Origin of the sequence: Vibrio sp. J1-1 (assembly GCF_021728395.1) — a bacterium.
Taxonomy (GTDB): domain Bacteria; phylum Pseudomonadota; class Gammaproteobacteria; order Enterobacterales; family Vibrionaceae; genus Vibrio.
On record NZ_JAKKCM010000004.1, the window covers coordinates 344,515 to 402,185 of the forward strand.

The following is a 57,671-nucleotide window of genomic DNA, read 5'->3' on the forward strand; positions in this document are numbered from 1 at the left end:
CAACCGCTTGTGCACGACGCTCACCTAGCGCAATGTTGTACTCTGGAGTACCACGCTCATCAGCATGACCTTCGATAGTTACGCGTAGTGATGGGTTTTTGCTTAGGTAAGCTGCATGAGCCGCTAACATCTCTTCGTAATCACCTGCAATTGTTGAGTTATCAAATGCGAAGTAGATAGTTTGCGTTTCGCGTAGCGCTTGCTCTTTCAGCTCTTGCTCAGTCAATTGACCCGCTTGATCCATAGGCGATACGACTGTTGTTTCAACAGCACCGCTTTGGTTAGTTGCATCACCAGTGCTTGAAGCAGCGTCGTCACTTGAGCTACACGCTGTCATAGCCATAACTGGAAGCGCGATTAGTAGCCCTTTTAGAACCTTGTTAAGTTGCATCTTATTTTCCTTTATTAATCTATCTTATTATTACAAAAACGGTGACCACGCAGGCGCTCTTACACGTCCATTTGTCGCAGGTAATCTCGCTTTAAATCGGCCGTCAATGGAAACCATCGAAAGCACGTTTTTCTTATTGTACATGGAGCTATATACAACCATGCCACCGTTCGGAGCAATACTTGGAGACTCATCAAGTAAGGTCTTGGTAAGAACTTGAAGAGCGCCTGTTTCTAAATCTTGTTTTGCCAAGTTGAAGCCTGAATCACTGCGATTCACCATCACCAGAAATCGGCCGTCAGGTGTGATTTGACCACTCAGGTTCTGACTACCTTGCCAAGTTAAACGATTAGTATCACCGCTGCCCAAATCTACTTGATAAATTTGAGGTTTTCCACCCCTATCCGATGTGAAAACCAACGATTTTCCATCTGGGTGCCAGAACGGTTCTGTATTATTTGATCTGCCACGCGTAATTTGTGTGAGCTGGCGAGATCTCAGGTCGAATGTGTAGACCTGCAATGACCCCGTCTTCGACAGAACAAGTGCAAGTTTGCTTCCATCTGGCGAAAACTTAGGTGCACCGTTGTGACGAGGATAAGAAGTAATCTTTTCTCGTTCGCCAGTGTAGATATTCATGATGTAAATTTCAGACTGACCGTTTTGGAAGCTTACATACGCTAGCTTCTGGCCATCTGGAGACCAAGACGGTGACATCAACGGCTGTTTAGAGCGAAGTACCAAACGCTCGTTGTAACCGTCGTAGTCAGAAACACGCAGTTGGTAAGGGAAACGTTCGGTGTCACTCACTACTACATAGGCAATTCGGGTCATGAATGCGCCACGGTCACCCGTCAGTTGCTCATAAACCAAATCGGAAATTCGGTGAGCGTATTCACGCATGCGAGACGCTTCTACCGTCGCAACTTTGTTGAACAGCACATGGTCTTTCGATAGTACTAACTCACCATCACTGCCTAGTGCTTTACCCTGACCGCCTGTTAGCTGACCACGGACAATATCAACCAGCTGGTAGTTAACCACGTAATTACCCTGCTCATTTTGAGTAATTGAGCCTGTCAGTAAGGCATCAACGCCAAGGTTGGTCCATGAATCAAAGTTAACCTCAGATTCATTAAAAGGCGTCTGTGGCATTTTGTTCGTCGGTACCGGGCTGAATTTTCCGCTGCGTTGCAAATCAGAGGCTATCACCGCAGAAATATCTGTTGGAAGCGGCGCGGCACCTTCCCATTTAAATGGAACCACAGCAATTGGTCGTGCTGAATCTATACCGTCGGTAATAACCAACTCTAGTGCAGCGTTCGCTACATTCGTCATACTGCTTAGCAGTACAAACATTCCTAGTAAAAGGCGTTTAATCACGTCTCTGTTCCTTTATTTAGTACTCAACAGTTAAGTTAATATTTCTTACTTGTTCAATAACATCTGGATCTTTAGGCATAGGGAAGCTGCCAACTTGGGTTACAGCACTTTTTGCGGCATTACACAGACGAGTGTCACCGTTCAACACAGCAACGCTTCTTACAACACCATCAGTGCCAGTAGGAACCAGCTTTACATTCAGCCTACACGACTTTCCCGTAAGATAATCATCCTTAATAATACGGCTTTCTATCAACTGCTTGTAAATAGCGGCATAACGACCCAATTCTGATTGTACATGTTTGCTTTTGGCTTGCTTATTTAGCTCTGATTCATCTTCTAAGCCAGCAAAAATGTCATCCAATGCTGCTTCTTGTAGCTTACGTTCACGTTCAGCTTTCTCAGCAGCTTCTCGAGCTTTACGTTCTCGCTCTGCCGCCTCTTTGGCCGCTTTTTCTTTTGCGATACGTTCTTGCTCGGCTTTTTGCGCTGCTTCACGTTCACGACGCGCTTTTTCTTCTGCTTCTTTCGCTGCTTTCTCGCGCGCCACACGTTCTTGTTCTGCTTTGGCAATCGCCGCTTCTTTCGCTAAACGTTCCTGCTCCGCTTTACGTACTGCCTCTTCTTTAACTTTACGTTCTTTTTCAAGCTTAGCAGCTCGCTCTTGCTCTTTGCGAACACGTTCCTCTTCGGCTTTGCGCTCCTGCTCTTTTTTCTTGCGTTCCGCTTCTGCTTCACGCGCGGCTTGAGCATCTTTAGCTTGTTGCTCTTTCAGCTTACGAATTTGCTCTTCTTCAGCTTTGCGATTTTTTTCCAGCTGCTCAGCTTCACGTCTTAATTTATCAAGACGTTCTTGCTCTTTCTTAGCGGCTTTTTCGCGTTGCTGACGAATCTCTTTCGCTTGTTGCTGAACAAGCTTAGGATCAATAACAACAGCCTGAACCATCTGTCCCGTTGGTTCAGGTTTTGACATTGTTAGATCCGTACCCCAAAGCAATGCGACGACCAACAGGGCGTGCAAACCCACCGATATCATTATTGGCTTGGAGTACTCTTTCGTCTGGTTCTTTTTTTCTTTCATGAATAGTTGACGTTTATTCCCTGATATCGGTCAGGAGCCCTACTTTAGGGATACCAGCACGACTCAATTCATCAAGTAGAAGGACTACATCTGCGTACGGCGTCGCTGCATCGCCACCTACCGCAACAGGTGAATCAGGTTTAAGCGATCGCTCAGCTTTAACACGTACAATCACATCTTGCAGCGATAAGCCACGTTGAACTTCTTCATCGTTGACACTCAGACCCAAGTTACCATCGCGATCAATTTCGATAATGATGAAACTACTATCAGTATCTCCTGCTAGCTCCTGCGCGGGTGTTGCGTTTGAAGTCTTGGGTAGTTCAACGTCGACACCTTGCGTCACGAATGGAGCGGTTGCCATGAAAATGATCAACAGTACTAACATCACGTCGATATAAGGTACAACGTTGATCTCTGCCGTCATTTTGCGCTTTTTAGGTTGGTAACCCGCCATGCTTTATTCCTTATCCGCGCTGTCTCGGCCAGCCATCGCCTGGCGATGAAGGATGCTGTGGAATTCTTCGGAGAAAGTCGCGTAAGTATGTTCAAGTTTACTTACTTTGTTGCTTAGTCGGTTGTAGGCCATTACGGCAGGGATGGCAGCAAACAGACCCATAGCCGTCGCGATCAACGCTTCTGCGATACCTGGTGCAACCATCGAAAGGGTTGCTTGTTTTACTTCACCCAGCGCGATAAACGCATGCATGATGCCCCATACAGTACCAAACAGACCAATGTACGGGCTGATTGAACCTACCGTAGCTAGGAAAGGTAAGCTGGTTTCAAGCTCATCGACTTCACGAGCAACCGCAACGCGCATTGCACGTCCTGTACCTTCCATAATATAAGCTGGAGAGTTCGCGTTGCTCTTACGCAGACGCGCAAATTCTGTAAAACCGGCGTAGAAGATTTCTTCTGTGCCAATGATTTCGTCTTTACGGCTCTTCACCTTTTGGTAAAGCTGAGAAAGATCCGTACCTGACCAGAATTTATCGTCAAATGATTCTGCATCTTTTGACGCATGGGAAAGCACTTTGCTGCGCTTAATGATCATTGCCCATGACGCAATCGACATACCAAGTAGTGTCAGCATCACAAGTTTTACCAACAGACTTGCCTGAAGAAAGAGATCTAAAATGGAAATATCAGCAGTCACTATTTGTTAGCTCCGAATTAATAAACGCTGGAATAGCTATTGGTTTCATTTTCTTATTATCGATACATGCTACCTTAACAAGGGTACTGCACAATATCCGCCCTTGATCATTGACCAACTCTTGACAGAATTGTAAAGACACACGTTTTATTTCTGACACTCGGGTTACGACTGTCAGATGTTCGTCCAGTGTTGCACCTTGTTTGAAATCGATATCCATGTGTCGGACAACAAAACCGATGTTTTGTTCCAGTAACACTTGTTGAGAGATACCTTTCGCACGCAACATTTCAGTGCGGGCACGCTCAAAGAATTTAAGATAATTTGAATGATAAACAACGCCGCCCGCGTCTGTGTCTTCATAGTACACGGTGATCGGCCAGCAGAATGAGTTAGATGTGCCTTGCAAGAGAGTACCAATAGAGTCAATTCTTTAAAGTAGTTACTATAACTTAAGCAATATGAATTGGTACCAAGTGAGCGGAATATTTTTGATTTTTGTAGAAAAAATAAAAGCCAGACAAGATGTCTGGCTCCTAATCGATGATGAAATAACCGACTTTATTTCAGCTTATTTCAAGCTACGTGAAATAAAGTAAAGTTAAGTAGAATAAGATAGTCAGAGAGAAGTACGGGCTGAATAGTACCTGCCAATACCAACTTCTCGGCTTGAAGCCCACTCCAAACACCATGCTTGAGCACACTGCCCAAATCAATGCTGGAGCGATGACGGCGTTAAATCCACCAATCGCTTGGCTGTACGCTTCTGGCTCCCACATCACCAATCCAACATGCATAAAGCCAAGGATGAGAGATAAGACTCTCAGCAGAGTCTTATCTGTTGGTTGATGTAACTTCGCTACCTTATCAGCGAGATCACTCACTGTCTTTATCCATCATTTCTGAGTGCTCTAACCAAAGAGCGTTGATGATACCGAATGCACAAGCAAGTAGTACACCTAGAATCCATGCGAAATACCACATAGTAATAGCTCCTTAGTAAAGTGAGTTTTTGTTGTCTTCAATGTATTTATCATCCAAGCGACCGAACATCTTGTAGTAAGTCCAAGACGTGTAACCAAGGATGATTGGCACCATAACAAACGCAACACCTGTCATTAGGTTAAGCGTCAGTTCAGATGAAGTCGCATCCCACATCGTCAAGCTGTGGTTAGGCACTAGATCTGACGGCATGATGAATGGGAACATCGCGAAGCCAGCAGTAAAGATAATACCCGCAACACCAAGACTTGAAGTGATGAATGAAGTCGCACACTTTTCAAGACGTGATGCCAATACAGTAAGCAGTGGCATCGCAACACCTAGTACAGGTGCAGTCCATAGCAGTGGGTGGGTTTCAAAGTTCTTCATCCACGCACCAGCTTCACGAATCACCTCTTTGTTTAGAGGGTTAGACGCAGCATTGGTATCAATACCACCAACAATTACGTAGCCTTCAATGTTCTGAACCCAGAAACCAGCAACAACAAACGTTAGCACGGTTAGCAAACCAGTAAGCTGAGCGACATTACGCGCACGAGTATGCACTTCGCCAGTAGTCTTCATCTGTAGCCAGCTCGAACCTTGCATCAGAATCATGAACAAGCTTACTAGGCCACACAGCAACGCGAATGGGTTTAGCAGACCAAAGAACGAACCGTGATACGTTGGCATCAGAAAGTCACTCAACTGGAATGGAACACCTTGCAGAAGGTTACCAAACGCCACACCAAAGATAATTGGTGGAACAAAGCCACTGATTGAGATACAAATGTCCCAGTTTCTGCGCCATTTTGGATCTTCAATTTTCGAGCGGTAGTCCAGACCAAGAGGACGCAGCCATAGTGCAGCAAGCGTCAGGATCATTGCCAGGTAGAACCCAGAGAACGACGTTGCGTAAACCAGAGGCCATGCCGCGAATAGTGCACCACCCGCAGTGATAAGCCATACTTGGTTACCATCCCAGTGTGGGGCGATTGAGTTAATCATGACACGACGTTGTGTGTCGCTTTTACCGATAACAGGTACAAGCGCGCCTACACCCATATCGAATCCATCTGTTACTGCAAAACCAACTAGTAGAACACCGATCAGTACCCACCAGATGAATCGCAAGATTTCGTAATCAAACATCTTGTTGTCTCCTTGTCTTACGCTTCTACTTGGCGACTAACTTTGTCTTCAACAGAGTCAGCGTTTTGCTCGAAGTGGTAACGGCCTGTTTTCAGGCTGCTAGGACCTTTACGAGCGAATTTCACCATTAGATATACTTCTGCAATCAAGAATGCCGTGTAAAGCGCCAGAATCGCGAATAGTGAAGTCAATATTTCACCAGCGGTTAGCGCTGAAGCGGCGACATGTACTGGTAGGATTTCACCCACCGCCCATGGTTGACGACCAAATTCTGCGACAAACCAACCCGCCTCGATCGCAATCCATGGAAGTGGAATACTGAATAGCGCAGCTTTAAGTAGCCATGTCTTCTGAGTGATTTTCTGACGACATGTTTGGATGAACGACAAACCAAATACGAATAGCATGATGAAGCCACACGCAACCATGATACGGAACGACCAGAATAGTGGCCACACGGTTGGGATAGAGTCGTCTGCTGCAGCTTGAATCTGCTCTTCTGTCGCATCAACAACATTGTCTGTGTAGCGTTTTAGAAGTAGACCGTAGCCAAGGTCACCTTTCACTTCGTCAAACGCGGCCATATTGGCATCAGACTTATCACCCGCACGCAATTTCTCAAGTAGCTCGTACGCGTACATACCGGTACGGATACGCTCAACGTGTTCTTCACGCAGATCACGCAGACCTGTAACCTGCTCATCAATAGAGCGAGTTGCGATGATACCCATTACGTAAGGGATTTTAACTGCGTAGTCAGTATGCATGTCGTCTTGGTTAGGAATACCAAATAGTGTGAACGCTGCTGGTGCTGGCTCTGTGTGCCATTCTGCTTCTACTGCAGCAAGCTTCACTTTTTGGACTTCACCAAGCTCATAGCCTGATTCGTCACCAAGAACGATGGTAGAAAGAATAGCTGCCATACCGAAAGAAGCGGCAATAGCAAATGAACGACGAGCGAACGCAACATCACGACCTTTCAATAGGTAGTATGAACTGATGCCTAGAACAAACATTGCGCCACAGGTGTAACCAGAAGCAACCGTGTGAACGAACTTAACCTGAGCAACTGGGTTAAACACAACCTCAGCAAAGCTCACCATTTCCATTCGCATGGTTTCGAAGTTGAATTCCGCGCCAACTGGGTTTTGCATCCAGCCGTTCGCAATCAGAATCCACAGTGCTGAGAAGTTAGAACCTAAAGCCACCAACCAAGTTACTGCTAAGTGTTGACGTTTAGATAGACGATCCCACCCGAAGAAGAATAGACCAACAAAAGTTGATTCCAGGAAGAACGCGACCAGTGCTTCAATCGCTAGTGGTGCACCGAAGATGTCACCTACATAGTGGGAGTAATAGGACCAGTTCGTACCAAACTGGAATTCCATGGTAAGGCCAGTTGCCACACCAAGCGCAAAGTTAATACCAAACAGCTTACCCCAGAACTTGGTCATGTCCTTATAGATTTGCTTGTTCGTCATTACGTACAACGACTCCATAATGGCCAGTAGGAAGGCCATACCAAGGGTCAATGGTACGAATAGGAAGTGATACATCGCTGTTAGTGCAAACTGCAACCGCGATAGATCAACTACGTCAATCATGGTAACTCCTATGTGTCGGCTGAATGACACTCTCTACATATTACAATCCATAATCAGGTGTTATTCACACATGAAATATGTTGAATTGTCACAACTTTTTGTTGCGAAAATGTACTTCGTTGGTTAGTTAATTGTTAAGCATCAGCTAATATAGCTGTGGCTAATATTACTTGTAAAAACACAATGTTTCAAAAGATTTATAGCCAGAATGCGCTTTGATACACATCAATATTTATGCACAGAACGTGGACAAAAATCCATCACCTTGACGCAAATCAAACAACACCTGACGCAAATGTTAAGGCTGGGTAATGGGAGGAGAGAATGACGGGGCACAAGCAAACATTAGCGCAACAAATGGCACCTTTCTATTAACTAAAAAGAAATTAAAGAAATCGAAGAAATGAGAGGTAGATCACCAAAAGTAAAAAGGCTGCGCATTTTGCCCAGCCTTTTTACTTTCTATTTTTCGATGCCAAAGTGGAGATAAGCCCGATCAGTGGCAATTCTACCCCGTGGTGTTCGCTGTAAATAACCTTGTTGAATCAGATAAGGCTCTAAGACATCTTCTATGGTGTCTTTCTCTTCACCAATAGCCGCAGCCATATTATCTAAGCCAACCGGACCTCCACCGAATTTTTCCATAATCGCCAGGAGAAGTTTGCGGTCCATGTAGTCGAAGCCCTGAGCATCAACATCAAGCATGTTTAGCGCTTTATCTGCGACATCAGCGCAGATGTGACCATTGCCTTTTACTTCTGCATAATCACGCACACGACGTAACAAGCGATTTGCAATACGAGGTGTTCCACGAGCACGACGTGCGACCTCTAAAGCCCCTTCCGGATCCATAGAGAGGCCTAAACAATCTGCACTGCGCTGGACAATGTCCTGCAGGTCTTTAATTTTATAAAACTCAAGGCGCTGCGTGATACCAAAACGATCGCGCAATGGTGACGTCAGTGAACCAGCACGCGTCGTTGCGCCGATTAAGGTAAATGGTGGCAAATCAATTTTAATTGAGCGAGCGGCCGGGCCTTCCCCAATCATAATATCCAACTGGTAATCTTCCATCGCCGGATAGAGCACCTCTTCAACCATTGGGCTTAATCGGTGAATTTCATCGATAAAGAGAACATCGTTTTCTTCTAAGTTGGTGAGCAGTGCGGCTAAATCCCCCGCCTTTTCCAACACAGGACCTGAAGTGGTACGAATGTTAACTTCCATTTCGTTAGCAACGATATTGGCGAGTGTGGTTTTACCCAAGCCAGGAGGACCAAAAATCAGCAGGTGATCTAACGCTTCATTACGCAGCTGTGCCGCTTTAATAAAGATCTCCATCTGGCCTCGAACGTGATCCTGACCTTGGTAGTCTTCTAACTTTTTGGGGCGAATTGCACGGTCAACGACGTCTTCTTCCCGAAAAGCCGGGTTTTCTGGCGCGATTAAACGATCAGCTTCAATCATCTTGTTACCTTGAAAAAATGGTTACCTGAGAGAATGGATTACCTTGGGCAAATTGTTACCTTCGGACTGGCGTTACACCATTGATTTTAGAGCTTCACGGATAAGCTGCTCGCTGTTCATATCCGGTTTAGCGATTTGAGCAACGACTTTCGAGGCTTGCGTTGGTTTGTATCCCAGAGCAAGCAGTGCACTGATCGCCTCTTCTTCCGCGTTATTCGACGTGGCAGATGCAGAGTCGGATGGAGCAGCGTCTGTGAATGGGGTAAATAGGTCACCCGCCCCCCATCCTTTCAGACGGTCTTTCATTTCAACCACCAAGCGCTCAGCCGTTTTCTTACCAACGCCCGGCAGCTTAACGAGTGTTGACACATCCTCTCGCTCTACACAAGTGACAAACTGACTTGCAGTCATGCCAGACAAGATACCCAAACCCAATTTAGGACCAACGCCGTTTGCTTTAATAACTTCACGGAACAGCGCGCGCTCTTTTACGGTATTAAAACCATAAAGCAGTTGAGCATCTTCGCGAACAACAAAATGAGTATAAATGATGGCTTCTTCGCCGATGTTTGGCAGCTCGTAAAAACAGCTCATTGGCATCTGAACTTCATAACCAATGCCGTTAACTTCAATTAAAACTTCAGGTGGTTGCTTTTCAAGCAAGGTGCCGCGAAGACGTCCAATCACGATAAATACTCTTTGGAAATGAATTTGCGACAGGATAATAAAGAACTGGATAGACATCCAGTTAATTTTACCGGTAGCGTCCTTTTCGTGCACTGGTCGCCTTTCCCGCCAGAGCGACGAGCGTTTTGTTGGTATTGGCATGACAGATCGCTACGCCAAGTGCATCGGCTGCGTCGGCTTGCGGTTTTGCTGGTAACTTTAGCATCTGCTGAACCATATGCTGAACTTGCGCTTTATCCGCTCCACCAGTTCCAACCACAGCCTGTTTAATAAGACGCGCAGCGTATTCATAAACAGGTAAATCCGCATTTACTGCAGCCACAATTGCACTGCCTCGTGCCTGTCCCAGTTTTAACGCAGAATCGGCATTCTTCGCCATAAAAACTTGCTCAATAGCGAATACGTCTGGCTGAAACTGAGTAATGATTTCAGTGACACCTGCATAAATTTGTCTGAGTCGACCTGGGAGCTCTTTTTCAGACATACGGATACAGCCGCTGCCAAGATATTGCAAATGGCGGCCTTGTTGGCGAATGACACCGTAGCCGGTAATACGTGAGCCTGGGTCAATGCCCAAAATAATTGACATTAAGTTTCCTAATCAACAACTCATTAGATTTATTAGAATATATTTCATTAAAACAAAAACTCCCGCAATTGCGGGAGTTTTTCTTCAATTGTTGTGCGCTTATTCTGCGTCTTTTTCTTTTGCTACCGTTACCGCAACCGCCAGCTCTTCTAGCGCTGCCGGGTTTGCAAGGCTTGGTGCGTCTGTCAGTAGACAAGAAGCCGCAGTTGTTTTCGGGAACGCGATTACGTCACGGATGTTTTCTGTACCACATAGCAGCATAACCAGACGGTCCAGACCGAATGCAAGACCTGCATGCGGAGGCGTACCGAATTTCAGTGCGTCTAGCAAGAAGCCGAATTTTAGTCGCTGCTCGTCAGCATCAATACCTAGGATATCGAACACTGCTGCTTGCATTTCTGCGTTGTGAATACGTACAGAACCGCCGCCCACTTCGTAGCCGTTAAGAACCATATCGTATGCGTTTGAGTTCGCTGCTGCAGGGTTCGCTTTTAGCTCTTCCGCATTAACACCTAGAGGCGATGTGAATGGGTGGTGCATCGCGTGCAGGTTGCCTTCGTCATCTTCTTCGAACATTGGGAAGTCAACAACCCATAGTGGTGCCCATGCAGACTCGTCGGTTAGCTCTAGGTCTTTACCCAGTTTCAGACGTAGCGCACCCATTGCTTCTGCAACGATGCCCGCTTTGTCTGCGCCGAATAGGATGATGTCACCAGACTCTGCTTGAGTGCGGTCTAGGATACCGTTGATCACGTCTTCGTTTAGGAACTTAGCCACTGGAGATTGGATACCTTCCATACCTGCCGCACGGTCGTTAACCTTCATCCAAGCCAGACCTTTCGCGCCGTAGATACCAACGAACTCAGCGTAGCCGTCGATTTGCTTACGCGTAAGAGATGCGCCACCTGGTACACGGATTACCGCAACGCGACCTTTCTCGTCGTTTGCCGGACCAGAGAACACTTTGAACTCAACGTCTTTTACAAGATCAGCAACGTCTACTAGTTCTAATGGGTTACGTAGATCTGGTTTGTCAGAGCCGAAACGACGAATTGCTTCAGCAAACGGCATTACAGGGAACTGACCTAGGTCTACGTTTAGTAGCTCTTGCCACATATCGCGAACCATGTTTTCTGTCACTTCACGAACTTGATCAGCTGTCATGAATGACGTTTCGATATCGATCTGAGTGAATTCTGGCTGACGGTCAGCACGCAAGTCTTCATCACGGAAACACTTAACGATTTGGTAGTAACGGTCAAAACCAGACATCATTAGCAGCTGTTTGAATAGCTGTGGAGACTGAGGAAGCGCGTAGAAGCTACCTTTGTGAACACGGCTTGGTACCAAGTAGTCACGAGCACCTTCTGGCGTCGCTTTAGTCAGTACTGGCGTTTCGATATCCAGGAAACCATTGTCATCTAGGAAACGACGCACAAAGCTAGACGCTTTAGCACGTAGCTTGATGCGGTCGCTCATTTCAGGGCGACGCAGGTCTAGGTAACGGTACTTCAGACGCTGCTCTTCAGAGTTCTTTTGGTTGAAGTCTAGTGGCAGAACGTCAGCGCGGTTGATGATTTCAAGCCCTTTCGCAAGGATCTCTACTTCACCTGTTGCCATGTCTTTGTTTGCTTGGCTTTCAGGACGAACGCGCACTTCACCCGTTAGTTTGATACAGAATTCATTACGAAGTGTGTTAGCCACTTCATACGCATCCGCCATATCTGGATCTACAACTACCTGAACGATGCCTTCACGATCTCGCATATCAATAAAAATAAGACCGCCTAAATCACGGCGACGGTTAACCCAGCCGCAAAGTTCTACAGTTTGTCCTGCAAGGGACTTGTTCAGGTGACCACAGTAATGGGTACGCATAATGAAATTCCCAATCTCTCAAAAGTTGTTGACTACGCTCTGTCGGCTTCATTGCCAAGCAGAGTAAAGATTCCGTTATACGCTGAAAGTCTATGAAAATCGACTACTCAGCGTACAATTAAGTGTGTTTTATCATTCATTGGTGCTTTTTAGTACTACAACTGTTCAAAACCGCACCAAAGCGAAAAAATTGGTACTGATTATAACGTGAAATTACCTATTTCAGCAAAACTCTCGTAAAGTGAACGCAGTAATAAATGTAAAGAAGAACGATGGATAACTTACCCCTTCGACTTGGATTAACCATGTGGTCACATAACCTGTGGCAACATAGCTTTTATGGCAGTGGCACCAAACCTGCTGGGCGTTTGGAGAAATACGCGCAGGTGTTTCATACCGTAGAAGGTAACACCACATTTTACGCGACGCCTTCACACAATACCGTGCAAAACTGGAAAGCGGCAACTCATGACGATTTCAAATTCACCTTTAAGCTGCCGAAAGCCATCACCCACCAGCAAATGCTCAGAGGATGTGATGCGCAGTTACGTGACTTTATGAAAGTGATGGAACCACTACATGAGCGCGTTGGTCAATGGACGCTCCAATTACCCGCCGCCTTTGGTCCTGAATACCTCGATCGTTTAAAGAAGTTTTGCGCCAGTTTTCCGCCAAACTTCCCTCTTGGCGTAGAAGTCCGTCATATGGCGTTTTTCTCCAAAGGTGACGAGGAGCGAGCACTCAATCAATGGCTGATAGAAAATGGTATCGACCGAATTATCATGGATAGTCGGCCGGTGTTTGCAGCAAAACCGGAAACGGAAGCGATCATCGATGCGCAGATGAAAAAGCCAAAAGTGCCGGTACACGCGATTGCGACCGCTTCTCACCCTATGATCCGCTTTATCGGCCATCCGGAAGAGCAGCAAAACTATGACTTCTTCACGCCTTGGCTGACGAAGCTATCGCAATGGATTACAGAGGGTAAACAACCGTATGTGATGATCCACACTGCCGACAACATCATAGCGCCGGAACTGGCTTCGAACCTGTATAAACATCTGCAAAAACACACTTCACTCCCTGACTTGGCTGCCTTCCCTGCCAACGATGGCAACGACCAGTTGCAGATGTTCTAAAGCAGTACATGACAGGGGCGATAATTTCTCATAAAATACGCGCCTTTTTTGATGCCTGACGTTTTCAGTCGGCTTGTATGCAGAGATTTGGTTATGAACCCTAAGAGCAATCCAGATACTATTTTTTCGGCTCCAATCGATAAAATTGGGGATTTCACGTTTGATGAACGCGTAGCGGAAGTATTTCCTGACATGATTCAGCGCTCCGTACCAGGGTACAGCAACATTATTTCTGCAATTGGCATGCTGGCTGAACGCTTTGTTAAGCCTCATTCAAACATTTATGATCTAGGTTGCTCTTTAGGTGCGGCGACGCTTTCCATGCGACGTCATATCAAGCAAGAAGGTTGTAAAATCATCGCTGTCGATAATTCACCCGCCATGGTGGAGCGATGTAAACTGCACGTGAATGCTTACCGCAGCGACACGCCTGTAGAAGTCGTTGAAGAAGATATACGTAATATCGAAATTGAAAACGCTTCGGTAGTCGTCCTGAACTTCACACTTCAGTTCCTTTCTCCGGATGACCGATACACGTTATTAGAGAAAATTTACGCAGGCCTGCGCCCAGGCGGCATTTTGATTCTGTCTGAAAAATTCGTCTTTGAAGATGAAGTGTCTAATGAACTATTGATAGATCTTCACCACGACTTTAAACGTGCAAATGGCTATAGCGAACTGGAAATCAGTCAAAAACGCAGCGCAATAGAAAATGTAATGCGTCCGGATTCTAAGAAAGACCATAAAGAACGTTTCGCAAAAATTGGATTCTCTAGCTACGATGTCTGGTTCCAGTGCTTTAACTTCGGGTCTATGTTTGCAATCAAGTAACCATTCGAACTTAAACTCAATTTACTTTTATACCATCAACTCAGCGATTAACTAACTATGTTTAACTTTGCAAATTTCTATCAATTAATTGCCCAAGACACGCGTCTTCAACCGTGGCTAAACGTGTTACCACAACAGCTTACGGACTGGCAAAATGCAGAGCACGGTGACTTTGGTCGCTGGTTGAAAGCACTGAATAAAATCCCTGAAGGGTCACCGAACCAGATTGACATTAAAAACTCTGTCACTATCAGTAATGACACCCCTTTTCATGAAGGTGAACTGAAAAAGTTAGAGAACTTGCTGCGTACATTCCATCCTTGGCGTAAAGGCCCTTACACAGTGCACGGTATTCACATCGATACTGAGTGGCGCAGTGACTGGAAATGGGATCGTGTACTTCCGCATATCTCGCCATTAAAAAACCGCAGTGTACTTGATGTCGGCTGTGGTAATGGTTATCACATGTGGCGCATGCTAGGTGAAGGCGCTCGTCTCTGTGTTGGCATTGATCCTTCTCACTTATTCCTGATCCAGTTTGAAGCTATTCGTAAACTGATGGGCGGCGACCAACGAGCACACCTGTTGCCATTGGGTATTGAGCAACTGCCAAAACTAGAAGCGTTCGATACGGTATTTAGTATGGGCGTGCTGTATCATCGTCGTTCTCCACTTGACCATCTGATGCAGCTAAAAGACCAACTGGTTTCAGGCGGTGAACTTGTGTTAGAAACCTTGGTGATTGAGGGCGACGAAAACGCCGTACTTGTCCCGACATCTCGCTACGCTCAGATGCGTAACGTGTACTTCTTCCCATCAGCAAAAGCACTCAAAGTGTGGTTAGAACTGGTTGGCTTTGAAGATGTGCGTATCGTTGATGAGAATGTGACAACAGTCGGTGAACAACGCACGACTGAATGGATGACTCACAATTCACTACCAGATTACTTAGATCCAAACGATCCGAGTAAGACGGTGGAAGGCTATCCAGCTCCACGCCGTGCCGTACTTGTGGCTCGTAAAGCATAATTAACTTAGATTTCTGACATTGCCCTAACTCACTGCTTCTATTAAGACATTACCCTCTCATCTTATTTCTTCAAGGGTGTGGTTCACACCCTTGATTCTAAGCTTTTCGTCACATTCCTCACTCTATAAGAGATAGAGAAACATTCTTACTTGTGAGGGTTTGTTGATATAAGCTAAACTCTTAAAAATCAAACAACTTAATCCATCCCAAGGTTTTCAATGTTATTACGATTGACTCCGGTTGTTGCCATCGTCTTGCTATCTGGATGTACACTTACCAAAGGCGAACAGTACCACCAAGAAACGTTAGCCGCTATCCAATCCTCAGAAACAAATGTCAACAATCGTATCGCGATTCTGGAGCAGCAGCTCAGTAATCAATCGGACCATATAGACAACCTTGAAGGCCAAGTAGGTACGTTAAAAGGCGAGCTCCGTACGTTCCGCGATGAAGCCATGGCTGAAGTTAAAAAGCCCAAAGAACAAATTATTGTCCAGGCACCAACGCCAGTAGAGCAGACGCCAACGCACGACATTATTCTCGGTTCGATAGAGAAAGTAACCATTGACTCCATTAAGCAGACGTTCGATGCACGTGTCGATACTGGCGCTGCCACTTCGTCTTTAAATGCTATCGATATTAAAGAGTTTGAGAGAAACGGAAAAAACTGGGTTCGCTTTCACCTGGCCGACAATACAAAATCTGAAGAAGAAAAAAATATTTGGATTGAGGCACCTGTCCTGCGCTACGTGAAGATACGTCAATCCACGGTAGATGATCTTGACCGCAGAGCGGTTGTAGAACTGTGGGTCAAAGTTGGGAAAATCCATGAAAAAGCGCAATTTACGTTGGCAGATCGTTCCCACATGAACCATCCTATTTTACTGGGTAGAGAATTTATCCGCGACATCGCGTTGGTCGATGTTAGCCGCACATATATTCAAACAGAAGAAAACTAAGAATAATAAGGTAGATTATGACGTCAAAAATACCGTTTTACGTATCCGTCATTTTATTGGTGGTTGCGGGCATCGCTTTGAGTGTTTTCAGACACCAAAATTATGGCGTGCCATGGACTCCAGGTGAAACACGTCAGGTATGGGATGTAGAAGCTCGTATTGAATTCAATGCGAATGGCAACGAAGTGAAAGCTTCACTTGCCGCCCCTCATACACAGAGTGGTTACACACTTATCGGCGAATCCGCCTCTTCTTCTGGTTATGGGGTCTCTTACATAAACTCAGACTCTGGACGTCGCGCAGAATGGTCAATCCGCCAAGCCCGAGGTCCTCAGACCATCTACTACAAAGCACAATTTCTGGTGGATCCACAAGCTCAGGTTACCCCTCTCCCACCCGCTGATGAGATTACCCCTCCAACGCTTTCAGCTCCACAACAAGCTGCTGCAAACGCACTGATAGAGCGAGCAATGAGCCGCTCTGCGGACAACGTAACGTTTGCACGTGAACTGATCAAAACATTGAACGATCCGGACAGTCAAAACTCTGCGCTGCTGCTGAACGATTTTGACCGTACCGATGCGTTACACAATATCCTTCTCTCAGCAGGCGTACAAAGCAAAACCGTAGGTGTTATCGAGCTGGAAGATGGGCGCCGACGCCAAACCATTCAACCTATGGTACAAGTGTGGTCTGGTAAAGACTGGGTTCTGTTCTCTCCAAACTCAGAGCAAAAGGCGGTGCAACCGAACCTATTGGTTTGGGATGAATCCAACGTATCTCTTCTCGATTTAGTTGGCGGCAATAATAGCCAAGTTCATTTCTCAATGATCAAGCAGGATATGACTCCTCAACAGGCAACCAACAACAAAATTGAAGCTGATGGCCTGATGAACATCTCTATCCATAGCTTGCCTCTTGAAGAACAGGCTATGTTTAAGACCATCATGCTAATCCCTATTGGCGCACTGATTGTGGTATTCCTGCGCGTAATCATCGGTCTTAAAACATCAGGTACCTTCATGCCAGTTTTGATCGCGGTCGCCTTCGTCCAAACCCAATTGGTGACGGGTATTGTCGGCTTCTTGCTCATTGTCGGTACGGGTTTGATTATCCGAAGCTATCTATCGCGGCTTAATTTACTTCTGGTCGCTCGAATATCTGCGGTTATCATCACGGTAATCATGATCATTTCGGTATTCACTGTTGTCGCATTTAAGATCGGTCTGACAGAAGGTCTAACCATTACGTTCTTCCCGATGATCATCTTGTCATGGACCATCGAACGTATGTCGATTCTGTGGGAAGAAGAAGGGGCGAAAGAAGTAGCGCTTCAAGGTGGCGGCTCTCTACTCACCGCGGTAATGGTTTACTTGGCAATGACCAACTCGTATATCCAACACCTGACGTTTAACTTCATCGGTCTTCAGTTGATCGTTCTGGCTGGCATTCTTCTGCTCGGCACATATACAGGTTACCGTCTAACAGAGCTGCGTCGCTTCAAACCACTAGCGGAGGATTAAACGATGTTTGAACGTTTTACTTCGCCAGCAAAGCTTCGCCATAAAGGCATTATGGGAATGAACAAGCGTAACCATAGCTATATTGGTCGCTACAATGATCGTTCCAAATATCCCTTAGTGGATGACAAGCTGAAAACTAAAATCATCGCTCAGGCAGCAGGGGCTACCGTCCCTGCCCTCATCGGCGTCATTCATAACCAAGCCGAAGTCAAAACCATCCACAACATGGTTAAAGAGTGGCCTGGCTTTGTGATCAAGCCTGCTCAAGGTAGTGGTGGTAAAGGTATCTTAGTTATCACCTCACATAAAGATGGTGTATACACCAAGCCTTCAGGTGCTACCATTGGCAAAGAAGAAGTAGAGCGCCACATCAGTAACGCACTTGCGGGGCTATTTTCTCTTGGTGGCAAAAACGATGTTGCCGTTGTAGAGAACCTGATTAAGTTTGATGACTGCTTCGATGGTTTCAGTTATGAAGGTGTGCCAGATGTTCGAATCATAGTGTTTAAAGGCTATCCCGTAATGGCCATGATGCGTTGTTCAACAGCAGCGTCTGATGGTAAAGCGAACCTCCACCAAGGTGCAGTAGGCGTAGGTATCGATATCGCCACAGGTAAAGCGATCAGAGCGGTACAATTTGACCAACCTGTCACTCACCATCCAGACACTGGAAAAGACCTTTCAAGGCTTGAGGTTCCACATTGGGAACGCTTGCTTGAACTGGCTTCTAGTGCTTGGGAAATGACAGGGTTAGGCTATATGGGCACGGACATGGTGTTGGACAAGGAAGAAGGGCCGATGGTTTTAGAGCTCAATGCACGTCCGGGATTGGCTATTCAAATCGCGAACGGTATGGGTTTGCTGCCTCGTTTGAAACATATAGAAAGCCTTGGCACCCCTGCAGAATACCCAAAACCGAAAGAGCGCGTCGCCTACGCGGCAGCGCAGTTCGGTGCTAAACCGCAATTCTGATATAACTTTTGCTCACTGGACCTCAAACATGTGGTTCAGTGAGTCAAACTAGCATAAATTCTTCTGATTGCTAGGTTACCTTTCATATTTGAGCTGTATACCTCGTTTTCCTTTTAAAGCACGAAAACGCGCCCCTCAATCGATGATCTATCTAACAAATTAAACATAGACCGTTTTTTTTATACTCAACATCTTGGGTATGATGAGTGCTCCCCTTACTCAACTTATGAGGTTGAGACATGTTAACAAAAGATACAAATAATAAAGAAACATCGCTTGTTGACCATGAGACTCTAGACCAGCATTTACAACGTTTGTCAGAGATCTCTATTCAAGCACTTGAAGAGCTTGCTGAAATGATCGAAGTTAAAAATGACGTTTCAGAGGACTAGCACTAAGTCTTTCTTAAGTTAAGTGCTCAAAAAGCCGAGGCTGTCGTCCTACAACCTCGGCTTTTTTATATCTTCAGTGAGCGTCTCGTCTTTAGCCCGCTTTGGCTACGGCTGATTCCGAGTCTGCAGCGGCATACTGTGACTTAATCTGATCCGCGACCTTCTCCGCAATCATAATAGTAGGCGCATTGGTATTCCCACCAATGAGCGTTGGCATTATCGATGCGTCAACAACTCTAAGTCCTGCTATGCCATGCACGACTAAATTCTTATCCACCACCGCCAATGGATCATCCGCCTTACCCATTTTACAAGTGCCCACCGGATGATATTGGGTATCAGCCCGGTTGCGAATATCCTGCTCGATTGCGCGATCATCATTAGCATCAACCGGATAAAAATTCTCACCTCGAACCTCATCAAATGCCTGGCTTTCCATCATCTGATGTTGTTTCTTCCACGCTTTGATCATGATGTCCATATCATCTGGATGACTAAAAAATGCAGGATCAATCAACGGTACGTCATAGGGATCAGCACTTTGAAGTTTGACGGTGCCCCTACTTTTTGGCCTCAGTAACGTAACATGAGAACTATAACCATGGCTGAAATGAACCTTACGTGCGTGGTCATCAACAACCGCCACCACAAACACGAACTCCAAGTCAGGTACATCGATACTGTCATCTGAGCGAAGAAAACCAATCCCCTCGGCAAAATTGCTGCTCATTTTGCCACTGCGCTGCTTCATCCATTTAGGTAACGCTTTACCCATTTCAGAGACCATTCGAAACGAGACGCCAAAAGACTCTTTCTTATCAAGACATTTGTAGCTGTGCACCAGATCTATGTGATCTTGTAAGTTTTCACCGACACCCGGTAACTCGTGAACTTGCTCGATACCGTGCTTGTCGAGTTCTGCTTTGGCTCCAACACCAGATAAAAGCAAGATTTGAGGAGAACCAAAAGCTCCAGCTGAAAGAATCACTTCCCGACTACTTTTGATCTGAAAACGCTTTCCTCTTAAACCGTATTCGACACCAATGGCACGCTTACCTTCAAATAGAACCTTGTGCGTGGTGGCCTTAGTGAGCACCGTGAGATTCGGTCGACTCAAGTGTGGCGTCAAATACGCTTTCGCCGCACTGCATCGCTCGCCATCGCGCTGAGTCACTTGAGTGTAAGTCGCACCAAACTGCTGCGCGCCATTAATATCATCACTTCGCGGAACGCCAATAGACTCACAAGCCGACAAGTATCGTTCAATAAGCTGGCTCGGCGAGCGTAACTCAGCGACATTCAAAGGCCCGCCCTGACCATGATATTCGTTATGGTGAACCTCGTTGTTTTCCGCTTTTTTGAAGTACGGCAGGCACTCGTCGTAGCTCCACCCTGTGTTGCCAAGACTTGCCCATAAGTCATAATCATAACGATGCCCCCTCGAATACATCATGGCATTGATCGAGCTCGAACCACCTAAGGCTTTTCCTCTCGGCTGGTAACCTTTGCGACCATTTAATCCAGGCTGGGGGACCGTTTCGAACCCCCAGTTGTATAATTTGGTCGGCATCATGGCAACCGTACCAATGGGCGTATGAATAAATGCGCTATTGTCCTTACCACCAGCCTCAAGCAGGCAAACCGTCACGTTAGGATCCTCAGATAAACGCGATGCCAAAACACAGCCTGCCGAACCACCACCCACAATGATATAGTCGTAGCTTTCCATTATCGACCTCCCCAAGGCAGTAGATTAACCATGCTCTTCTGCCATAGACAGAGGTAAATAACACTGCCTGAAGAAACATTTGACACGTAAATGCGTATTCCTTTCGCTGATTTCGTCATATTTCATCCTTTGAATCAATTTGGTCATTCCAATCGGAATAAGTAAAGCGCGGCTACACAGCGCCAAGCTAGTAGTCACGAGAGGGAAGACATCACCCAACATCAAGAGTCTGCCTTCCCAAACACCGAAGAGGTCGATAAGTGCTGTGTCAGCTATTTTTGATCATTTAATCGAGGATCTGGTTTGCCGACAAAAAAGCGTAGAATCAGTTTTTGCACCCAACTTCCATACGGAGGCGAGAAAAGCTGAATTGGGAACCAGTCGCGCATTTGCAATACCGAACGTGCATGGCTCAACTCTCTGAACCCTTCTTCACCGTGGTAATTGCCTATCCCTGAATTACCTACCCCACCAAACGGTACTGAGTGATTAAGAACATGCCATCCCCAGTCATTCAAGGTGACACCACCACTGTGAGTGTGTGTAAGCACGGACTCGCGCTGCGTCTCATCGTTAGTAAACAGATAGCACGCGAGAGGACGTGGCCTGTCGGTAATATATTGAATTACCTCATCAATGGAGCGGTAGGTGTGAACCGGAAGCAAAGGGCCAAATATCTCTTCCTGACAGATACGCATATCCGATGTCAGATTAGTAGCAATATAGAGCGGAGTTTTACGCCCTTCTCCACGATCCAGACATTGGATAATATCAGCGCCTTTCTCCTTGGCATCATTGAGCAAAGCATGAAAACGTCGGTATTGTGCTTCGTCAACTAACGAGGTGTAGTCCTGATTTGATTTAATCTCACCATACATAGCTTGATGGGCAGCTTTGAGCGCACGGACAAACTCTTGCCGTTTGCCTTCAGGGATAAAAGCGTAATCCGGAGCAATGCATATCTGACCTGAGTTCATTCCTTTACCGTGAGCGAGGCGTGCTGCCGCCTTTTTCACGTCGTAATCTTCAAACACTATTGCAGGCGATTTGCCGCCAAGTTCAAGCGTGACGGGGGTTAAATTAGCGGCTGCATTTGCCATGATGGTTTTGCCACTCGCTGGCGACCCAGTAAAAACCAGATGATCAAATGGAAGATGGGATATTTCCATTGCTTCAGGATGAGTGCCATCCACCACGCGCACCAAGTTCTCTGGATAAATTTCAGCTAACATTCGGCGTAACTGTTTTGTCGTCGCTGGGCAATTGGGTGGCATTTTGATCATGCAGCGGTTGCCTGCGGCTAACGAGGTGATCATTGGGCCTATCGACAGGTAAATAGGAAAATTCCATGGACAGATAATACCTACCACACCTTTCGGCTGGTATCTGACTTCAAGCTTATTGCCTTTAAACAACCATTCAGTTGGCCGTCTGCTGGGCTTCATCCAGCTTTTAAGGTGACGGACCACATGGTTAATATCCAGAATCGGAGCAAGTACATCAGCCATTACCGACTCCGTATGACTGCGCCCGCCGAAGTCCTCATTCATCGCTTCAGCCAAAATATCCTGATAGCGAGACAGCTGCTTTTTCAATGCCAGTAAACGCTGCTTTCTGACGGCTAATGTTGCTAGAGGCTCCGCTTGATAGGCTGACTTCAGTTCAGCAAACCAAGTGGCCAGTTCACTAGAGTTTAATGCTTCACTCGTTGCCGTAGTTTGACTGAGGTCGCTGTCACTGACCTCATCTTGCTTAGCCAACACGTTCATATTTCTCTCCCATCCTACAATTTATTGCATTACAACATTTTGATAACATTAGTCACAGGTTACAAAACGACAAAAACCGGTGATATTCGGACAACCTTGAGAGCAAACTGACAGAATATCACGCAGATAAACGCTAGGATGATAAGGGTCTGTAGAGGGAAAACAATGGAATACACCGCGATTTACGAGCCAGATACACTAGCTTTCGGCATTTTAGATTTACAACTGCTCAAACGCTATTTAGATCCTAGTGTCAGCGTTGAGGCATTACTAGATGGTAGCGGTATCAATGCTTCTCAGCTTTACGCGCCAGAGACTCATATCACGCTTACACAAAAGCTAGTGATCTTTAGTAACGCCCTTAGCCAGGCAGAAGAACCGAGTTTAGGGCTAAAAATAGGCCAACAGGCTAAGTTCAGTGATTTCGGTGTGCTTGGTTATGCGGTCTTAAGCAGCAACACATTATTTGATGCCTTAGTGATGGGATTTAAGTATCTGCGTCTCGCAGGGCCGGTTCTTAAGAAGAAAATGTGGGTTGAAGGCGACATAGGCTATTTCCGTGCTGAGCAATTAATCGAACTTCAATCCATGTTGCCGTTTTGCTGCGAATACTGGTTTTCAGCCATCCAGAACTTATGCGAAGAAGTGATGCAGCACCCATTTCCCTCGACGGTCATTCGCTTTCCTTATCCTGAACCAGAATACAGCGAGTTATATAAGCAAGTGTTTCACTGTGATATCGAGTTCAATAGCGACCGGTTGGAATGGCAATTTGATGCACAAAGCATTTACGAACCACTACCTGCAGCCAACCCTATCACACTACAAATGTGCCTCAAATCTTGCGATGAAATGCTGGCAAAAGTCAGTGGCAGCACCAGCTTAAAAGATAAAATAACCCAGATATTTATTGAGCGTCCGGGTAACTACCCTTCTATTGAAACGCTATCATCCGACCTGGGTATGTCGTCCAGAACCTTAAGTCGTCACCTTAAGCAGGAAAATACCAGCTATCAGCAAATTCTCGATCAAGTCCGTTTTCATTTAGCGCGCCACTACCTTGCTTCGACACAAATCAGTATTGAAGATATCTCCGAAAGAGTTGGTTTCTCTGACAGCGCGAACTTTCGTCATGCTTTTCGTAAATGGAGCGGTTGTTCACCAAGGCAATACCGCCAAACAGTGTTACCGGACAACTCGGCGGTTTAACTTGGGCTATGCAGTGCTGACCCTATCCATGAAATAAAAAAATGCCCGCTATTGTTAGCGGGCATTTAACTTCAAATCGGACGGTTAAGACTCAAACTCTTCAGCCATTTCCTGGGCTTCACTCTTCGGCTTGTCTGTTTGACCAAAGCCACGCAGACCCACTACATGTACATGCTCGTGATCTTTAAACACCTTACGCACCAGTTTGTAGGTTGTGCCTTTTTCTGGGCTGATGTTTTCTGGCGCAGCAATCAGAAGCTGCATATCCAGACGGTCACACAGTTCGAATAGTGTCGAGATAGATCTCGCATCCAGACGCGCAGCCTCATCAAGGAACAACAGACGACAAGGAATGATGTCTTTACTACGCAGACGACGGGATTCTTCTTCCCAGCTTTGTACTACCATCAACAGGATCGACTGACCCGTACCGATCGCCTCACCAGTCGATAGCGCGCCAGATTCAGCCTGTAGCCAACCCTCTGAACCACGGTTCACTTCCACACTTAACTCTAAGTAGTTACGGTAATCTAATAACTCTTCACCAAGTACTTGTGGAGAACGTTGCCCCATGTCGATATGTGGGTTTACACGCTGGAACAGTTTCGCCATCGCCTCTGAGAAGGTAAAGCGCGAAGACTCAAACAAGTCTTTGTGCTGTTCCTGCTGAGAAGACAAGCCGTGCAATAGCACCTCGTGGCTTTCGCGGATCTTCACGTTGAGTCGAACGCCTTTCACCTGACCAAACGAGATGTTCGACAAGCCTTGGTTTAGCATACGAATACGGTTTTGCTCACGTTGAATCGTCTTCTTAATGATGCTTGCCGCCGATTCAGAACTGATCGCCAGACGGTTTTCACGCTGAGTCAGCTCTTCTGTCAAACGCGCCAGCTCCACTTCCATCTCTTCGATCGCTTCTACCGGATCATCGGTACGGATGATGTCTTGACGGATACGCTCTCGAAGGTGCTGGTAGACTGCAATGTAGAACAGAACTTTACGCTCAGGTCGAGCGTTGTCTTCAGACAAACGCAGCGCATCACGCAGGTCGTCATTGTTTGCCACAGCAAGACGCAGCGCACCGAGCGATTTATCCGACATTGAACGCAGCTCGTCCGCAGACAAGTAAGCCAGCTCACGTTTGTGAAGGCGTCGTTCAACATCATTTTCACGCGCTAAACGAAGTACAGAACACCAGCCGGCTTTTGCTGCAACGACAAAAGTGCGAAGCTCAGCGTACTCTTTCTGCACTTTCTTCAGACGTTTCGCCAGACCTTTCATCTCTAACTCAGTAGAGGTGATGGTGCGCTCGTATTCACTCTTACGGCTACGTGATGAGTGCAAACGCTCTTGCAGCTCGTCACGACGACGCATTGCACGCTCTTCTGCACCTTCATCCGCATTAACACCGAACTCTTGCAGCTCCTGCTTGAACTCCTGAACAGTTTCCAGTTTCGCTTGGTGTGAACTTTTCAGCGATGCCAATACTTGGTTGTATTGGTTCATCTGACCTTGCGCTTGTTTCAATTCTTCACGAGAGCGAGAGCGCATTTGCTCAGCCTGAACCAGTTTGGCTTTTAGCTGCTCGCTCAGTTCGCTGCTCTTGTTGAGAAGATCGACCGAATCTGAGTAGGCAAAGTAGTGACGACGTTCTACCAAATCGGACAAAGCAAAGATTTGCTTCTTAAGATTTTGCAGTTGCTCGTCTGACGCTTTGTATTCCGCTTCTAGCGCATCGAACTGCTCAGGGTCCGCATCCAATGCTGAAACAATCTTCTCAAGCTCAGCCACGGCTTTCGCATGGTTGTTCAGGAATGTTTTCGCCTCTGACAATTGCGCTATTTTCTCTTCCAGCTCATCAAAGCGTGCTTGAAGCGTGTCGTCTTCAATCAGTGCCATGTTTGGTGCAAGTTTGTCGAGTGAAGACAAGGCTTGTTTGCTGGTTTGAAGCTGAGAACGTTGTTGTTGTTCTTTCGCTTCCAAATCAACCAATACGCGGGCAATTTGGTTACGTTTTTCACGTACATTAGTCAATGCTTGCTCAGGATCGGCATCGAATGCGACCTGAATGTGATAAGCAACAAACTGGTTGAACGCTTGATACAAACGCTGCATCTTCTGAGAGTCGAATGCCGCTTTGGCGTGCTTCTCAACCACTTCTTCACGCTCGTTGCGCAGCAATTCTAAACGCTGCTCACGTGCAGCCCGGCCAAACAGTGGAATTTCCGGCAAGCGTGAGTAACGCATTTGACGTGCATTCATACGAACGCAAACTGCGCCTTCCAGCTCTTCGGCATCGAATGAGCTATCATCAAAGGCATCAATGTCACCTTCAATGATGTACAAATCTTCAGGACAGTCGTCCAGCTCAACCAGTTTCTCTTCGATGCCAGATAGATCTGAAACGACGATCGCATGACGTGCTGGTCCGTACATCGCGCTGAAGTATGGCGCATCATCGATCGTAATATCGTCGTAGATTTCAGACAGCAATACGCCACCCAGTGTGTCAGCAAGTCCCTTCAGACGAGGATCATTTGAACCACCTGGTGAGGCTAAACGTTCTATTTCGCTTTCCAGCTGGGTACGACGTTCTGCCAGTTTGTCTTTTGCCAGAGACAGTTCTTTCTCTTGCTCAAGAACCACCTGCATATGACTCATTACTGCATGGCGATCTTCTAGCTCAACACCGCTTTGCTCACGCAGCTTTTCCAGCGCATCATTCGCTGCAATCCAAGTTGGCGCAATGGCTTCAAGCTTTTTGATTTCTGCTGCAGAATCCTGCTCTAGTCGACGCTGTTCGCTGCGCTGTTCACGCACGTCTTCTTGCGTCAATTCCAGCGATTCAATTTGCATTGCGTGACGTTCACGTTCCTGTTCGAAGGTGATTTCATCCATTAGCTCAACATGGAACTGCTTTTGATATTCTGCTACCAGCTCGCTCGCCTGACGCTGCTGGTTAAGGCTACGCTCAAGGTCACGATGTTGTGCACGCCACTGTTGTTCATTTTGAGCGATTTGTTGGGATTCACGCGCTTTCGCAATTGCACTTTTCGCCTTATCAGCCGCGTCTTGACGCTCCACCTGACCAACGATGCTTCGTACCAGCTTCAGCGCCGTTTCAAACTGTTGCGCCGCAGCTGAAGACATATCCAGCTTGTGCTTCACCGACAGCAGCTCGTTGGTACTGTCCGTCTGTTTATTTTTCAGTTCGGCAACCAAGGCTTGCGCGGATTCTGCTGTCAGACTCTCATCACCCAATAGCTGTTTCGCTTTATCAAGTGCCTGTACCGCTTGTTGGTATTGCAGAGCACGCGTTTGTTGCACGTCTAGCGCCTGCTGGTAATCCGCAAGTTGCGTCTTAAGGCTATCGACCTCTTCTTCAGAAATGGTCGCTTGCTCTTCAGCCATCATCACGCGTTCTTGCGCTTCTTCAACGACCATCATCTGTTCTTCAAGACGCTCGCTAAGCTCTTCAAGATCTTCCTGATAACGTTCGATCTTCTCTTGCTGACGCAGTGCATTTTGAACTAGCTGCAAGTGATCTGACGCGGCTTGGTAGTCCTGCTCTAGCGCTGATTCTGAATCAACCAGAAGCTCAAGCTCTTCTTGCACTCGGTTAAGCAGGTTGTTTTGCTCAATCAGGGTCTCGCGAGAACCAAATAGCTCAGAACGTAAAGACAGTGTCTGCTCTAGCTTTTTGCGACGCTCGTTAGCGTGGCGCATGTAGTCAGCGGCCACGTAATTGGTAGACTCGGTGATCAGATGTTTGAACAAGTCACGGTCAGCCTGCGTGGTTTTGATCGCTTCCAGCGTCATGCGGTTTTCGCGCAGCGCCGATTCCATATCCTGGAATGCTTTCTTCACGCCACCGTTTTGGGGCAGAAGGTAGTCACGCAGCGAGCGGGTAATTGCACTGGAGATACCACCGTAAAGGGAGGCTTCAATCAGGCGGTAGAACTTAGAACGGTCGCCTGAATTACGAAGTTTCTTCGGAATCACACCAAACTCAAACATCTGCGCGTGGTAATCGACGATAGATGAGAAAGCTTTGAATTGAACGCCTTCAAATTCAGAGATAATGTCTTTAACTTCGTTAATCTGACGCACGCGTGCTTGTGTTGCAGATACGCTCTCAACGAGAACATCCGTCGGCTTCACATGGCTTGGCAGCCCTTGGATAACAAACGGTTTGATATCTACTTTCTTGTCACGGCCCGCCACTTGCTGCAGTTTTACCGCAAAAAGCAGACGTTGGTTACGTGAGTTCACCACATCCAGAGCAGCGTAACACGCGCCCGGTTGCAGCTTACCGTATAGACCTTTGTCACGAGATGATTGGCTACTGCCCGCTTCTGTGGTGTTACGGAAATGCAGTAGCGTTTGGTCAGGGATCAGAGCGGTGATAAATGCCGCCATCGTGGTTGATTTACCTGCACCGTTACCACCGGATAAAGTAGTCACCAGACCATCAATATCAAAGGTACGGGCAAAGAAACCGTTCCAATTGATCATGGTCAGCGATTGATATTTACCACGTTCAATCATGCTCATGCTTCACCCTCTTCTATCATTTCTTCTTGGGCTTGATCTTCTTGATCTTCTTCAGACAACAGACTACCTTGGCTAGGTTCTTTGGTATGAACCACCGCTTCACCGTCACGGATCAGACGTAATTGAGCTTCACGCATATCATCACCAACACGCACATCCGCACCAAATCGGAATACCGCTTCGCTGATACTGAATTTACCGGTTTCGCCGATATTGATGATCATACCAAGGCGGCGCAGACGGCGTAGCGAGGTGCGCACTTTTTCAAACAGTTTCTCTTTATCCAGGTCTGAGCCTGTGGCGCGGTTCGTCACCAGCTTCATGAGTTTCTTTTCATCCACTAACGCCAGCATCTCTTCGTAGAGCTCCTGATTAGTGAAAATACCTTCATGAGCCAGACGTTCCGGACTCAGATATAAGAAACACAACACCTTACCCACCAGCATATCCAGCTCAGAAAGAATACTACGACCAATCAAAGACGTAGAACGTGGACGGAGATAGAAGAAACCTTCTGGCGCTTTAACCAACTCAGTATTGTAACGCTGGTAGAAAGAAGACAGCTCAAGTTCAAAATCCGACAACAATGCGTGGTTATCCAAATCTTCGCTTGAGATGTGACGCCCAGCTCGTAGCATACTGTCTAGCGCTGGAAACAGAGGGTTAGTAATTGCTTTTGCCAGTTTATCTGACATGTATTCATTAATATCGGTCGATGACATTCGCTTGTACCTTTGCCCCAAATTCGTTGATTGATTTCCAGTCTGGTTGAATGGCTTGATAATCCGATTCTGAATAGCCCAGACGAACAGCCTGATCAACAATAATTCGGGCTAAATCAAAGTGATGAGTAAATGGGTGTTGTGCAAGGTAATCTCGCAGTACCACGCTCAAATCGATTGGTGTGCCCTGCTCTTTGTGGGCTTTTAGCATGTCACCAATACGCTCTGATAACTCATCATTGACTTGTTGAAATTCTTCGTATTCCACTTCCATCGGAACTTGGCCTGTTACCTCGTCATCACGCAGTACCAGAGCTTCGTCACGAAGGTCGGATAATCGCTCTGCATCTGCATAAGTCAGATACCAAGGCATATCAAAGTAATCTTTAATCGATTGACGCAATCGGGAACTGAACGCACGGTTCTTATCCATATCGATAGCGGTACGGATAAACTTATGTACGTGTCGGTCGTAACCGATCCAAAGATCAATCGCTTGCTGGCCCCAGCTCGTGATGCGGTCCAACTTCATTTGCAGACCAAACAGTGCTTCTTCAATAAACTCAAGTTCAGGGTCGCCATAGACAAGCTCCTGAATATCTAGAATCTGAGTTTGCAGCTCATCACTGGCTGCCTGCAAGGTATCTTGAAGTTCACGCAGTGTGCTGGACGTTTCAGACAATAACGCTTCACAGTTATTGATGGCTTCTCGCCAATCTTTATTCAGCAGGTCGGCAATCTGCTGTTTCACAGATTGTTGCTGCTCGTCCATAACACGTTGGTTAAGATCGATTTGGTCGAAGATCTCGCCTACGGAATACTTAAGGACTCCGTACACGTTTTTCTTCCAGTGACCCGGTGTACCACCTTTTTGGGCAGCTTCAATCGCTTTCGCCATTTCATCCGCGACCATAGACAGCTGAATAGAAAGGCGAAGTTTTGAAAACTCACGATGACGCACGTAGTAATCCGTGATACCTATCGCCAGTGGCGACAAGCGGTAGATACTCGCACCGTCAGTCACTTCACTGACAAAACGGCTGATCAGACGCTGCTTAACCATCTCATTGATGGCATTGTTTGCCCTGAAAGCAGAGGCTTCCCCCGTTTCATCAAATAATCGAGTGACGATAGCAAACGCATCATGCAGTTCACCTTCACCCAATTCATCGTCAAACCTTTCATTACTTAGTACTGCGATGGCAATCAAGAACGCCAATCGCTCTGTGGTCAGGTTCAACGAGAAATCTTGCTGCTTAACCCAGCCAACCAATTCATCAATAGGTTGTTCTGCAGCATTGAGAGTCATCTCACTCATTGTTATTCCTGTTTTTCTTTCTTTTTGGCCCACACGTGAATGTAGCGACCTAATGAGAGGTATGGCTCTTGTCGACAAAGTTGTTTTTCTAGCGCCAACACATCTTCAAACTCGTAATCACCCATGTATTGCATATTTCCTATGTAATCACTGAATGAGCGAATACCAGATTTACCACAAATACTGAACCCGGAGTCTTCTATCCATTGGTAAACTTCTTCTGGTTTCAGGCCTTTTTGCGGCTGTAGTTTAAATCTTTTTCGGTGGGGCATGCCGTCCAAAATATGAGGAATGTTGCCACAAACCAAGTTTTTGTAGACTAAACCATGGTGGTTGTAGAACATCACCGACGCAATGCCTCCCGGTTTCACTTGTTCCAGTACCGTTTCGAGAGCGGTTTTAGGATCAACCAACCACTCCATCACGGCATGAAACATGACAAGATCCACCTGGTTGTCCAAGTGTTCGCCAATGGACTGGACAGGTGAATGAATCAGGCGATACTGCTCAAGCAAACCATTATTTTCAATATCCTGTTTAGCTAGTTGCAGCATTTCCGAAGATAGATCACATAAAGCGACACGATGTCCGAGCTTAGCAAGCTTTTGAGACAGTTGTGCTAAACCACCACCCGCATCCAAAACTTCTAGGGGTTGCTGGTCTGCCTCTAATTCACTTAGAATCTGTAGAAAATCTTCCCACACAATAATTTGGCGGATCTCCCCTTTATCGGAGCCGTAAATATTTTTTGCAAATTTGTGGGCGATATCGTCGAAATTGCGGTCTTCTGTCACTTCTGCTGAGTTATCATAACGGATTGTGTCGCTATTCTGGCACAAGGAAAGCAGGAATAAAGAGGAATACCCTCATTTTTATTTTCAATTGATGTTTTTTCGGACTATTTATGTATGTTTGAGCTGAAAAAAGTAGTGTCAGCTATGCTCATGCCCTTACCAGCATTGCTGCTGATAGGATTATTGGGCCTGGCTCTCATTAGTTTTACCATTAAGCGTAAAACCGGCTGCTTCGTTGTTTTATTCTCTTTTGTCGGCATTTTCCTTGTTGCCTTCCAGCCTGTTTCAACCAAGCTTCTTATGCCACTGGAACGTGAGCACAAAGCGTTTCTTCCCGTTTCCGGAGCCATCGACTACGTGATGGTGCTAGGCAATGGCCATGTTATCGATGACGAGATTCCACCAACTTCCCAGTTAAGTCGTGCTGCTCTTATGCGTTTAACCGAGGGAATCCGAATTTTGCGCATGTACCCTGGTGCCAAATTAATTTTATCTGGTTATGCCGGTGGCTCTGAAATCAGCCATGCGCGTATGATGGCAAACGTGGCTCTGGCGCTCGGTGTGGCGAAATCCGATATTATTTTATTGGAAGACGCGAAAGACACATGGGAGGAAGCACGTCAGGCTGCGGCGTTTGTGCAGCAAAAGGAAATTGTTTTGGTTACCTCGGCCAGCCATATGAACCGAGCTCTGTATGAGTTTAATGCAGCAGGAATTAAACCCATCCCAGCGCCGACAAACTTCTTAGCCATCGAAGACGTTAATCAACCTTGGGAAAAATACTCACCGAAAGCGCGTTATTTAGAGCAAACCGAATTGTTCTGGCATGAATATCTCGGCAGTATCTGGCAACGCTTGCGTGATACGGTAGGACAAACGCCAATGGTCGAGCCTCAATAGGTATGTGATAATTTTATCGCTAAAGACCACTTACAGAGACGAAAAAGGAGAGCGACTGCTCTCCTTTTTCGTTATTAGTATTGCTTAGAATTACGATTATTAATCACCAGCAAACATGTAACCTTCCCCATGAACCGTAACAAAGATTTGCGGGTTTTTAGGGTCAAACTCCATCTTCGCGCGCATACGTCTAATTAAGACATCTATGGTACGGTCATTCGGTGCATCAACACGATGGCTGATCATATTCAAAATACGTTCGCGGCTTAGCACTTGATTTGGGTAAGACGATAACGCTACCAAAAGCTCGTATTCGGCTTTGGTTAGTTTGACCGGTTCACCATTACGGCTCAAAGCGCGACGTTGAATATCAAACGTCCACTCGCCAAAACGGACAATATGCTGTTCGTTCGTTTCGTTCGCTTTGTTTGAGCCATTGCGCGCATTCGAAATGCGCCACAGCAAGTTTTTAACACGAACTAATAACTCGCGGAGTTCAAAAGGTTTGGTAACATAATCGTCTGCCCCCATTTCCAGGCCAACAATTTTGTCGATGCTATCCGTGCGTCCTGTGACTAGTATGATACCAATATCCGATTGGCTACGTAATTCACGCGTAAGCATCAGGCCGTCTTCACCCGGCAAGTTAATATCCAGCATGACAAGATCAACATCACCAGCTTGCAGCACTTCACGCATTTGCATGCCGCTCTCTGCTTCACTGACTGTATAACCTTCATTTTGGAAATAACCCGCTAGCTTACTTCGAGTTACAACATCATCTTCTACGACTAATACGTGATAGCTCATTTACACCACTTTCTGTCATTTTATTATTCGAGATGTATTCTATTCATAACTATTAACATTTCTAGTCGTAGGCTGACTAAAAAGCAAGATTCAGTGATTTTGTTGATTCAAAACAAGCTTACCGAACCCTGTTAATAAATAGACATATTTTGCTATAAAACATCATAGTTATAGTTACTGCTGTTCATTTTAATTGATTACACTTAAAGGACATCTGAATTTGATTTTGTGATGCCAGAAATTAAGCATCATTCAGGAGCCTAAAATGCAAGAAGTGAAAGCTTTTAACGAAAAACGCGCCGAAATTTACTGGTGGTTTTCTAGCTTATTCGCCAAGGAACTGACAGACAAAGAGCTGGAGGCTTATCACAGTGTAGAAATTCGCAGCTTTTTAGCGGGCTTAGGTGAAAATGAATCTCTCAAACCCGCAATTGATAACCTTGTTGACGCTCTGAATCGTTTACAAGACCGTGAAGATGCTCAACTTGAGCTTGCAGCAGACTTTTGTGAGCTGTTCTTAAAGACAGAAAAGTACGGCGCACTTCCTTACGCTTCAATGTACATTGGCAAATCAGGTTTACTCAACGACAAACCAGCAGAAGAAATGGAAAAGTTGATGGCTGAGTTTGGTGTCCAAGTTGACGACAGTCTAAAAGAACCCGCCGATCACTTAGCGGTAGAACTGGACTTCTTGGGTAACATGATCATCCGCTCCAATGAGTTTGAGCAAGAGAAACATATGGAAGAAGCCTTCGTTAAACAAAGTGAATTCATCAAAGATCAACTCATGTCTTGGCTACCGCAGTTCGCTCATAAGTGTCAGCAACTGGATGACTTTGGTTTCTACGCCAGCGTCACGCAACTATTAATTGCATTTTGTAAACTGGACAACGCTTACCTTCTTGGTGAATAATTGCCGCCTATTTTGGGAGCCTGTCTTTTAGGTTCCCTATCTTTTATTCGTTAACTATAAAAATTATTCCGAATGCTTGCTTTGTAGCAATCAAAATGTGACTTAATAGGCACAAAACCATTGCTTAAATTATTGCCAGCCTGCCCGCATAGGGATAAAATGTGAACGCAAACGATTAAATATGATTTTAATGTAAACCGCTGAAATAAAGCGGTTTTTGTATTTTCTTAATAGGTTGATAACTATGCTTCACTCATCTGAAGAAAATGAGCTTTATCAACCGCTGTTGCTACATACCCTCTACCGACTTCGGAGTAAGCACTGCTAAACATACTCAGCGCCAATGTTTTTATTGCGCTAAGTTTACAAAAGACGAACAGCAAAAGGGTTTATCCTCCGCGGTATATTCGTAGCTCGAAACAGGACACCATGTATGGCCACTATAAAAGACGTTGCTCGATTAGCCGGCGTTTCTACAACTACAGTTTCGCACGTTATCAACAAGACGCGTTTTGTTGCAGAAGCAACACAAGAAAAAGTAATGAAAGCCGTTGATGAGCTTAACTACGCACCAAGTGCAGTTGCTCGTAGCTTGAAATGTAACTCAACTCGCACCATCGGTATGTTGGTGACACAATCTACCAACCTATTCTTCTCTGAAGTCATCGATGGTGTAGAGAGTTACTGCTACCGCCAAGGCTACACACTGATCCTGTGTAACACTGGTGGTATCTATGAAAAGCAAAGAGATTACATACGCATGCTCGCAGAAAAGCGTGTAGATGGCATACTGGTAATGTGTTCTGACCTGACAGAAGAGCTGAAACAAATGCTTGACCGTCATGCTGATATTCCGAAAGTTGTCATGGACTGGGGCCCAGAAAGCTCGCAAGCAGACAAAATCATGGATAATTCAGAAGAAGGCGGTTATATCGCGACCAAGTACCTGATTGATAATGGTCATACCGATATTGCTTGCTTAAGTGGCCACTTTGAAAAACTCGCATGCCAAGAGCGTATTGCAGGCTTCCGTCGAGCAATGGCAGAAGCGAATATACCGGTAAACGAAGACTGGATTCTGGAAGGTAACTTTGAATGTGATACCGCAGTTTTGGTCGCAGACAAAATTACCGCCATGGAACAACGTCCAACGGCCGTATTCTGTTTCAATGATACTATGGCTTTGGGCTTAATGAGCCGTCTACAACAAAATGGCATTAAGATTCCTGACGACGTCTCTGTCGTTGGTTACGACAATATCGAATTGGCAGAGTACTTCTCTCCGCCACTAACAACGATACACCAACCAAAACGTCGTGTCGGTAAAAATGCCTTCGAGATTCTTCTTGAGCGTATTAAAGATAAAGAACACGAAAAACGCATTTTTGAAATGCAGCCAGAGTTGGTTATTCGAAATACTGTCAAAAAACTCAAATAGTTACAATAAGCGCTCGCTAGAGCGCTTATTTTTTTACCCGAAAATTAACTTTTACTGCCCTTTTTGGTCACTACAGTCAGTAAACGTTTTATAAGTTACTGTTTTGTTTAAACACAACTCATCTCACATAACCTCACAATTCGCACTCAAACCTCAATCCAAAATGTGAAACCACAAGCATAAAAGCATGACGTTTTACTGAAGCAGTATCACACTTTGATCGCTGGATTGTGATGTTAATTCAAGATAAAAAGTATTCTCAACGTGTCACGCACAGGGCAAACCATCCGAAAGGGTGGGACGCAAAGCTTCCGGCCTTAACCATTTTATAAATGGAAGGTAGCGGGGTTACCGATGGCAAATATGCATATAATGAGTTTACTCAATAATGACATTGTTCCTGCATGTATTTGCTATTCTCTCGGACCTGACTTTTGGTGGCGTAATATTAATTACACCGAGATAACACATCATGGATAAACCGATACTCAAAGATTCTATGAAGCTATTTGAGGCACTTGGTACGATCAAGTCGCGCTCAATGTTTGGTGGCTTCGGACTTTTCGCCGATGAGACGATGTTTGCACTGGTTGTGAATGATCAACTTCATATACGAGCAGACCAACAAACTTCATCTAACTTCGAGAAGCAAGGGCTAAAACCGTACGTTTATAAAAAGCGAGGTTTTCCAGTCGTTACTAAGTACTATGCGATTTCCGACGACTTATGGGAATCCAGTGAACGCTTGATAGAAGTAGCGAAGAAGTCGTTAGAACAAGCCAATTTGGAAAAAAAGCAACAGGCAAGTAGTAAGCCTGACAGGTTGAAAGATCTGCCTAACTTACGACTAGCAACAGAAAGAATGCTTAAGAAAGCAGGGATAAAATCAGTTGAACAGCTTGAAGAAAAAGGCGCATTGAACGCTTACAAAGCGATACGTGACTCTCACTCCGCAAAAGTAAGTATTGAGCTGCTGTGGGCTTTAGAAGGAGCGATAAACGGCACGCACTGGAGCGTCGTTCCTCAATCTCGAAGAGAAGAGCTAAAAAATGCGCTTTCTTAAGCTATAGGTATAAACCTATCGTACGTATAAAAACCGCAGCTTAGACTGCGGTTTTTTTTGAAATTTTTTCCGAGATAAACCTGTCTATTTGTCCATATATCAATCAAGTAATATCAAGTACCATATTTCACCAATGGTATCTGTTAACCTTTTAGAACAAGGCAGCCCTTCTGGAGTACGAAAATGAATAAAAAACTGGTTTTTGGGTTAATACTGCTCTTAACGATAATTTTGTTAGCCGTTAACTTTAGTCAGTACCTCACTTTAGAGAACGCTAAAGCGCAGCAAGAAGCACTTAACACCTATATTGATCAAAGATTTGTCTTTGCTGTTACGCTCTATTTCGTCGCTTATATCGCGGTCACAGCATTTTCGATTCCCGGCGCAGCCGTCGTCACTTTACTAGCTGCAGCCCTATTCGGCTTCTGGACGAGCTTACTTCTTGTCTCGTTTGCCAGTACTATCGGTGCGACATTAGCTTTCCTGAGTAGCCGTTACTTATTAAGAGATTGGGTACAAACAAAATTTGGTGCAAAGCTCAGGGCGATTAACGAAGGCGTAAAAAAAGACGGGTCATCTTACTTACTCTCCTTGCGATTGATCCCTGTATTCCCTTTCTTTCTCATTAACTTATTGATGGGGTTAACCCCAATGTCTGTCGGTCGCTTTTATATCACTAGCCAAATCGGAATGCTTCCAGGCACAGCCGTTTATCTCAATGCAGGTACTCAGTTGGCAACGATTGAAAGCCTATCGGATATTGTCTCTCCTAGTGTTCTAGCCTCATTTGCGTTGCTCGGCCTTTTTCCTATCATTGTCAAATGGGTGATGAAGAAACTCAGACCTAATCAGGTACAGCCAAATGGAAATTCTTGATGAAGATATTTTTAGCTAAAAATCCGACAGAAGCGCACATTGTTTGCGAGTTGCTTAAAACAGAGCAAATTCTTTGTGAAGTGCGAGGAGAAGGCATTTTCGGATTGAAAGGAGAGTTACCATTCGGAGACGATACCGACCCTTACGTTTGGTTATTAAATCCAGAACAGAAGATGAGAGCGTTGGCTATTATTGAAGCCTACCAAAAACAGGCTCAGCCAAATACCTATCAAGATTGGAAATGCCCTAAATGCTCAGAAATTAATGAAGGGCAATTTGGCGCGTGCTGGCGTTGTGGTCACCACATTGAGTAAGCGTAATGAGTGCTAGGCGTCTAGAAACGTTAAGCAAGTAAAGTTTGCTGTTTGATGAACTCTATCGAGTACTGATTAAAATCTTCCGGACGTTCTACATTGCAAACGTGGCCACAATTGGGGATCTCCCGTAGCACACTGAGTTTATGTGCCGCAACCATCTCTTTAACCGGCTGAATGAACATGTAATCTCTGTCACCCATTAAGTAGAGGGTCGGAATAGCTAATTCTCTGTCTTTAAAGTACTTCATTAACGGGTTCACATCCGCCGCCAAAATAAACCAGCGTTTAAACTCTTTTTGGCAGAGCTTTTTGGCTTCCCTGATAAACAGATGGCGAGACTCTCGTTGATTACGCTGTGGCATGACGATATAAGCGAACAGTTTATACAGCCACATGTAAGGCAAGATATGTTTGCCAAAGTTACCCAGTTTGACGAGGATTTGCGAACGTGTATTGAGGCGAGTAACCGCGCCACCTAACACCATTGAATTCACACGTTCAGACGCCAACTCCGCAATGTTTCGAACAATGATCGTTCCTAATGACATGCCGACAAAATGCGCAGATTGGATTTTTAAGTGATCCAGCACTTTTAAAATATCTTGTGTAACTTCAGTAAAGGTATAGCGACTGGTAATAAGTTCCTTGAGTAACTGATTTGACTTCCCATGCCCTCTTAGATCAATGAGCACTAAATTAAAGTGCTGCTTATAGGCTTTAATTTGCTTAAACCAAATCGAAGAACTACCACCAGCACCGTGCACGAAAACAACCCACTCATTACTGGTGGGGTGCAAGTAGGTTTTATGGAAAAGTAGTGGCTCAGTCATATACCAGTAATAATAGTATTGTTATTAATTTAGAGGTAGCAATCCTATCACACTAGGCTTGCGCACGATAACAAAGGCACCAAATAAGGTGCCATTTGTTACAATTTTAGGTAAGGCTAATTGACTTTAACGCAGAATGGTAGAGTTCCAAATACTCTTCAGCAGCTTTGCGCCAGCAAAAATCCTGTTGCATCGCATGCAATTGAACTCGTTTCACTTCGGCATTATTTTGCGTATACAGCAACAAAGCTCTAAGCATGGTTAACAACAAGGCTTGTGGCGTTGGATCATAAAATACAAAGCCTGTTGCATCAGACGAGTCAACATCATAATCGTTCACACTGTCTTTTAGACCGCCGACGCCTCGCACAATCGGTAACGTGCCATAAGCCATGCTGTAAATCTGATTAAGTCCACATGGCTCAAATTCAGACGGCATCAAAAAGAAATCAGACCCAGCCTCAACCAAATGAGCAAGCTCATTGTCATACGCGTCTACAAAAACAAACTTATCTGGGAATTGCTCAGCGACTTCTTCTAAATGCGTAGCAAGAACAGGATCACCAGTTCCGACCACAACCAGTTGAACATCGTGCTTTAAAAAGTCCGTCAACGCTGGCAGCAAATAATGCAGTCCTTTTTGCATTGTCAGGCGACAAACCATGCCAAACATCGCACAGTCTTTCTCGGCTAAGTTCAGACGTTGCTGTAGCGCTTTTTTACACGCACTTTTGCCTTCAACCATGCTTTGGTGACTAGGTTCGTAGTTCAACGGCAGATAAGCATCTGTTTTAGGACTCCAGGCGCTGTAATCACAGCCATTGAGTATACCGACTAAATCTTTAGCTCGTTGTTGGAACTCCCACGCCATGCCATGACTACCAAGCTCTGTCTGTAACTCTTCAGCATAGGTAGGGCTAACAGCGTTGATTTTGTCAGCGTTTAGCACGCCCGCCTTGAGCATCGCAATGTGCGTTGAGCTGACGGCTGCATCGGGTACATTTCTGCTCTGAAACTCTGGCAGACATTGCACCTCATCATAGCTAAATACCCCTTTAAATACTGCGTTGTGAATCGAGATCACGCTGCGAATATTTGCATAAAATGGGTCGGAGCCATATCGATGCTTCAACAAAAATGGCACAAGGCCAGTGTGCCAGTCATTGGCGTGTACGATGTCAGGTCTGAAGTCCAGCTTAGGTAGCATGTCTAAGCAAGCTGCGCTGAAAAAGGCGAATCGCTCACCATTATCTGAGTAAGCTTCGTTGTTCTCTGCGTACATCGACGGGCGGTTGAAATACGGCTGGCAATCAATCAAATAAACTGGCGTATCACCGAGATACAGCTTTAGTACTCGATATTCTGTATGCGGCCACGAGGTTAGCTGTGTCTCTAACAACACCTCCGCTTCAGAAAGCCTTTCAATACCATTGTATGCGGGAATGGTAATACGTACATCTTGCTGAAGTCCGTGGAGCGCTTCAGGCAGTGCCTTGGCTACATCAGCCAAGCCACCACTTTTAATCAATCCTTCGACTTCAGACGCTACAAACAGAATAGATAAGTTGTTAGTAGCCAACTCGTGCTCCTTTAGGAATAACCACAATACCGTCATCCGACACATGGAAGAACTTCTTATCTTCTTGAAGGTTCACCCCAATTTGTGTGCCAGGTGCAATATCAGCGTTCTTGTCCACTATTACTCGACGTAAAACACAGCCTTCACCGATTTTAACGTCACCAAGGAGTATACATTCGCTGATATCGCATGCAGATGCAATATTACTTCTAAAACCAAGTACAGATTTTTCGATTCGAGAGCCTCGAACATAACTGCCATTACACACTAAGCTATCGATAATTTGCACACGACCATTGTCTGAGTCTGTAAACGTAGCTGGTGGTAAAGGCGGGTAATAGGTATGCAACGGCCATTTACGATTATATAGAGAGAATGGCGCATCTTTTTCTAGCAAGTCCATATGAGCTTCCCAGTAAGCATCAATGGTACCGACATCTCGCCAATATACTTGCTCTTTCTCGCCATTGATTTTATTGGTGCTGAAGTCATACACAAACACATCCCCGCGTGGGAACATTTTAGGGATAATGTCTTTACCAAAGTCATGGGAAGATGCTTCGTTACTGGCATCTTCGATCAACTCAGCAAACAGTTCTTTTGCTTCAAAGACATAGTTCCCCATTGAAACAAGCGCGTAATCAGGATCTCCAGGAATTGACTTTGGATTTTCTGGCTTTTCTTCAAAGCCAATCATGCGACCTTCACTGTCAACTTCGATAACACCGAACTGAGAGGCTTCTTTGAGCGGCATGCGTAAAGCCGATACCGTTAGAGAAGCTTGCTTGTTGGTATGGAAATCAAGCATCTGCTTAATATCCATTTTATAAATATGGTCAGAACCAAAAATACAAACTTGGTCTGGTTCTTCCATTTCCATAAAACGAAGGTTCTGATAGATAGCATCTGCCGTGCCCTCATACCAACGCTTACCAGTACGCATCTGAGCAGGAATCGGATCGATAAAACGATCAGTGATCCCGTTGATATTCCATCCTTTTTTTAAATGATAAAACAGGGATTGCGATTTAAATTGGGTCAGCACGTAAATACGCATTAAATCCGCATTTACAAAATTGTTCAGTGCAAAGTCAATCAGACGATAACTACCACCAAATGGTACTGCAGGTTTAGTGCGAGATTCAGTTAAAGGTCTCAAACGAGAGCCCTCACCGCCAGCAAGAATCATTCCCAATACACCAGCCATTGTTGTTCTCCATATCGTTACAGCTTGGAATGGATGCTCACTTAATTGAATTTATTGTGGGGAATCAAGTGAACACATTGTCAGCCGCATCCAGTACTTCTCTGAGCACATATCATGCGGATTAAAAGAGCTTTGGCATTTCTCTGCCAACTTACAGGGGATGTGAACGTTTCGTGGATAGTGTTCTAGTTTAATTTGAGTCTGAATTCAAAAATCTGTTTTAAACGTGAAAAAGAGAGTTTAAGGGGCTCTATTCCATTTTCTTTCAACAGAGAGTCCACTCTTTTCCAGTTTGGTACCTCGCCCACTTCCATTGAGCTATCGATATTTGGCAACTCTAAATCGTGATTTGCTTCTCAATTAAAAATGACAAATCAACGAGTTTGTTTATGGTAATACCTAATATCTCGATACCAATATCCTCACGAAACAACACACCCTAAAATATTCTTATCTGTCGATACCAATTCAAGTGCATTTGGTTGCATTTTATTTTGTAATAAACTATCTAATTTGAACCTTAATTACAATTTAAAATACGTCATTCTGTGTATAAGGCAGGAGCAACTTACTCGATACGATATTCAGATCACGTTTGAGAATGTAATGGGTTACACTCTGAAAACAATTTACGTGCTAAAACACTACATACTCAACCACGTAAATATGCATTCTGTATTCGCTGTGTATAGAACGCTTGTAAATATGAGGCGATTACAATCTTCACTCTACGACATACATGTTGCGAAAAAATGAATGAGACAGACCTGAAGCTAAAAATTCACAAAAATGTGAGGCTAAAGAAATGAGGATGTAATACCGTCTAAATATAGACGATAGATAAGGAATATGTAATAAAAAGGCAGCGAAATCGCTGCCTTTTTATCTACTGAATGTGTTTAAGCTTTGGCTTTTTTACGCTTGTCGGTAACTTCCCATTTACCATCGACATAAAGCGCAGTCCAACCACTTGGCTTGCCATTCTCTTCAGAGCGAACATAGTTCTCTTTCGTTTTACGGCTAAAACGAACGACTGCCGGACGACCATCAGGATCTTCCTGTGGTGCTGTCGAGAGATATTTGAACTTCTCTGGTAAGCGTTCTTCGTAACGTGCGAGTTCCGAAACAAGCGGCGCTCGAGTTTCGCGCGATTTAGGGAAGTTGCTGGCTGCCATAAACAGACCTGATGCGCCATCACGCAGTACAAAGTAAGCATCCGAGTTTTCACATGGTAGTTCTGGGAAATGTACTGGATCTTCTTTCGGCGGCGCAACTTCACCATTCTTCAGAATCTTACGGGTGTTTTTACATGTCTCGCTTGTGCAATCCATGTATTTACCAAAACGACCATTCTTGAGCACCATGTCAGAACCACACTTGTCACACTCAACAACAGGTCCGTCATAGCCTTTAACTTTAAACTCGCCGTACTCAACGATGTAGCCTTCGCAGTTTGGGTTGTTACCACAAACGTGCATCTTACGTTTATCGTCGATTAGGTACGCGTCCATCGCAGTTTCACAGATTGGACAACGTTTCTTGGCACGTAGCGCTGCGGTTTCTACATCTTCTTCTAAGACGTTGATGATGCCTTCTTCATCGCCTAGATTGATTGTGGTTTTGCATCGCTCTTTAGGTGGCAGGGCATAACCAGAACAACCTAAGAATACGCCAGTAGAGGCTGTACGAATCCCCATTGGGCGACCACATGTCGGACATTCGATGTCTGTCATCACAATGTGGTTAAGCTTCATACCACCTTCAGACTCGTCAAGGTCGGCTTTTTCAAGGTCACCAGTGAAATCGGTAAAGAAGTTATCTAGTACTGATTTCCAGTTGACTTCGCCTTCCGCGATTTGGTCCAGTTTTTGTTCCATTCGCGCGGTAAAGTCGTAGTTCATCAGATCGTTGAAACTATCGTCTAGACGGTCAGTAACTATTTCACCCATTTTCTCCGCGTAGAATCGACGCTGGTCGACTTTCACGTAACCGCGATCCTGAATCGTCGAGATGATTGACGCGTAAGTTGAAGGACGGCCAATACCACGCTTTTCAAGTTCTTTAACCAGTGCGGCTTCAGTGTAGCGCGCTGGCGGCTTGGTAAAGTGCTGTTTCGGGTCAAGTGACTCTAGGTTCAGCTTATCGCCAAGTTGTACCGCAGGAAGGATTGTATCCTCGTTTTTACCCATAGGACGCTGTACGCGAGTCCAACCGTCAAACTTAAGGATGCGACCTTTGGCTTTTAACGTGTACTCTTCGGCTTTTACGCTGATGGTTGTGGAATCGTATTCTGCTGGCGTCATCTGACACGCAACAAACTGGTTCCAAATTAATGCGTAAAGCTTGTGAGCGTCTGCGTCTACACCTTGTAGATCTTCCGCTTTCACATCAACGCTAGAAGGACGGATCGCTTCGTGCGCTTCTTGAGCCCCTTCTTTGCTGCCGTATTTTAACGGTGCAGTAGGAAGGTACTTATCACCAAACTCAGAGCCGATGAAGTCACGGACAGAATCGACAGCTTCTGCACTCAAGTTCGTTGAGTCAGTACGCATGTAAGTGATGTAACCCGCTTCATATAAGCGCTGAGCTAGCATCATGGTCTTCTTAACGCCATAGCCTAAACGGGTACTTGCCGCTTGCTGCAGAGTCGAAGTGATGTAAGGCGCTGACGGCTTACTTTTCGTCGGGCGGTCTTCACGCTTACAGACTTCGTAACTGGCTTTCTCCAGCACAGATATGGCGGCTTTGGTTTCTGTCTCATTAACAGGTTTAAAAGCAACGCCATCTTTCTGAGCGACAAGCAGTTTGAAATCCGCTTTGTCTTTGGTTTTGGTGTTTGCGTGGATATCCCAGAATTCTTCTGGTACAAACGCATTAATTTCGCGCTCACGCTCTACCAACAGCTTAACCGCAACCGACTGAACACGACCTGCCGACAAGCCACGTGCGACTTTCTTCCATAGCAACGGAGAAACCATGAAACCAACGACGCGGTCCATGAATCGACGCGCTTGCTGTGCGTTTACGCCATCCATATTTAACTCACCAGGCGTCTGGAAAGCTTGCTGGATAGCATTTTTCGTAATTTCGTTAAAAACGACTCGTTTGTATCGCTCTTCATCGCCACCGATGATCTCACGAAGGTGCCATGCGATTGCTTCCCCCTCGCGGTCCAAATCGGTTGCGAGATAGACGTAATCAGCATCTTTGGCTAATTTTTGTAACTCACTGACCACTTTTTCTTTGCCAGGAAGAATCTGATAATTCGCTTCCCAGTCGTGATAAGGGTTAATACCCATTTTTTTGATCAGCGCTTTACGATCTTTCTCTTTTTTGACTCGTGCTTTCTCTTCAGCACTCATCCCTTTAGTTGAAATGGCAGCGGCTTTCTCACCTGTGCTTTGGCCGGCCGTAGGCAGATCACGCACATGACCAACACTAGACTTAACAACAAAGTCTTTACCAAGGTACTTATTTATTGTCTTTGCCTTGGCTGGTGACTCCACTATAACGAGTGATTTACCCATAACTGACTCTAACGTCCTTCATAATAATGCGGGTAAATCCCTGACTTGGAAGTCACCCGCATAATGTTCTATTTCATTGCTTCTTTTTTTACTATTGTGCGAGATGAAAAGAAGGTCAACTGCTTTTTTACAATTCGGATCTGATCGGTTGACAATTCATCGTCTTTATACTTTAAACAGACAGGGCTCAAAAAGGTCTGGTCGACATATCTAATCAGGCAAACTTTACTACTGCTAATCGAATTGAGGAAAGTTTGTTACCCATCACAAAATCATCTTCCTTCAGTACACGCAACCTTAGACTATGACGATGAAACCCAAGCACCAATCGAGTAACCTTTAATTGCATTCTATTGGGTATAATCCCCTGTTAATAATGGGTATACTTCTTCGCCTGAGATTGTTATGAATGACGGGAACGTTATGTCTGATAGAAAATTTATTGAAGAATTTGACCTTCTTTTAATCGCTAACCAAATCATCCAAGAGCACGATGATTATATTGAGGGTATGCGCGCAACAAGCGTAGAAGAAAAAGACGACGTTCTCGTCTTTAAAGGTGAATACTTTCTTGATCAGAAAGGATTACCAACGTCGAACACGACCGCCGTTTTCAATATGTTTAAGTATCTAGCACATCATCTTTCAAAAGAATTTACGCTGAAAAAGTAATCAAAAAAGCCCAAAAAAGAAAAACCAGAGCGGAATTAACTCTGGTTTTTATCTGTTTTCTTCGCTGTAATGCTACCTAGCAACTAAGCGATTTAAGCTTGTCGAAATAGTCAGGGAACGTCTTCGATGTACACTTCGGATCGTTGATGGTCACAGGTGTATCACTCAACGCAACCAGTGAAAAACACATTGCCATACGGTGGTCATCATAGGTGTCAATCGCAGCATGTGTGAGCTGAGGAACTGGTTTAACAATGATGTAATCCTCCCCCTCTTCCACTTCTGCGCCCACTTTACGAAGCTCAGTCGCCATTGCAGCCAAACGATCAGTTTCTTTTACGCGCCAGTTATATACATTGCGAATGGCCGTCGTGCCTTCTGCAAATAGAGCCGTGGTTGCAATCGTCATCGCCGCGTCAGGGATATGGTTGTAATCCATATCTATCCCCTTCAACTGACCTGCACGGGCAATCACATAATCATCACCCCACTCAATTTCTGCACCCATTTTCTCTAGTGCATCTGCAAATTGAATGTCGCCCTGAATACTGTTTTTACCAATACCGGTTACTTTAACTTCGCCACCTTTAATTGCAGCAGCAGCCAGAAAGTAAGACGCTGAAGAGGCGTCCCCTTCCACCAGGAAATCACCAGGTGCAATGTAATGTTGTCCGGCAGGAATAACAAACTCTTGGTAATCGTTATTAATCACATTCACACCAAACTGCTTCATAATATGCAGCGTGATATCAATGTACGGCTTGGACACCAAATCGCCTTCGATATTGATACGCACTTCGCCTTCAGCTAGTGGCGCTGACATAAGGAAAGCAGTTAAAAACTGACTCGAAATGGAACCATCAATGGATACGGTACCCGAGTTCAAACCTGTGCCCACAATTTTCAATGGCGGGTAGTTTTCATTTTCGAGGTATTCGATATCCGCACCAGCGTCTTGTAATGCAGTAACAAGGTGACCAATTGGGCGCTCTTTCATACGAGGCTCACCAGTCAAAACATACTCACCTTTGCCCAGACAAAGTGCAGCCGCTAGTGGGCGCATTGCCGTACCAGCATTACCTAAAAACAGCTCTACAGGCTCTGACACAGAGAATGGTTGGCCAAGCCCTTCAACAACACACTCGGTTTTGTCATCAGACAACTGATATTGAACACCAAGCGTCGTAAGCGCGTTGAGCATATGACGGATGTCGTCACTATCAAGGAGGTTGGTCAGGCGAGTCGTGCCTTTTGCTAAAGCGGCCAGCAAAAGAGCTCGGTTAGAGACACTTTTTGATCCTGGAAGGTTAACTTCCCCTTGGATTTTATTGATTGGTTGTAACGTTAGGCTTTCCATTGAAAGTTGATAATCCTTTGTGCTCTCTGTTCACGGTTTATTGAGAGCAGAACAATTCTTCGTGGATTCAGACTAACCAAAAAACCAATACAAAACCAGAGCAAATCTACGCTAATTTATGAATAATTAGTCAGCGTATCTATTTATCTGAAAACACGGGCCTAATAGAGCATATCTACCCGCACACCATCATCAAAATACAAGATACGTACCTCGTCACCGCGGCCAAACAACATATTTTTATCTACGTCTTGAATAACATTGATAAGTTTATCGTCATCAACCTTTATCAAAAGTTCAACCAACTGAGATTCGACAGTATATTGCTCAGTACTGTGATTATGCGCGACAGCTGCGCCGGTAAGAGCACCAACAGCGGTCGCCACTTCTTTACCTGTTCCGCCACCAAACTGGTTTCCGACTAAACCACCAATCGTTGCTCCTAGTAACGTTTCCCAGCCATTACTTTTTGATTTAACAACCTCTTGCTGCGTGATATAACGAACAGAATCAACTTTTCCATAGACGACTTCGTTGACGGGCTTTGCCACGTTTCTTTCGTAAGCTGCATTGGCGAAAAATGGTAAAAGCAGTATGATCCAAAACCACAATTTCGCTCTGTTTCGTGTTCGCGTCATCATAAACTCCTCTGGCTCAAATGTTGGTAATGACTTTTTATGGCAATCTATTTAACTGAACTTGGTAAGACGTTCACCTTCCCTTCTCCCTATAAAGCGCTGAGCGACCCTAATGGGCTCCTGGCTTTTGGTGGCGACTTGGACCCGATGAGAATACTTCAAGGCTATCATCAGGGCATTTTTCCTTGGTACGGGCCCGGTGAACCAATACTTTGGTGGAGCCCTTCTCCCCGCGCAGTCTTTGATCCTTTGACTTTTAAACCATCGAAAAGTCTCAGAAAGTTTCAGCGAAAACACAATTATCAAGTCACCCTCAATCACGCAACCAAAAGAGTGATTCAGCTCTGCTCCACAACTCGACCTGAAAGCGAAACATGGCTTAACGAAGACATGCAAACTTCTTATATAGAACTTGCAGAGCTTGGGCATTGCCACTCGGTAGAAGTATGGCATGACGATGATCTCATTGGCGGCTTGTACGGGTTAAGTGTCGGCCAAGTATTTTGCGGTGAATCTATGTTTAGTTTAAAGGATAACGCATCGAAAGTAGCTTTGTGGTATTTGTGTCATCACCTTAAATCACATCAAGGTCAGTTGATCGACTGCCAGGTAATGAACCCTCACCTAGCATCACTGGGCGCATTTGAACTTGATCGGGACGAGTTCATGCAAAAGCTACTATCTTTAAGAGAAAAACAAATGGCTTCAGGCACTTTTGAGCCACAAGTTCTGCGGAATTCAGCATCATGAGCACGGATCTACAACACATTCGCATAGGGTTGACCAACAACCACCCTTGTAGCTATCTACCGGAACGACAAGAGCGTGTTGCAGTCGCGCTTGATGACAGCTTACATACAGAAAAAAACTATCAACTACTGATGGCAAACGGCTTTCGTCGCAGTGGTGACACTATATATAAACCACATTGTGAGCACTGCAATGCTTGCCAGCCGATACGTGTGGCGATAAAAGATTTCACCCCATCAAAAAGCCAAAAACGATTACTTAAGAAAGGACAAGGTTTGCGCTGGGAAATGAAGCCCCAGATGGACCCCGAGTGGTTTGAGCTCTATAGTCGCTACATTTGTAAACGTCATAAGAGTGGTACGATGTACCCGCCCAAACGTGATGAGTTTGCGCGCTTTGCACAAACTAACTGGCTTACCACGTTATTTTTGCACGTCTACGATGAATCAGAACAATTAGTTGCCATCGGAGTAACGGATGTGATGCCTCAGTGTTCAAGTGCATTTTATACCTTTTTCGACCCTGATTACCCACTATCGCTTGGTACATTGGCGGTGTTGTATCAAATAAAGTACTGCCAAAAAAACAACCAGCAATGGCTATACTTGGGTTATCAGATAGATGAATGTCCAGCAATGAACTATAAAACACGCTTTCAACGCCACCAAAGGCTAGTAAATCAGCGTTGGCGAGGGTAGAATACGCTCCAACTTTACATAATTACTATTTAGCGGCAAAATAAAGCCCGCTAAAATTTGCCTAATTTCTAAAGAGGATTAAATGGCTAAAGAAGACGTAATTGAGATGCAAGGCACTGTCCTTGACACTCTACCAAACACTATGTTCCGTGTTGAACTTGAAAACGGTCACGTTGTGACTGCGCATATCTCTGGTAAAATGCGTAAGAACTACATCCGTATCCTTACGGGTGACAAAGTAACTGTAGAGATGACTCCATACGACCTAACTAAAGGCCGCATCGTCTTCCGTGCTCGTTAATCTCTGATTTTCGGATGCAAATAAAAAACGGAGCGTTATGCTCCGTTTTTTATTTGTTGGCGATAGATGATGAACAAAACTATCGCGTATGATTCATGTTGCTTGAAATTTTATTAAAAAGGATGCGAACGCATCCTTTTTTGTTTCATAAGCCGAGAGATTATTAGTGCACTGCGGCTTCTTTCTCGCTCAAATACTCAAACACTAGAGCATCGTTTACGAGGGAAACCTTCACGGTGCCACCGTTAACCAAAGAGCCGAACAGAAGCTCGTTCGCTAAAGGCTTCTTAAGCTGCTCTTGGATAACACGCCCCATTGGACGAGCCCCCATCGCTTTGTCGTAACCCTTGTTTGCCAGCCAGTGGCGTGCGTCCTGAGATACTTCCATCGATACACCACGAGCATCCAGCTGCACTTGAAGCTCAACAATGAACTTATCGACAACTTGATGGATAACACTCTCATCCAAGCTGTTAAACCAGATGATGTTATCGAGGCGATTACGGAACTCAGGGGTAAATACTTTCTTAATTTCCGCCATCGCATCATGGCTGTTGTCTTGCTGAATCAAGCCGATCGATTTTCTCTCGGTTTCCGCAACACCCGCGTTGGTAGTCATTACAAGAATCACATTGCGGAAGTCCGCTTTGCGACCATTGTTGTCGGTGAGCGTCCCGTTATCCATCACTTGCAGTAACAAGTTAAAGATATCTGGATGCGCCTTTTCGATCTCATCCAACAGCACCACTGAGTGTGGATGTTTTATTACAGCGTCAGTGAGCAAGCCACCTTGGTCGTAACCAACATATCCCGGTGGAGCACCGATTAAACGGCTCACCGAATGACGCTCACCATATTCAGACATATCAAAACGCAGTAGCTCGATACCTAGCAATTTAGATAGCTGAACGGTTACTTCCGTTTTACCAACACCTGTCGGCCCAGCAAACAAGAATGAACCTACAGGTTTATTGTCTACACCCAACCCTGCGCGTGTCAGCTTAATGGCCTCTGACAACGCATCAATGGCATTGTCTTGTCCAAACACCAGCATTTTCATCTTTCTATCCAGGTTCTTCAGAATATCTTTATCCGAAGAGGATACCGATTTCTCTGGAATTCGAGCCATTTTCGCAACCATCGCTTCAATGTCTGCCACACCGACTGTTTTCTTACGTCGGCTTGCTGGTGCTAAGCGGCTACATGCACCAGCTTCGTCAATAACGTCGATCGCTTTATCAGGTAAATGACGCTCATTAATGTACTTAGCCGATAATTCCACAGCGGCACGCAGAGCTTTGTTTGTGTAGCGAACTTCGTGGTGCGCTTCGTACTTAGGCTTAAGACCCATAAGAATCTTGGTCGTATCATCCAATGATGGTTCAACAATATCGATTTTTTGGAAGCGACGAGAGAGTGCACGTTCTTTCTCGAAAATATTGCTGTACTCTTGGTACGTTGTGGAGCCGATACAACGAAGCTTACCACTGCTCAACAGAGGTTTAATTAAGTTTGCCGCATCGACTTGACCACCAGACGCTGCACCCGCACCGATGATAGTATGAATTTCATCGATGAATAGAATCGCGTCTTCTTCTTTTTCAAGCTGTTTCAAAATAGTTTTGAAGCGTTTTTCAAAGTCACCACGATACTTAGTACCCGCAAGCAAAGAACCAATATCCAAAGAGTAAATCACACTGTTTTCAATAACTTCAGGCACCTGCCCTTCAACAATTCGCCAGGCTAGACCTTCTGCAATCGCTGTTTTACCTACTCCAGCTTCACCCACAAGCAATGGGTTGTTTTTACGGCGACGGCAAAGTACTTGGATAGTACGCTCCAGCTCTTTGTCTCGACCGATGAGCGGATCAATATTTCCTGCTTTTGCCACTTGGTTCAAGTTGGTAGCAAAACTCTCTAGGCGCTCTTCTGAGTTCGAATCATCCGGACTTTCTGAACTAAAAGAATCTGGTGATGTTGGGTCTTCACTTGCGCCAGATGCCTTGGTAATGCCATGGGAGATAAAATTGACGATGTCTAAGCGAGAGATATCATTTTTCTTAAGCAGGTAAGCAGCATGAGATTCCTGCTCACTGAAAATCGCAACAAGTACATTCGCCCCTGTCACTTCATTTCGACCCGACGACTGAACATGAAACACTGCACGTTGAAGTACGCGTTGGAAGCTCAAAGTCGGCTGGGTTTCACGCGTCTCATCGCTTTCCGGAATAAGAGGCGTAGTTTGATCGATGAATATATCGAGTTCGTTGCGCAAAGCATCTAAATCAGCTTTGCAGGCTAGAAGGGCTTCCTTAGCTGCATCATTTTCCAACAATGCGAGTAGGAGGTGTTCGACAGTCATAAACTCGTGACGTTTGTCGCGCGCACGAGCAAATGCACTGTTAAGGCTTGACTCTAGTTCTTTGTTTAGCATAAGTACCTCCCGAAAAAACAACTGGGGTTGTTCGAGCAAGTCTTCTTTTTACGCTTGCTCCATAGTGCAAAGCAACGGATGTTCATTTTCCCTTGCGTACATCGTAACTTGCGCTACTTTTGTCTCGGCAATTTCTGCGCTGTACGTCCCACAAACTGCCTTTCCTTCATAGTGGACCTTGAGCATTATTTGAGTCGCTCTATCTATATCATGAGAAAAGAATCGCTCAAGTACCTCTATGACGAAATCCATAGGTGTATAGTCATCATTGTTGAGTACAACGTTATACAGCTTAGGTGGCTGAATTTTTGTACTTTCTCTCTCCAGAAGATCAGAGTCTGGAGTGACCCACTCAAAATTTTTACTCATGGCAATTAAAGATATCGTATCAAAGGGTTGATGTTTTCGACCTATAAAAACAATCTACCACAAGCATGCTGCGCGGTGTAGTGAGAAGTGACACCGAAATAGAACTTTAATAGATAAAAGTTACTACCTATATAGAGACTAATGCACCTCTTGCGGGGGTGCAAATAAAAGATGCTTATCGATACGCTGTGATCTTTTACTTAAAATATTGCCATTCTCACCCTGCGATTTCTTACTTATACGTTGCGATTGCGATACCAATGCACAGTCCGCATTAGATCACATTTCCCAATTTTTGAGGCGATATTTATCACGAAATCTTCATTTTTTATTCAACCAGAGGATTTCACTAACATAACATACACAAATAGTATGGCTATTTTTCAACTTGTCATTTAGTAGCTAAAACATCTGAACATCAACGTACAGCCGGGAAGGTGTTTGCAAAATTGTTAATCTCAGAAGTGATTTGTTTTCAATAATGTTTCTGTTTGTTGCGAAACGCTATTGACTGTGTGCACTGATTGACTAAAGTGGAGAGTGTTGATGCATAAATCATCATCTGTGCGGAGCTTTTTTATTTCGAAGACTCTCAGAGCTGATGGTTCACATTGACGCGATGGACGAACAGAAAGTCTTCTGTTAGCAGTCGTTAAAAGTTAATAGTAGTTTCAAGTTAAAGGTATAACTTGATTAAAGTAACAACATCAGTAAAAAATGCATGAGGGATGTAAAAGCATGGCTACAGGTACAGTAAAGTGGTTTAACAATGCCAAAGGATTTGGGTTTATCTGTTCTGACGAAGAAGAAGGAGATATCTTTGCCCACTACTCAACTATCCAGATGGACGGTTATCGTACACTGAAAGCAGGCCAACAAGTCTCATACGAGATCGAAAAAGGTCCAAAAGGTTGTCACGCGAGCAGCGTAGTGCCAATTGAAGACCAAGCGAAATAATTAGAGCGCTGTAAAAACAAACCATTGCTCTCGTAACATAGATTAAAACACTGTTTATCGTTACGCAGAGAAAATAAACCCGCCAAGTAAGCGGGTTTATTATTATCTGAACAACACACCGCGCACGGTGTATTAGATTCACATTACTTATCGATAATTGAGTTCAGGATTGCACTTGGACGCATTAGTTTAGACGTTAACGAGTCATCAAGTAGGTAGTAACCACCTAGCTCACCTTTCACGCCTTGTGCGTTATTCAACTCGGCAACAATCGCTTCTTCTTGCTCTGATAGTGCTTTTGCAATCGGTGCAAATTCCGCAGCTAGATCAGCATCCGCTGTTTGCTCAGCCAACGCTTTTGCCCAGTATGAGGCTAAGTAGTAGTGACTACCGCGGTTATCTAGCTCACCCACTTTACGTGATGGAGACTTGTTGTTGTCTAGGAGCTCACCTGTCGCTTTATCCAGCGTATCAGCCAGAACTTGTGCTTTCGCGTTACCAGTAGCTACGCTTAGGTGCTCTAAAGATGCCGCTAGCGCTAAGAACTCACCTAGAGAATCCCAACGAAGATGGTTTTCTTTTTCAACTTGTTGAACGTGTTTCGGAGCTGAACCACCAGCACCAGTTTCAAACAGACCACCACCATTCATTAGTGGGACGATTGATAGCATCTTAGCTGACGTACCAAGCTCAAGAATTGGGAACAAGTCCGTTAAGTAGTCACGTAGTACGTTACCTGTAACAGAAATCGTGTCCAGACCAGCTTTGATACGATCTAGTGAGTACAGGCATGCGTCTACTGGTGACAAAATCTTAATGTCTAAACCGTCAGTATCGTGATCAGGTAGGTATGCGTTAACCTTCTTGATCAACTCTGCATCGTGTGCACGGTTTTCATCTAACCAGAACACTGCAGGAACGCCCGTTGCACGAGCACGAGTCACCGCTAGCTTAACCCAGTCTTGGATTGGAGCATCTTTCACCTGACACATACGGAAGATGTCGCCTTCTTCTACCGCTTGCTCAAGTAGAACCTGACCTGCTGTATCAACAACACGTACTGTACCAGCTGCATCTAGGATAAACGTTTTATCGTGAGAACCGTACTCTTCTGCTTTTTGAGCCATTAGACCAACGTTTGGAACGCTGCCCATTGTTGTTGGATCAAATGCACCGTGCTCTTTACAGAAATCAATTACTGCTTGGTAAATACCTGCGTAGCAACGATCTGGAATCAGTGCTTTAGTATCTTTTTGCTTGCCGTCAGGGCCCCACATTTGACCAGAAGAGCGAAGCATTGCTGGCATAGACGCGTCAACGATAATGTCGCTTGGTACGTGAAGGTTGGTGATACCACGGTCAGAATCAACCATCGCTAGCTCAGGCTGAGTTTGGTAAACCGCTTGAATTGCCGCTTCAATCTCTTCTTTTTGTGCTGCTGGTAGTGATTCGATTTTTGCGTAAACGTCACCAAGACCATTATTTACATCAACGCCAAGCTCTTCGAATAGCTTACCGTATTTAGCGAATACGTCTTTGTAGTACACTTTTACAGCGTGACCGAAGATGACTGGGTCAGAAACCTTCATCATGGTCGCTTTCATGTGTAGAGATAGCAATACGTCTTGTGCTTTTGCTTCAGCAATTTCTTTTTCGAAAAACTCAACCAGTGCTTTCTTCTTCATTACTGAAGAATCGATTACTTCTTTGTCTAATAGCGGGAATGCTGCTTTAAGTTCTTTAACCGAACCGTCAGCACCAACAAACTCGATTTTTACGTCTGTCGCACCTGAAACGGTGGTAGATTTTTCACTGCCAAAGAAGTCATTGCCAGACATGCTAGCGACATGTGATTTTGAATCCGCAGACCATGCACCCATTGAATGAGGGTTTTTCTTCGCATAGTTCTTAACAGAAAGCGGAGCACGACGGTCTGAGTTACCTTCACGTAGAACTGGGTTTACTGCACTACCCTTAATTTTGTCGTAAGCCGCTTTAATCGCTTCTTCTTCGTAAGTCGCTGGCTCATCTGGGTAATTTGGAAGATCGTATCCTTTGCTTTGAAGCTCTTTAATCGCCGCACGTAGCTGTGGGATAGATGCAGAAATGTTTGGCAGCTTAATGATGTTCGCTTCTGGAGTTTGAGCTAGATTACCAAGCTCTGTCAACGCATCGCCAATACGTTGTTCTTCTTTCAAATGCTCTGGGAAGTTAGCGATAATTCGACCTGCTAGTGAAATATCACGAGTATCTACATTGATGCCAGACGATGCAGTAAACGATTGGATAATTGGTAGTAGTGAATAAGTTGCTAGCGCCGGTGCTTCATCAGTGATGGTGTAGATAATTGTAGGCTTTTCTGTAGGCATGAAATTTCCCTATATTTTAATCAACTTGTTGGTTGATCAACTCAATTTCTGAGTTGGTTTCTTTGACGCACTGCGCTTATGAGAAGTACGATTCAACTCGATAACGCAACATGCGGTGTGCACCCTTTGTTATAGTTTGAAGCGCTGGGCTCTGAATCCATGAGTGCACTGATATAATTAAACAATTCACACGAAATAGTCTATCATTCTGTGCGCGTTTATTAAATTTAGGCGCGCAAATGATATCCGATCATGAGAAAACTTGAAACTTTCAAACACAGTTCATTTACATTTTTGTAGGGTAGTTAACATGTCATCTCGCACAGGTTATGAAAAAGGTCGTCGTAGTCATCAATCTAAAGAGGGGCATTTTAAACGTTCTGAAAAGTCTGACCGTCCCCGTACCACAACGAGTAATAAGCGCCGCTCTACCCGAGCAGCACAAAGTCAAAAACCGCGCATCAACCCACAGGACCGCAAAGTGGTTGTCTTTAATAAACCTTATGACACGCTTAGCCAATTTACTGATGGTGACGGACGTAAAACACTCGCTGACTACATTCCGGTAAAAGATGTCTACGCCGCAGGTCGATTAGATCGTGATAGTGAAGGCCTGATGGTGCTCACAAACGACGGTATTTTGCAGGCAAAACTAACACAGCCTAAATCTAAATCCCCTAAAACCTACTGGGTACAAGTCGATGGTGCACCGGAAGACGCCGATCTTGATAAACTGCGTAAAGGGGTAGAACTGAAGGACGGGATGACGCTACCAGCGAAAGTTGAGGTGATGGATGCGCCCGAGATCTGGGAAAGAACGCCACCCGTGCGCTTTCGTGCCAATATTCCTACTACCTGGTTAGCGATAACCATCATCGAGGGAAGAAACCGCCAAGTGAGACGCATGACCGCTCATATCGGCTTCCCTACTCTGCGTTTGGTGCGTTTTTCTATGGGGAATATCGAGTTAGGCGATCTACAGCCGGGGGAGTGGAAAGAAATAGAGCTCTAGCCACTCTAATGAAAAAAGCCAGTAGCATCAGCTACTGGCTCTCTAAAAGCAGTCATCGACGTTGAGTGCGTACGATTACTGTTGGTCAACCAACCACTTACGGAAGGCTTTACGCTCGTTCGGCGACAATTTCAAATACGACATTTTCGCTTTTTGCATTTCTAGGCTATCTGGGCCTACAGACTTCGCTGCCGGCTGCGTACCGTTTACTAAACTCGCATCGACAACGGGTGCGATTGCACTGCCCGCAAAAGTAATGCCGTTGGCTGCGTTATAAATAGCAAGTTGCTCGTCAAGGTTTGAATAAGGAAACGTGCCTTTTTTTCCCACCATTTTGACTTGGTCGTAGTCTATATCGCTGTCATTAAGGCTAACATTCCAATCAATCTTATCGCCTTCAAACACTTTTTTGGCTTGAGGTATCTCGTTAAGTTGCGGGCCGTCGATTTCCAATTCGCCACCATTGACATCCAAAGTAAGAATATAAGGCGCTGAAGTGAAGTTACCACGCTTTTCACCTCGACCTAACATCGTATTCATACGCAATACGATTTGATTCGACCCCATCGCAAGCATAAATGGTTCATCCATCTGTTTTGCATCTTGGCTATTGATAAATAGCACTTCAACCCCTTGAGCCGCATCTAGTTCCGTCAATGAACTGGTATTCGCATACGCATTAGGGACACTCAGCGCAGAAAGCGCCATTAAAATCGAAGTCCAAATTGTACGTTTCATGATTTAACCCTTTTTTATCATTAAGTTTTATACCCAAATAATCTCAAAGCCTTGATATCACCATGCCATTTAAGCTCAGTTGGGTATAACGCTTACTACTTCCCTATATATCGATCCCTATATAATCAAAAAGGCCGCATAAATGCGACCTTTGGATTACATTCAACTTGATATCAAGTTATTAGAATGTGTAGTACATACCTGCTACAACACCGTCAGCTTCAACCTTGTTGTCGCTGTCTGCTTTGATTTCAGCATCAGAGTACTCGATGAATGCTGCGATGTTGCTAGAAACTGCGTAGTCTGCACCTACAGTGTAGTAATTGATTTCTTCGTCGTTATCACCGTCAGTGAAACCGAATGAAGTGTAAAGACGTGCTTTTTCGATTTGGTAGTCTAGAGCAGCAGAAACTGTTTCTAGATCTGTAGCGCCATCGATGTCTTCAGACACGTAGTTCACTGCTGCACCGAAGTTAGCTACGTTCAAACGTGCTGCTACACCCATGATTTGGTGGTCATCACCTAGGCCACGGTTACCTTGATCTTGGTAAGTTGCACCTACAGTGAACATTTCGTTGATTGCGTACTGAGCAGACACACCGT

Annotated in this window: 52 protein-coding genes and 1 riboswitch (2 of these 53 only partly in view); of the genes, 20 read left to right on the forward strand and 32 right to left on the reverse strand. The window is 45.1% G+C overall.

From position 1 onward, the window contains the following. From pal to aspS, 14 genes are all read right to left on the reverse strand, one after another. On the reverse strand, positions 1-391 hold the 5' portion of the coding sequence (gene pal / locus L3V31_RS08725) for a peptidoglycan-associated lipoprotein Pal (protein WP_237315688.1). Its footprint begins 134 nt before the window's first position; only the first 391 of its 525 coding nucleotides appear in the window; it begins with the start codon at positions 389-391; its stop codon lies off the left edge, out of view. 30 nt (positions 392-421) lie between these two features. Then, the gene (gene tolB / locus L3V31_RS08730; RefSeq protein ID WP_237315689.1) at positions 422-1,774 is read right to left on the reverse strand and encodes a Tol-Pal system beta propeller repeat protein TolB; all 1,353 of its coding nucleotides are present in this window, start codon (positions 1,772-1,774) and stop codon (positions 422-424) included. A gap of 16 nt (positions 1,775-1,790) precedes the next feature. After that, on the reverse strand, positions 1,791-2,855 hold the full coding sequence (gene tolA, locus L3V31_RS08735; RefSeq protein WP_237315690.1) for a cell envelope integrity protein TolA: 1,065 nt from the start codon (positions 2,853-2,855) through the stop codon (positions 1,791-1,793). 13 nt (positions 2,856-2,868) lie between these two features. Next, entirely contained in the window at positions 2,869-3,312 is a 444-nt protein-coding gene (locus L3V31_RS08740; RefSeq protein WP_014231361.1) for an ExbD/TolR family protein, read from the reverse strand. Between the two features lie 3 nt (positions 3,313-3,315). Beyond that, positions 3,316-4,014 carry a protein TolQ gene (gene tolQ / locus L3V31_RS08745; protein ID WP_237315691.1) on the reverse strand — a complete coding sequence of 233 codons (699 nt, stop codon included), beginning with the start codon at positions 4,012-4,014 and terminating at the stop codon, positions 3,316-3,318. Beyond that, positions 4,004-4,423: a tol-pal system-associated acyl-CoA thioesterase gene (gene ybgC, locus L3V31_RS08750; RefSeq protein WP_237315692.1), complete on the reverse strand. Its 420-nt coding sequence runs from the start codon at positions 4,421-4,423 to the stop codon at positions 4,004-4,006. The genes tolQ and ybgC overlap by 11 nt, the downstream gene beginning before the upstream one ends. 172 nt (positions 4,424-4,595) lie before the next feature. Then, entirely contained in the window at positions 4,596-4,898 is a 303-nt protein-coding gene (gene ybgE, locus L3V31_RS08755) for a cyd operon protein YbgE (protein ID WP_237315693.1), read from the reverse strand. After that, entirely contained in the window at positions 4,891-4,998 is a 108-nt protein-coding gene (gene cydX, locus L3V31_RS08760) for a cytochrome bd-I oxidase subunit CydX (protein WP_000270284.1), read from the reverse strand. Before cydX ends, ybgE begins: the two co-directional genes overlap by 8 nt. Before the next feature lie 12 nt (positions 4,999-5,010). Beyond that, positions 5,011-6,147: a cytochrome d ubiquinol oxidase subunit II gene (gene cydB / locus L3V31_RS08765; RefSeq protein WP_237315694.1), complete on the reverse strand. Its 1,137-nt coding sequence runs from the start codon at positions 6,145-6,147 to the stop codon at positions 5,011-5,013. A 17-nt stretch (positions 6,148-6,164) separates the two neighbouring features. Next, on the reverse strand, positions 6,165-7,751 hold the full coding sequence (gene cydA, locus L3V31_RS08770) for a cytochrome ubiquinol oxidase subunit I (protein ID WP_237315695.1): 1,587 nt from the start codon (positions 7,749-7,751) through the stop codon (positions 6,165-6,167). Positions 7,752-8,213: 462 nt separating this feature from the next. Further along, positions 8,214-9,218, reverse strand: coding sequence for a Holliday junction branch migration DNA helicase RuvB (ruvB, locus tag L3V31_RS08775; RefSeq protein ID WP_237315696.1), 1,005 nt, complete (start codon positions 9,216-9,218; stop codon positions 8,214-8,216). Positions 9,219-9,290: 72 nt separating this feature from the next. Next, a complete protein-coding gene (gene ruvA / locus L3V31_RS08780; protein WP_237315798.1) occupies positions 9,291-9,905 on the reverse strand; it encodes a Holliday junction branch migration protein RuvA in 615 nt (204 codons plus the stop codon). 67 nt (positions 9,906-9,972) lie between these two features. Then, a complete protein-coding gene (gene ruvC / locus L3V31_RS08785) occupies positions 9,973-10,494 on the reverse strand; it encodes a crossover junction endodeoxyribonuclease RuvC (protein ID WP_237315697.1) in 522 nt (173 codons plus the stop codon). A 99-nt stretch (positions 10,495-10,593) separates the two neighbouring features. Beyond that, entirely contained in the window at positions 10,594-12,372 is a 1,779-nt protein-coding gene (gene aspS, locus L3V31_RS08790; RefSeq protein ID WP_237315698.1) for an aspartate--tRNA ligase, read from the reverse strand. Positions 12,373-12,644: 272 nt separating this feature from the next. Between aspS and L3V31_RS08795 the strand changes: the two genes are divergently transcribed. The 7 genes from L3V31_RS08795 (at position 12,645) to L3V31_RS08825 (ending at position 19,218) form a co-directional block, all read left to right on the forward strand. Beyond that, positions 12,645-13,511 carry a DUF72 domain-containing protein gene (locus L3V31_RS08795; protein WP_237315699.1) on the forward strand — a complete coding sequence of 289 codons (867 nt, stop codon included), beginning with the start codon at positions 12,645-12,647 and terminating at the stop codon, positions 13,509-13,511. 93 nt (positions 13,512-13,604) lie between these two features. Continuing rightward, positions 13,605-14,342: a carboxy-S-adenosyl-L-methionine synthase CmoA gene (gene cmoA, locus L3V31_RS08800; RefSeq protein WP_237315700.1), complete on the forward strand. Its 738-nt coding sequence runs from the start codon at positions 13,605-13,607 to the stop codon at positions 14,340-14,342. A 57-nt stretch (positions 14,343-14,399) separates the two neighbouring features. Further along, on the forward strand, positions 14,400-15,371 hold the full coding sequence (cmoB, locus tag L3V31_RS08805; protein WP_237315701.1) for a tRNA 5-methoxyuridine(34)/uridine 5-oxyacetic acid(34) synthase CmoB: 972 nt from the start codon (positions 14,400-14,402) through the stop codon (positions 15,369-15,371). A gap of 219 nt (positions 15,372-15,590) precedes the next feature. Continuing rightward, positions 15,591-16,331 (forward strand): ATP-dependent zinc protease, encoded by a 741-nt coding sequence (locus L3V31_RS08810; protein WP_237315702.1) that lies wholly within the window; start codon positions 15,591-15,593, stop codon positions 16,329-16,331. A 17-nt stretch (positions 16,332-16,348) separates the two neighbouring features. Next, positions 16,349-17,854: an inactive transglutaminase family protein gene (locus tag L3V31_RS08815; RefSeq protein ID WP_237315703.1), complete on the forward strand. Its 1,506-nt coding sequence runs from the start codon at positions 16,349-16,351 to the stop codon at positions 17,852-17,854. A 3-nt stretch (positions 17,855-17,857) separates the two neighbouring features. Beyond that, complete coding sequence (locus L3V31_RS08820; RefSeq protein WP_237315704.1) at positions 17,858-18,826, forward strand: alpha-L-glutamate ligase-like protein; 969 nt, start codon at positions 17,858-17,860, stop codon at positions 18,824-18,826. 239 nt (positions 18,827-19,065) lie between these two features. Further along, positions 19,066-19,218, forward strand: a complete 153-nt coding sequence (locus L3V31_RS08825; RefSeq protein ID WP_237315705.1) for a hypothetical protein — start codon at positions 19,066-19,068, stop codon at positions 19,216-19,218. A 91-nt stretch (positions 19,219-19,309) separates the two neighbouring features. Here the strand turns inward: L3V31_RS08825 and L3V31_RS08830 are convergent, their stop codons facing one another. Together L3V31_RS08830 and L3V31_RS08835 are read right to left on the reverse strand one after the other, a co-directional pair. Further along, a complete protein-coding gene (locus L3V31_RS08830) occupies positions 19,310-20,947 on the reverse strand; it encodes a choline dehydrogenase (RefSeq protein ID WP_237315706.1) in 1,638 nt (545 codons plus the stop codon). A 272-nt stretch (positions 20,948-21,219) separates the two neighbouring features. Next, positions 21,220-22,716 carry a coniferyl aldehyde dehydrogenase gene (locus L3V31_RS08835; protein ID WP_237315707.1) on the reverse strand — a complete coding sequence of 499 codons (1,497 nt, stop codon included), beginning with the start codon at positions 22,714-22,716 and terminating at the stop codon, positions 21,220-21,222. Between the two features lie 165 nt (positions 22,717-22,881). Here L3V31_RS08835 and L3V31_RS08840 point away from each other — a divergent pair, with 165 nt between their 5' ends. Continuing rightward, positions 22,882-23,925 carry an AraC family transcriptional regulator gene (locus tag L3V31_RS08840; protein WP_237315708.1) on the forward strand — a complete coding sequence of 348 codons (1,044 nt, stop codon included), beginning with the start codon at positions 22,882-22,884 and terminating at the stop codon, positions 23,923-23,925. An 84-nt stretch (positions 23,926-24,009) separates the two neighbouring features. On the opposite strand, the gene mukB is transcribed toward L3V31_RS08840, so the two are convergent. The 4 genes from mukB to cmoM are packed head-to-tail and all read right to left on the reverse strand — an operon-like array spanning position 24,010 to position 31,313. Further along, positions 24,010-28,473: a chromosome partition protein MukB gene (mukB, locus tag L3V31_RS08845; RefSeq protein ID WP_237315799.1), complete on the reverse strand. Its 4,464-nt coding sequence runs from the start codon at positions 28,471-28,473 to the stop codon at positions 24,010-24,012. Positions 28,474-28,475: 2 nt separating this feature from the next. Further along, entirely contained in the window at positions 28,476-29,201 is a 726-nt protein-coding gene (gene mukE, locus L3V31_RS08850) for a chromosome partition protein MukE (protein ID WP_237315709.1), read from the reverse strand. Beyond that, complete coding sequence (mukF, locus tag L3V31_RS08855) at positions 29,182-30,519, reverse strand: chromosome partition protein MukF (protein ID WP_237315710.1); 1,338 nt, start codon at positions 30,517-30,519, stop codon at positions 29,182-29,184. Before mukF ends, mukE begins: the two co-directional genes overlap by 20 nt. A gap of 2 nt (positions 30,520-30,521) precedes the next feature. After that, positions 30,522-31,313, reverse strand: coding sequence for a tRNA uridine 5-oxyacetic acid(34) methyltransferase CmoM (gene cmoM / locus L3V31_RS08860; RefSeq protein ID WP_237315711.1), 792 nt, complete (start codon positions 31,311-31,313; stop codon positions 30,522-30,524). Positions 31,314-31,427: 114 nt separating this feature from the next. Here cmoM and elyC point away from each other — a divergent pair, with 114 nt between their 5' ends. After that, the gene (elyC, locus tag L3V31_RS08865) at positions 31,428-32,213 is read left to right on the forward strand and encodes an envelope biogenesis factor ElyC (protein ID WP_237315712.1); all 786 of its coding nucleotides are present in this window, start codon (positions 31,428-31,430) and stop codon (positions 32,211-32,213) included. A 99-nt stretch (positions 32,214-32,312) separates the two neighbouring features. Here the strand turns inward: elyC and torR are convergent, their stop codons facing one another. After that, positions 32,313-33,023 (reverse strand): two-component system response regulator TorR, encoded by a 711-nt coding sequence (torR, locus tag L3V31_RS08870; RefSeq protein ID WP_237315713.1) that lies wholly within the window; start codon positions 33,021-33,023, stop codon positions 32,313-32,315. 265 nt (positions 33,024-33,288) lie between these two features. Here torR and torD point away from each other — a divergent pair, with 265 nt between their 5' ends. The 5 genes from torD (at position 33,289) to L3V31_RS08895 (ending at position 37,627) form a co-directional block, all read left to right on the forward strand. Next, a complete protein-coding gene (torD, locus tag L3V31_RS08875) occupies positions 33,289-33,936 on the forward strand; it encodes a molecular chaperone TorD (RefSeq protein WP_237315714.1) in 648 nt (215 codons plus the stop codon). Between the two features lie 433 nt (positions 33,937-34,369). Beyond that, positions 34,370-35,374: an HTH-type transcriptional repressor PurR gene (purR, locus tag L3V31_RS08880; protein ID WP_237315715.1), complete on the forward strand. Its 1,005-nt coding sequence runs from the start codon at positions 34,370-34,372 to the stop codon at positions 35,372-35,374. A 267-nt stretch (positions 35,375-35,641) separates the two neighbouring features. Next, positions 35,642-35,730, forward strand: a riboswitch (cyclic di-GMP riboswitch). A gap of 116 nt (positions 35,731-35,846) precedes the next feature. After that, entirely contained in the window at positions 35,847-36,437 is a 591-nt protein-coding gene (locus tag L3V31_RS08885; protein ID WP_237315716.1) for a TfoX/Sxy family DNA transformation protein, read from the forward strand. Positions 36,438-36,620: 183 nt separating this feature from the next. Next, positions 36,621-37,313, forward strand: coding sequence for a TVP38/TMEM64 family protein (locus L3V31_RS08890; RefSeq protein WP_237315717.1), 693 nt, complete (start codon positions 36,621-36,623; stop codon positions 37,311-37,313). Further along, positions 37,313-37,627 (forward strand): DUF2007 domain-containing protein, encoded by a 315-nt coding sequence (locus L3V31_RS08895; protein ID WP_237315718.1) that lies wholly within the window; start codon positions 37,313-37,315, stop codon positions 37,625-37,627. The genes L3V31_RS08890 and L3V31_RS08895 overlap by 1 nt, the downstream gene beginning before the upstream one ends. 29 nt (positions 37,628-37,656) lie before the next feature. Here L3V31_RS08895 and L3V31_RS08900 read toward each other — a convergent pair whose 3' ends face one another. The 4 genes from L3V31_RS08900 to topA all read right to left on the reverse strand — a co-directional run bounded on the left by L3V31_RS08900 (position 37,657) and on the right by topA (position 44,773). Beyond that, positions 37,657-38,460 carry an alpha/beta hydrolase gene (locus L3V31_RS08900; protein ID WP_237315719.1) on the reverse strand — a complete coding sequence of 268 codons (804 nt, stop codon included), beginning with the start codon at positions 38,458-38,460 and terminating at the stop codon, positions 37,657-37,659. A gap of 106 nt (positions 38,461-38,566) precedes the next feature. Further along, entirely contained in the window at positions 38,567-40,039 is a 1,473-nt protein-coding gene (gene glgA, locus L3V31_RS08905; protein WP_237315720.1) for a glycogen synthase GlgA, read from the reverse strand. Next, positions 40,029-41,246: a glucose-1-phosphate adenylyltransferase gene (gene glgC / locus L3V31_RS08910; RefSeq protein WP_237315721.1), complete on the reverse strand. Its 1,218-nt coding sequence runs from the start codon at positions 41,244-41,246 to the stop codon at positions 40,029-40,031. The genes glgA and glgC overlap by 11 nt, the downstream gene beginning before the upstream one ends. 899 nt (positions 41,247-42,145) lie before the next feature. Continuing rightward, positions 42,146-44,773, reverse strand: coding sequence for a type I DNA topoisomerase (gene topA / locus L3V31_RS08915; RefSeq protein WP_237315722.1), 2,628 nt, complete (start codon positions 44,771-44,773; stop codon positions 42,146-42,148). A gap of 423 nt (positions 44,774-45,196) precedes the next feature. Between topA and L3V31_RS08920 the strand changes: the two genes are divergently transcribed. Continuing rightward, positions 45,197-45,445: a YciN family protein gene (locus tag L3V31_RS08920; RefSeq protein WP_237315723.1), complete on the forward strand. Its 249-nt coding sequence runs from the start codon at positions 45,197-45,199 to the stop codon at positions 45,443-45,445. Positions 45,446-45,521: 76 nt separating this feature from the next. Here L3V31_RS08920 and aroA read toward each other — a convergent pair whose 3' ends face one another. Both aroA and L3V31_RS08930 read right to left on the reverse strand, forming a co-directional pair. Continuing rightward, complete coding sequence (aroA, locus tag L3V31_RS08925; protein ID WP_237315724.1) at positions 45,522-46,802, reverse strand: 3-phosphoshikimate 1-carboxyvinyltransferase; 1,281 nt, start codon at positions 46,800-46,802, stop codon at positions 45,522-45,524. A gap of 161 nt (positions 46,803-46,963) precedes the next feature. Beyond that, the gene (locus tag L3V31_RS08930) at positions 46,964-47,440 is read right to left on the reverse strand and encodes a glycine zipper 2TM domain-containing protein (protein WP_237315725.1); all 477 of its coding nucleotides are present in this window, start codon (positions 47,438-47,440) and stop codon (positions 46,964-46,966) included. Positions 47,441-47,479: 39 nt separating this feature from the next. On the opposite strand from L3V31_RS08930, the gene aat reads away from it, so the two are divergent. The 3 genes from aat (at position 47,480) to infA (ending at position 49,189) form a co-directional block, all read left to right on the forward strand. Then, positions 47,480-48,190 (forward strand): leucyl/phenylalanyl-tRNA--protein transferase, encoded by a 711-nt coding sequence (gene aat, locus L3V31_RS08935; protein WP_237315726.1) that lies wholly within the window; start codon positions 47,480-47,482, stop codon positions 48,188-48,190. Further along, on the forward strand, positions 48,187-48,888 hold the full coding sequence (locus L3V31_RS08940) for an arginyltransferase (RefSeq protein ID WP_237315727.1): 702 nt from the start codon (positions 48,187-48,189) through the stop codon (positions 48,886-48,888). The genes aat and L3V31_RS08940 overlap by 4 nt, the downstream gene beginning before the upstream one ends. A gap of 82 nt (positions 48,889-48,970) precedes the next feature. After that, on the forward strand, positions 48,971-49,189 hold the full coding sequence (gene infA, locus L3V31_RS08945) for a translation initiation factor IF-1 (RefSeq protein WP_006075347.1): 219 nt from the start codon (positions 48,971-48,973) through the stop codon (positions 49,187-49,189). Positions 49,190-49,352: 163 nt separating this feature from the next. On the opposite strand, the gene clpA is transcribed toward infA, so the two are convergent. Next, complete coding sequence (clpA, locus tag L3V31_RS08950; protein ID WP_237315728.1) at positions 49,353-51,623, reverse strand: ATP-dependent Clp protease ATP-binding subunit ClpA; 2,271 nt, start codon at positions 51,621-51,623, stop codon at positions 49,353-49,355. Between the two features lie 48 nt (positions 51,624-51,671). Beyond that, positions 51,672-51,992 carry an ATP-dependent Clp protease adapter ClpS gene (gene clpS, locus L3V31_RS08955; RefSeq protein WP_014231320.1) on the reverse strand — a complete coding sequence of 107 codons (321 nt, stop codon included), beginning with the start codon at positions 51,990-51,992 and terminating at the stop codon, positions 51,672-51,674. A gap of 738 nt (positions 51,993-52,730) precedes the next feature. Here clpS and cspD point away from each other — a divergent pair. Beyond that, positions 52,731-52,949, forward strand: a complete 219-nt coding sequence (cspD, locus tag L3V31_RS08960; protein WP_014231319.1) for a cold shock domain-containing protein CspD — start codon at positions 52,731-52,733, stop codon at positions 52,947-52,949. Positions 52,950-53,092: 143 nt separating this feature from the next. On the opposite strand, the gene L3V31_RS08965 is transcribed toward cspD, so the two are convergent. Then, a complete protein-coding gene (locus tag L3V31_RS08965; RefSeq protein ID WP_237315729.1) occupies positions 53,093-55,318 on the reverse strand; it encodes an NADP-dependent isocitrate dehydrogenase in 2,226 nt (741 codons plus the stop codon). 310 nt (positions 55,319-55,628) lie between these two features. Between L3V31_RS08965 and L3V31_RS08970 the strand changes: the two genes are divergently transcribed. Further along, complete coding sequence (locus tag L3V31_RS08970) at positions 55,629-56,330, forward strand: pseudouridine synthase (protein WP_237315730.1); 702 nt, start codon at positions 55,629-55,631, stop codon at positions 56,328-56,330. 75 nt (positions 56,331-56,405) lie between these two features. Here the strand turns inward: L3V31_RS08970 and L3V31_RS08975 are convergent, their stop codons facing one another. Both L3V31_RS08975 and L3V31_RS08980 read right to left on the reverse strand, forming a co-directional pair. Beyond that, entirely contained in the window at positions 56,406-57,068 is a 663-nt protein-coding gene (locus L3V31_RS08975) for a DUF2057 family protein (protein WP_237315731.1), read from the reverse strand. 181 nt (positions 57,069-57,249) lie between these two features. Further along, a protein-coding gene (locus tag L3V31_RS08980) for a porin (protein WP_237315732.1) crosses the window boundary here: on the reverse strand, positions 57,250-57,671 show its end. 577 nt of this gene lie beyond the right edge of the window; 422 of the gene's 999 nt are visible here — the last part of the coding sequence; the start codon falls outside the window, past its right edge; the stop codon is at positions 57,250-57,252.

Coding starts and splice junctions, on each gene's coding strand:
- ruvB (WP_237315696.1), bottom strand. CDS start 9,218: ATGATTGAAGCTGATCGTTTAATCGCGCCAGAAAACCCGGCTTTTCGG.
- cydA (WP_237315695.1), bottom strand. CDS start 7,751: ATGATTGACGTAGTTGATCTATCGCGGTTGCAGTTTGCACTAACAGCG.
- L3V31_RS08740 (WP_014231361.1), bottom strand. CDS start 3,312: ATGGCGGGTTACCAACCTAAAAAGCGCAAAATGACGGCAGAGATCAAC.
- infA (WP_006075347.1), top strand. CDS start 48,971: ATGGCTAAAGAAGACGTAATTGAGATGCAAGGCACTGTCCTTGACACT.
- L3V31_RS08795 (WP_237315699.1), top strand. CDS start 12,645: ATGGATAACTTACCCCTTCGACTTGGATTAACCATGTGGTCACATAAC.
- mukF (WP_237315710.1), bottom strand. CDS start 30,519: ATGAGTGAGATGACTCTCAATGCTGCAGAACAACCTATTGATGAATTG.
- L3V31_RS08815 (WP_237315703.1), top strand. CDS start 16,349: ATGACGTCAAAAATACCGTTTTACGTATCCGTCATTTTATTGGTGGTT.
- elyC (WP_237315712.1), top strand. CDS start 31,428: ATGTTTGAGCTGAAAAAAGTAGTGTCAGCTATGCTCATGCCCTTACCA.
- L3V31_RS08810 (WP_237315702.1), top strand. CDS start 15,591: ATGTTATTACGATTGACTCCGGTTGTTGCCATCGTCTTGCTATCTGGA.
- mukB (WP_237315799.1), bottom strand. CDS start 28,473: ATGATTGAACGTGGTAAATATCAATCGCTGACCATGATCAATTGGAAC.
- aspS (WP_237315698.1), bottom strand. CDS start 12,372: ATGCGTACCCATTACTGTGGTCACCTGAACAAGTCCCTTGCAGGACAA.
- ruvC (WP_237315697.1), bottom strand. CDS start 10,494: ATGTCAATTATTTTGGGCATTGACCCAGGCTCACGTATTACCGGCTAC.
- L3V31_RS08840 (WP_237315708.1), top strand. CDS start 22,882: ATGGAATACACCGCGATTTACGAGCCAGATACACTAGCTTTCGGCATT.
- purR (WP_237315715.1), top strand. CDS start 34,370: ATGGCCACTATAAAAGACGTTGCTCGATTAGCCGGCGTTTCTACAACT.
- L3V31_RS08930 (WP_237315725.1), bottom strand. CDS start 47,440: ATGACGCGAACACGAAACAGAGCGAAATTGTGGTTTTGGATCATACTG.
- mukE (WP_237315709.1), bottom strand. CDS start 29,201: ATGTCATCGACCGATATTAATGAATACATGTCAGATAAACTGGCAAAA.
- topA (WP_237315722.1), bottom strand. CDS start 44,773: ATGGGTAAATCACTCGTTATAGTGGAGTCACCAGCCAAGGCAAAGACA.
- clpS (WP_014231320.1), bottom strand. CDS start 51,992: ATGAGTAAAAATTTTGAGTGGGTCACTCCAGACTCTGATCTTCTGGAG.
- L3V31_RS08940 (WP_237315727.1), top strand. CDS start 48,187: ATGAGCACGGATCTACAACACATTCGCATAGGGTTGACCAACAACCAC.
- L3V31_RS08830 (WP_237315706.1), bottom strand. CDS start 20,947: ATGGAAAGCTACGACTATATCATTGTGGGTGGTGGTTCGGCAGGCTGT.
- L3V31_RS08970 (WP_237315730.1), top strand. CDS start 55,629: ATGTCATCTCGCACAGGTTATGAAAAAGGTCGTCGTAGTCATCAATCT.
- cmoB (WP_237315701.1), top strand. CDS start 14,400: ATGTTTAACTTTGCAAATTTCTATCAATTAATTGCCCAAGACACGCGT.
- glgC (WP_237315721.1), bottom strand. CDS start 41,246: ATGGCTGGTGTATTGGGAATGATTCTTGCTGGCGGTGAGGGCTCTCGT.
- L3V31_RS08900 (WP_237315719.1), bottom strand. CDS start 38,460: ATGACTGAGCCACTACTTTTCCATAAAACCTACTTGCACCCCACCAGT.
- L3V31_RS08825 (WP_237315705.1), top strand. CDS start 19,066: ATGTTAACAAAAGATACAAATAATAAAGAAACATCGCTTGTTGACCAT.
- cydB (WP_237315694.1), bottom strand. CDS start 6,147: ATGTTTGATTACGAAATCTTGCGATTCATCTGGTGGGTACTGATCGGT.
- L3V31_RS08965 (WP_237315729.1), bottom strand. CDS start 55,318: ATGCCTACAGAAAAGCCTACAATTATCTACACCATCACTGATGAAGCA.
- cydX (WP_000270284.1), bottom strand. CDS start 4,998: ATGTGGTATTTCGCATGGATTCTAGGTGTACTACTTGCTTGTGCATTC.
- L3V31_RS08920 (WP_237315723.1), top strand. CDS start 45,197: ATGTCTGATAGAAAATTTATTGAAGAATTTGACCTTCTTTTAATCGCT.
- L3V31_RS08885 (WP_237315716.1), top strand. CDS start 35,847: ATGGATAAACCGATACTCAAAGATTCTATGAAGCTATTTGAGGCACTT.
- cmoA (WP_237315700.1), top strand. CDS start 13,605: ATGAACCCTAAGAGCAATCCAGATACTATTTTTTCGGCTCCAATCGAT.
- aroA (WP_237315724.1), bottom strand. CDS start 46,802: ATGGAAAGCCTAACGTTACAACCAATCAATAAAATCCAAGGGGAAGTT.
- L3V31_RS08835 (WP_237315707.1), bottom strand. CDS start 22,716: ATGAACGTGTTGGCTAAGCAAGATGAGGTCAGTGACAGCGACCTCAGT.
- clpA (WP_237315728.1), bottom strand. CDS start 51,623: ATGCTAAACAAAGAACTAGAGTCAAGCCTTAACAGTGCATTTGCTCGT.
- aat (WP_237315726.1), top strand. CDS start 47,480: ATGGCAATCTATTTAACTGAACTTGGTAAGACGTTCACCTTCCCTTCT.
- torR (WP_237315713.1), bottom strand. CDS start 33,023: ATGAGCTATCACGTATTAGTCGTAGAAGATGATGTTGTAACTCGAAGT.
- L3V31_RS08890 (WP_237315717.1), top strand. CDS start 36,621: ATGAATAAAAAACTGGTTTTTGGGTTAATACTGCTCTTAACGATAATT.
- L3V31_RS08820 (WP_237315704.1), top strand. CDS start 17,858: ATGTTTGAACGTTTTACTTCGCCAGCAAAGCTTCGCCATAAAGGCATT.
- tolA (WP_237315690.1), bottom strand. CDS start 2,855: ATGAAAGAAAAAAAGAACCAGACGAAAGAGTACTCCAAGCCAATAATG.
- cspD (WP_014231319.1), top strand. CDS start 52,731: ATGGCTACAGGTACAGTAAAGTGGTTTAACAATGCCAAAGGATTTGGG.
- torD (WP_237315714.1), top strand. CDS start 33,289: ATGCAAGAAGTGAAAGCTTTTAACGAAAAACGCGCCGAAATTTACTGG.
- L3V31_RS08895 (WP_237315718.1), top strand. CDS start 37,313: ATGAAGATATTTTTAGCTAAAAATCCGACAGAAGCGCACATTGTTTGC.
- L3V31_RS08975 (WP_237315731.1), bottom strand. CDS start 57,068: ATGAAACGTACAATTTGGACTTCGATTTTAATGGCGCTTTCTGCGCTG.